Genomic DNA, 52,028 nt, shown 5'->3' with positions numbered 1-52,028 from the left:
CATGACGGCGACGACCGCCGGAAGTGACGCGCGGTAGCGAAAGGGCACGAAGACCGCCTGTTGGAGGCGCGAAGAGCCTCTCACGAAGGGGAAGACCGACTATGCTTACCGACCGGTCATGGTTTACAATGGTGTCGCGGCCGGAGGAAGACGGTCCGAATGAGCCGTCCCCTTCCGGCCGACGAACCGGGAGGATCCACCATGCGTCTGCGCCTGTCCAGTCTCCTTCACTCTCCCCCCCTCCACGCACTTCTCCTGTCGCTGGCGTTTTCGCCCGCGGCGTTCGCCGCCGTCACGCCGATCTCCATTGGAAAGTCCGGCCAGCTTCATGCGCTGGCGTACAGCGCGTCCGATCCGGATGTGCTCTACACGGGCGGTGACATGTGCGGTGTTTTCCGCACCACCGATCACGGGTCGAGCTGGCACCTGTGGGCGGAGGGGATCGCGAGTTCGAACGAGACCAAGTCGTTCTATGTCGAGGAGATTCTGGATGTGGCGGGGACCGGCCGCGACGGCGTGTATGCCGCCACCTACGCGGGCCTGTACCTGCGTCCCGTGGGGGCTCCGGCGTGGGTGCTGACGACGCCGCCGGTATCGTTTTCGTTCGAAGGGGGAGCGGGCGGATCGCGCGGGGCGATGATCCCCTTCTCGTCACTGGCGCGGGCTCCGGGAGACACCGTGCTGTTTGCAGGCGCGGGCTACGGCCGCTGGGACACGAGCATCGGCCACACTTACTACCCGGTGGCTCCGGACTTTGTACAGCACGAGTCCGGTCCGGCGGCGCAGTACTCAATCTGCACATTCAACCTGTCCTCCGGCCTCGGCTGGGAGTGGGACGAGTCGACCGAAGGGTTCGGGATCACCCGGCAGCTCTCCGCAGCGATGGTCAACGGCGTCCGGTATGCGGCGGCGGCGACCCAGACCGGGATCTACCTGAAGTCGGAATCGGACTCCGCGTGGGCTCGCGTCAGCGAGACTCTGCCCGCGCCGCCCACGCACCCGCTTCATCCGGACGCGTGGGGCGTGGCGATCACTTCCCGCGGGTTCCTCTACGCGCTCTTCGGGCAGACCGACACCACCGGCGCGGGATGCGGGCTGTTCCGCGCGGATGTGAAACTGCCCTCGCCCGAGTGGGAGTGGATCGGCAGTGAGACCGATCCCGTCGCGCCGCATTCCGCGGACAGCACATGGACCTGGCTCACCGCGGCCACCGGCAGCGGTGGTCCCGGGTGCCACTTCACCACACTCACCGTCAAAGAGGGGACCGGCGCGTGGGATTTCGACGAGATCCTGGTGGGGGAGCGGCGGATGACCATGATGGGCGGTCTCTACCGCACCCGGGTGTATCCCGTGGTCCCCGGAGGGGAGGTGCAGTGGGAGCACTGCATCCATCTGCGGGGAACCTGGTCGAGCTTCACATACCACTACCTGGATCTGTCCGGCTTCGCGCAGACGCTTCCCATCGGATGGAACAACTCCTCGGCCATCGTGATGCTGTGTCAGGCGGCGGTCTCTCCCGTGGACTCCGACCGCAGGATGATCACCTCCGGCAAGATCCACGCCACCACCGACGGCGGGGACTCCTGGGATCAGGTGTACTGCGACTCCGTTCCCGACGGCGGCTGGGTGTCCCGGGGGGCAAACCTCATGACCGCGCACTCCGTCGCGTTTCTGTCCGACGGGCGCATGGTGCAGACCAATGCGGACGAGGGATGTGTGATCGCCACCGATGCCACCGAGTCCGCGTGGAATGTTCAGAATCCCCCGGTGTCTTCCCACGCCACGCCCGAGGACAACAACAGCTGGACGCGCGAGGCGGGCAGGGTCCGTGTCGTGCCCGACTTTCACGGGCCGGGGCAGGGAGGTCTCTTCACGACCTTCGGTGAGATCGGTTCGAGTCCGTACAACGGGTCGAAGATCATGGTTCTCGATCCCGCGGATTCTCTCTGGAAGAACGCGACGAACAACCCGTCCTGGGACATCACGAACTCCATGATCCGCGACTTCGTGGTCACGCCGGACAGCACGATCTTCGCCGCCTACTGGAGATTCGAGGACCATCCGTACAATCCGGGTCGGCTCGTCTGGAGTGACATGGGGGTCATGCGCGGCGACTGGGACGAAGTCATCTCCTCCTGGTACTGGACGGAGGTGAATGACGGGCTGGCGACGGATTCAACCTCGGCATGGGCTCCCGCGCTTCGCCGCCACGGCAAGCAGCTCTTCCTCCTTCCGGGAACCACGAAGGTCCTGCTCGGCGCGATCCACTGGAGCGCCGACCACTCGAACTCGGCGCTGCCGAGTGGCGTGTCGGCCGCGGTCCGCGGTGGACTGTTCTGTCTCGACTCGACCGAGGACACCAGCTGGGCGGGTTGGCTCGTCGGTTCGGAGAGCAGCGCGGGGTGGCTGGAAGATTCCGCCCGCGATGTACGGAGCATCGCGGCAACTCCGGACGGGTCCGCTCTGTATGTCGGAACGCGCGGGCATTCCACCGGCATCGGCACATTGCTCCGCGCGGGCGGCGGTCCGTTTGTCGGCCCCGGGGCGGCACCGGTCCCGGCGGACTGGACCATGCACGCCAATGAAGACGGGACGAGCGGGTCCTTCGGGTTCGATGAGGTCTACTATCGAAACTGGACCGGGCTGGAGCTGGAACGACGCATGACGAACCTTGCCGAACTGGCGGTTCATCCCGACGATCCGGATGTCGTGTTCGCCGGAATGGCCGCGGCCCGTTACCACCCGAAGAACGGCGTCTGGATGCACCGGATCGGAACCGGCGTGTGGACGGCCATGGCCGGAAACGGAACGCCGCCGCTGGCGAACTGTCAGGCGATCGGATTCGACACGCACGACTCGTCGAAGCTTGTGTATGGAACGAACGGGGAAGAGTGGTGGCAGATCGACATTTCCGAAATGACCGGCGCACCGGAGACGGGCGCAGTTCCGGCTGGGCCGGTTCTTCAGCTTCTGTCGCAGGAGAACCCGGTCCGGGGAACGGTGGGCATTCGCTGGCATCTTGCGAGGCGTGCGGAGCGGGTCACCGTGGACATCCACGATGTCAGCGGAAGACGGGTGCGCAGGATCTCCCGTGAGCCCGTCGCGCCGGGCGAGGGGCAGGCCGTGTGGGATGCCCGGGATCAGGACGGGGTGGGCGTAGCGGCAGGAGTCTATTTCTTGCGCGTGGCAGTGGTCGCGGAGGGCCGCGAAATCGGGGCAGCAGTCGGAAAAGTGGTCCTGATGCGGTGAATCCAAGGAAATCCGGGCCTGGCGTCCCCCGTCAGGCCCGCCGTAGTTGAGCAGGATCCCCCACATACAGTAGAATCTATCCACACACAGCTATCATTCTCGGAGTTCCCCCCCGAGCCGGATGCCCCCTCAGGTCCCGCCTCCCCCGGTGAGACCCGTGCGCGGACCGGCGGAAAGGGTCGTCTTGTCGCGGATTCTCCTTCTGGCCGGAGCGGTCCTCTCTCTGGCCGGCACTTCCGTGTCGGCTCGAACATGGATGGTTCCGGCCGATGCGCCCGACATTGCCGCTGCGGTGGACTCGGCTTCCGCCGGGGACGCGGTGGAGCTGGCGTGCGGAGTCTATGCCGAGTGGGGAATCTCGCTGAAGGAAGGCGTGACCATCCGAAGCGCAGACGGCGACCCCGCCTGCGTCACGATCGATGCCGGAGGCGCGGGGCGCGTGTTTGACGCCCACCAGGTGCAGGGCGCGGCGCTCGTGGGGTTGACGATTGCGGGGGGGGTGGCCGCGGGAGGATACCCCGACGGGCTGGGCGGAGGACTCCGCTGCACGGACGCGGATGTTTCGGCAACGGACTGTGTGTTTCGCGACCACGACGCCAAGTACGGGGGGGCCATCGGGTGCGACGGTTCCTCGGTGGCGCTCACGGCGTGCGTCTTCACGGGCAACGCCGCGTACGCATCCGACTGGGCGGCGGGCGGCGCGGTCTTTGCGCGCGGCGGCGCGCCCGTGATCTCCGGCTGCTCCTTCTCCGGCAACACCGCCTTTGCCACGGAACTCCCGGGAGATGGCGGCGCCGTCTTTCTGGATTCCACACGGACCACTCTGACCGACTGTCAGTTCTCCACGAATGCGACCGGCGCAGGAGCGGGTGCGCTCTATCTTTACCGCAAGGACCGGAGCTTCGTAGAGGCGTGCGACTTCGTCGGCAACAGCGCGGGCAGCGGCGGGGCAGTCTATGTGGAGTACTCCTACCCGCGGTTTGAGAACTGCCGCGTCGACTCCAACACGGCGGCCAATGGGGGCGCGTTCTTCGTGGCGAAGCGATCGGTGGTGGAGGTCGCCCGCTGCGAGATCAGCGCGAACGAAGCGACCCCGTTCAGCGGCGGCGCGTTCGATTTCTGGAACGCGACGGGAACGATCACGGAATGCACCGTGGCCGGGAATACGGCTGGAGTCCGCGGCGGTGCGATCTCGGCGATCCACTCCTCGCCGGAGTTCCGCGATTGTCTTCTTCTGGCCAACTCGACCCCCGGCGACGGTGGCGCACTTCACTGCGGCGACGGCTCCGCCCCGGTCGTGGCCGGATGCACGCTGTACGCGAACGCGGCGGGAGGCCTCGGCGGAGGCGTGCGCGGAGAGGCCGGTTCCGCACCGGAGATCCACGCGACGATTGTCGCGGCGGGCTCCGCCGGAGAGGCGGTGTCGGTGGATCCCGCGTGCCAGCTTGCCGTGTCCTGCTCGGACTTCTTCGGAAATGCCGGTGGCGACTGGACCGGAGCGCTGGCGTCGCGACTGGACGCGGAGGGGAACTTCTCCGCCGACCCGGGCTTCTGCGACGGCCCGGGAGGGGTCTTCACGCTGACGCTGCCGGGATCCCCGTGCCTGCCGGAGAACAGTCCGTGCGGGACGCTCATCGGCGCACGCGTGGCGGGGTGCGGGTGCCCGGGGAACGCGACGCTTCTGGTGCCGGACGATCATCCCACGCTGGCCGCCGCATTGGCCGCCGCGCTTCCGGGAGATGTCGTGGGATTGTGCGCCGGGGACCATTCCGGACCGATCACCCTGACCGACGGCATTCACCTTCTCGGCGCGGGGACGAACCTCACGCGCGTTGCCGCGGGGAGTGCCGCTCCGGCGCTCCTTCATGCGACCGCTCTGGTGGAGCCGACCGTGGTTTCCCATGTGACGCTGGACGGCGCGAGCCTTGCGGAGGATGTCGTTCTTGTGGACGGCCTCTCCACCGGACTGGTTCTGTCGGAAACGCGGATCACCGGCGGGGTTTCCACCGGCATTCGCCTGCGCTCCGGGTCTCATGCGACTCTCGGCGGTGATCTCTCCCGCGCCAACGACATCTTCGGCAACGGGCCGGGGGGGCTTTCGAATCTCGTGAACGAGAGCATTGGCGCGGACTCGCTGGACGCCACGCTCAACTGGTGGGGGACGAACGACTACTCCATCATCCTCCAGACGATCACGGGTCCCGTGCGCTCCTGTCCCATCACCGACTCCACGCACACAAAGTCGCTCTGTGCCCCGCTGGACGCGCTGTCCGCGCCGGAATCGGCGGACGCGCCGGCGCTTTCGCTCGCCATTGCATCGAACCCGTCTCGTGGCGGTGCCACGCTTCTCGTGGGCATCGCGGAGGCTTCCCGGCTTGAGGTGTCGTTCCACGATGTACGCGGCCGCCGGATCTGTGAACGGACTCCGGGGACACTCCCCGCGGGGCGTCATCAGATCGTCTGGGACGGGCGGGACGCGTCCGGACAGCGCGTGGCCGCGGGCGTGTACTTTGCACGGGTCATGCTCGACGGCGGGCCATCCTCCGTGCGAAGAGTGACGGTTGTTCGATGAGGCGGGTCCTGTCCACGATGGCCTTCTTCGCGCTGTCCGCCGGTTCCGCGCCCGCCGTCTTTCCCGGTGCCGGGGAAGAGACCCATTCCATCGCGCTCCATGTTCACGGGAGCCTCAGCGAAGGCGACGGCAGCATGGAGTGGCACACGGCGATGGCGGAGTCGGTCGGCGTGGATGCGATCTGGTGGACCGATCATGACTGGCGGATCGAGCACAGGAAGCACACGCGCTCGTTCGACTTTGAGACCGCGGTCTACGACCCGGTGTATGGCCGCTATGCCGAAGTGGACGATGCCTACCCCGGCCAGTATCGCTACTTCGAAAGGGCCCCGTCCTCGCTGCCGCACTCGATTTCCCTCGTGGACACGATGGCGTACTCGGGTACGCGGTCTCTTCGAATCTCCGGAGAGGACCCGTGGGGCTCGGTGACCTTTCGCTCCGTTCCGGTGGTTCAGACGGGATCCCGAAAGCAGAATGCCTACTCGCTGGGCATGCGCCCGAAGATCTCCTTCGCGCTTTTCCCGGAGGACCTCGACCCGGCCTTTTCCCGAGTCGTGCTGCAGGTCAAGCTGAGCGTTCACCCTCTGGGGCAGCATGTGCTGCGCTATGTCATGGGGTCCATGTACGGCGAGGGTCCGGACACGATCCAGTTGCCGCTCTCGCCGGGCGTCTGGAACCCGGTGCAGGTCGATCCGGCGGCGGACGCCATGGCGCGGTTCTCCAGCGGTGGCGCGGACACGCTGGCCGCTCTGGACAACAGTCTGGTGGAGGTTCGTTTCGCACTGGAAGTGAAGGACGGGCAGAGTGCTACGGTCTTTCTGGATGGATACGCCATCGACCCGGACAGCACGCAAGGGGGTTGGCCGCTGATCGGGATGCAGCGGTCCGCGCTGGATCTCTACCGAATGTCGTATCCCGGCGTGTCGCACTTTCAGGGAACCGAGGTGTCGCTCTTCTCCGGGCAGCCGCATCTGAACGCGTTCACGCCCACGGCATTTCTTCCGGACTATACCGGGCATGTCTGGCAGGATTCGATTTCCTATGTCACGGATCAGGTCCACACCGCAGGCGGCGCGGTTTCCATGAACCACGCCTTCGGGGTGGGCATCTACGGGGACAACGGGGAAACGGCGTCGCAGAAGGCCGTCCGCATTGCGAATACCAAGCGGTGGCTCCTCCAGTCCCGCATCTACGGGGCGGACCTTCTGGAGGTGGGCTATCGCTGGCGCGGCGGGATCGACCTCGCCGGGCATGTCGAGGCGTGGGATGCGCTCAGCGCCAACGCGGTCTTCACCACCGGATGTGGCGTCACCGATACCCACGGGCCCTCCATCTTCTACGGATGGGGGCCGTGGGAGGCTCTTCCGTCACGGGAGAACAACTTCGCCACCTGGTTCCATGTGGACGCGCCGGATGAACCGGGCTTCATCCGGGCGATGAAGGCGGGACGGGCGTTCTTCGGCGATCCGTTTCTCTTCGGCGGAACGATCGACCTGTGGACGCCGGAGGGTTTTCCGATGGGGCGTGTCGTCGTGACCGATCGCGCCTCGCACGAGGTGGTCGTGGATGTGGCGGGGTTTGCGGACAGCGCGTCGGTTCGTCTTCTCCAGCTTGAGGTGCGCGGCGATCCTCCGTCGGAGTACCTCGACCCCGTGGTCCTGTGCGACACCCTTCTTGCGGCACCCACACTGGCCGGTTCGATTCTCGACACCGTGTCCGTGGACACGACGGTCCCGTCGTTCGTGCGCGTGGAAGTATCGCATTCTTCCACCGAGGCGATTGCGTTCTCGAACCCGCTGTTCCTCTTGCTGGATGTTCCGCCCGGTGGCATTCCGGCCGAACGCGCCGCGGCGGTGCTGGGGGACTTGTCGATTCTGCAGGCGCGCGACTTTCTGTGGACGGCGGTCGACGCGAGCGATCTTCCCGATCGCTTCGCGCTCACGGGAGACGCCGGGACCGACGGCTTTCTGAAGATCGCGTGCGGATCCCCCGGCACCCCCTCATCCGTGCGTGTCAACGGAGTGCCCGCATCGTGGAGTTTTGTGGATGGCAGCGTTCTGGTGGATGGACTCTCGGGGATAGACACTCTGGTGGAACTGCACTGGGGGGCCACATTCGCAGCCGATGCGCCCCGATGGACGACGGTCACGCTGGAGCCCGGACATCCCAACCCCTTCGGCTCGGGAACGATGATTCGTTTCGGGCTTCCCGATGCGCGCGAGGTCCGGATCGATGTGTTCGATGTGTCGGGCCGCCGCGTTCGACGGCTTCTTGCGGAGAGGCGGGGCGCGGGGCAGCACATGATTTCATGGGACGGGACCGACGAGTCGGGGCGAGAGGTTGCGAACGGAATCTACCTGCTTGTGCTGGAGTCGGAGGGGATTCGGCTCTCTTCGCGTGCCGTGAAGCTGCGCTGACACGGGCCGGGAATCTGCGGACTGGTGCGGGAGCGGGGCCGGGGCTACACTGCCGGGCATGACTGCTCTGCGCCGATACATCCACTGGCTGCACACCGGATGGCCGTCCGGCGATGTGAACCGCCTGCCCGAAGTGCGCCCGGATGGAACCACCCGCGTGGACGGCCTGCTTGTCGCCGGAGACCTCCGCGGCGTGCCGCTCCTCAAGTTCGCCGCCGAGTCCGGTGCCCGGATCGTTCGGACGATCGCGAGCGGAATGAGCGAGACGGGGACCGGGACCGGGTCACCCGATGAGCCGGTGGATGTCGCGATTGTCGGCGGGGGCGTGGCGGGAATGTCGGCCGCGCTGGAGGCGAAGCGTCTCGGTCTCTCCTTCGTCGTGCTGGAAGCGGCGCGTCCTTTTGCGACCGTCGCCCACTTCCCCGCAGGCAAACCGATCCTCGCGTATCCTCCGGAGATGATCCCGCAGTCGGGACTTTCGATCACGGCATCCGACCGTGAGAGCCTTCTTCGGGAACTGATGGGGGCGGCGCACTCGGCGGGCATCGAGACGGTGACGGCGCGTGCGGAGTGTGTGCTGCGCGACGGAGAACACCTGCGCGTCGTGGTGCCGAACGGAGACGATGTGACGGCGCGTCGCGTGGTCGTCGCGATCGGTCGAAGTGGCGACTATCGAAGGCTTGGCGTCCCGGGCGAGGACGGAGATTCCGTCACAAACCGCCTTCACGATCCGGCGGTTTATCGCGGGAAGGCGGTGGTGGTCGCCGGTGGGGGAGACACCGCGCTGGAGGCGGCGGCCGCACTGGCGCGCGCGGGAGCGCAGGTGGTGTTGAGCTACCGCGGTGCGGCATTCACCCGCCCCAAGCCGGAGAACGCGGGCGCCGTGGCGGCTCTCGCGGAAGGGCGGGAGGCGGCTCCGGGGAGCCTTCGCGTGATCATGGAGTCGCGCATCACGGAAATCGCGGCGACATCGGTGTCGCTGGTCACGGCGACCGGGCCGGAGACGGTTTCTGCGGAGGCCGTCTTCGTTCTGATCGGCAGCGAGCCGCCGCTCCACTTCTTCCGCCGATCCGGCGTGCCGATCTCTGGGGAGTGGACGCGCAGGCGAACGGTCTCGCTGGCGGCGGTCCTCTCCTTCTGCACGCTCCTCTATCACTGGAAGTCAGGGGGGGCGGTGACGGCGTGGTTCCGGGAGAGGGCGCTCTTCCCGTTCCACTTCACGCCGCCTGTCGACCCTTCGGGTCCCTGGGAGGCCGTCGCTGTTTCAGCCACCAGTCCCGGCTTCTGGTATTCGCTGGCATACACGATTCTCGTGGCGGCCTTCGGAGTGCTTCGTGTGCGCCGCCGCCCGACGCCGTATATCCGCGCACAGACATGGTCGCTGGCAGTCCTCCAGATCGTGCCGCTGTTTCTTCTCCCGTATCTGCTCCTTCCCTGGATGGGAACTGCGGGGTGGTTTGACGAGGGGGTCGGCGCGACAATCGCGGAGGGACTTTTTCCCATCACCGAGTGGGACCCCCACGGTCGCGAGTACTGGCGCGCGTCCGGCTTCATTCTGGCGTGGCCGCTCTTCCTGTGGAACGCCTTCACCGACCGCCCGATGGGGCTCTGGCTTCTGATCGGTTCGCTCCAGACTTTCGTGCTGATTCCGTGGCTGGTGCGTCGCTGGGGCAAGGGCGCGTACTGCGGCTGGATCTGCTCCTGCGGCGCGCTTGCGGAGACGCTCGGCGACGCGCACCGCCACCGTATGCCGCACGGCCCCCGGACCAATCAGATGAACGCCGTCGGGCAGGCGGTTCTGGCGCTGGCCGCGCTCCTCCTTCTGCTGCGTGTTGTCGCCTGGGCGTTCCCTGAAGCCTCCATCGCGAAGACGATCTACATGGCGCTTCACATGGGCCGCGACGCTTCGTGGAATGAACTTCCCTTCCCGGGGAACTATCTGAACTACGCCTGGTTTGTGGATCTTCTGCTGTCGGGGATCATCGGCGTCGGACTTTATTTCCACTTCAGCGGCCGTGCCTGGTGTCGCTTTGTGTGCCCGCTGGCCGCGCTCATGCACATCTACGCCCGCGCGTTCGGGCGATTCCGGATCTTCTCCGAGAAGAAGAAGTGCATTTCGTGCAATCTGTGCACATCGGTCTGCCATCAGGGCATCGATGTCATGGGCTTCGCGAATCGGGGGCTTCCCATGGAGGATCCGCAGTGCGTTCGGTGTTCGGCCTGTGTGGTGTCGTGCCCGACCGGCGTGCTGAGTTTCGGTCGCGTGAACGCGAACGGAGAGGTGGCGGCGGTCGACCGGGTGCGTGCCACGCTTCGCCTGGAGGAGGGGAAGTGACCGGGAAGCGCCGGTTCGTCGCCGTGTTCCTGTGCACCGGGAACTCCTGCCGGAGCCAGATGGCCGAAGGCTGGGCGCGCGCGCTTCTGGGCGACGAAGTGAGTGTCCATTCCGCCGGAACGGAGGCCCACGGGCTGAATCCGCGCGCCGTTCGCGTCATGGAGGAAGCGGGCGTGGACATCTCCGGACACGCTTCCAAGACGGTGGAGGACCTGGACTGCGATGCGCCTGATCTCGCGGTCACCGTGTGTGATTCGGCAGCCGAAGCGTGCCCCGTCCCCCGGGGCGCCGCACGCGTCGTCCACCATTCGTTCGATGATCCCGCGTCGGCTCGCGGCACGGAGGAAGAAGTCCTGCGCGTCTTCCGCCGCGTGCGTGACGAGATTCGCGACTTCGTCCGGACGCTCCCCGCGATGCTTGAAGAGAAAGGCAGTGCGTCATGAAGCCGCCTCCGTGGAAGCGCACCGGCAAGCCGGGCGTCATGGACGTGGGGATCTTCCGGATCTTCTCGCACCGGGCGCGGTCCCCGAGAACGGGAGAGGAGCGGAAGATCACGGTGGTGGATTCGAACGACTGGGTGAATGTCGTGGCGATCACGCCCGACGCGGAGGTCGTGCTTGTCCGGCAGTTCCGGCACGGCGTCGAGGCGGTGACGCTGGAGATCCCCGGCGGACTGGTGGATGCCGGAGAGGACCCGGCGGCCGCGGGAGTTCGCGAACTGCTGGAGGAGACGGGCTACGCGGGCGGGGAGCCGCAGCTGCTCGGGCGTGTTCGTCCGAATCCTTCGTTTCTCACGAACCTCTGCCACACCTTCCTCGTGGAGGACTGTATCGAGGTCGCGGAGCCGTCGCCCGATCCCGGCGAGGACATCCGCGTCGCGCGGGTTCCGCTGGCGGAACTCCCGGGACTGGTGGCATCCGGGGAGATCACCCACTCGCTGGTCGTGTGCGCGTTCTGGCTGCTCGCGCAGAAGCGCCCGGACCTTCTGACGCCGGGGCCGGGAGCGTGATCGTGCGCCACATCCCGGGGGTCGCGCTTCTGGCGGCCTGGGGGTTGGCTCTGTCGGGCTGCGCGGAGAGGGACGGTGCTCCGGAAACCGGCACAGCGGGCGAAGTGCTCACGCTCTTCGCCGCCGTCAGCCTCACGGACGCGCTGGATGAAACCTGTGATGCCTTTGAATCGGAACACGGGATTCGCGTGCTGCGGAACTACGCCTCGTCCTCCATCCTCGCGAAACAGATCGATGCGGGCGCGCCCGCCAATGTCTTTGTGTCGGCACACCCGGAGTGGATGGAGTGGCTTGCCACGCGAGGGAGGCTGGCCGCGGAGTCGGAGAGAGTCGTCGCGGGGAATGCGCTCGTCCTCGTGGCGCCGAAGGGGCGGGGCTTTGCGGCGAATCTGCGGGCGCCGCTTGCCGGAGCGTTTGCGGGGAGGTTCGCGCTGGGAGATCCTGACCATGTCCCGGCGGGGATGTATGCCCGGGCCGCGCTGGAGCATCTCGGCTGGTGGGCGGGCGTGGAGCCGCGTGTCGTGCGTGCGGCGGACGCGCGCGCCGCGGTCGCGCTGGTCGGGCGGGGAGAGTGCGGCGCGGGTGTCGTCTACGCGACGGACGCCGAAGCCTCGGAACGCGTGGAGGTGGTGATGGAACTGCCGGAGACGAGCCACCCGCCCGTTCGCTATCCGGGTGCCGTCGTCGTGTCTTCCCCGGCGTCGGCGCACCGACTTCTCGCGTGGATGACGGAGCCTCCCGCGCAGGCCGTCTTCCGCGCGCACGGGTTTGCCGCATCGGAAGGGGGCGGCCCGTGACATGGCTTCACCCGGGAGAGTGGGAGGCGGTCGGGCTTTCGCTTCGAGTCGCGGCGGCCGCGACCGCCTGCGCGCTCCCGCTGGGCATTCTCCTCGGGCGGGTGCTCGCGCGGCGGGAGTTTCGAGGCAAGGGACTTGTCGAGACACTGGTCGCGTTGCCGCTGGTCCTGCCGCCGGTCGTGACGGGCTACCTCCTGCTGGTCGTACTGGGCACGAATGGTCCGGCCGGGAAGATCCTCGCGGCGGCGGGGCTGTCGGTGGCGTTCACATGGAAAGGGGCGGCCGTCGCGTCCGGCGTGCTGGGGTTCCCGCTGATGGTGCGCGCCATCCGACTCTCCATGGAGAGTGTGGACCCGGCGCTGGAGCAGGCCGCCCGGACACTCGGTGCGGGGCCGCTGCGCGTCTTTTGCACGGTGGTGCTTCCGCTGGCCGTGCCGGGGATCCTCTCGGGCGCGCTCTTGGCCTTCGCGCGGAGCCTGGGTGAGTTCGGTGCCACGATCACCTTTGTCGGAAACATCCCCGGGGCGACCCGCACACTGCCGCTGGCTACCTACACGCTGCTCCAGACTCCCGGCGGAGAGGCGGCGGCCGCGCGTCTGGCGGGGCTGTCGGTCCTGGTGGCAGTCGCCGCGCTGGGCGTGGGCGAATGGCTCGCGCGGCGGGACCGGCGGAACCGGGGGGTGGCCTGATGCTGGAAGTGCGCGCGCTGTGGAGCCGCGGCACGGCTTCGCTGGATGTGGAACTGTCCATCCTGGATCCGGTCACCGCGCTCTTCGGACCCAGCGGTGCGGGGAAGTCCACGCTTCTGCGAGTGATCGCGGGGCTGGAACGGCCGGATGCGGGGCGCATCACGATGGACGGCGAAGTTCTCTTCGACTCGGACGAAGGCGTGGATCTTCCGCCGGAGAAGCGGGGCGTGGGGCTCGTGTTTCAGGAGGGGCGGCTCTTCCCGCATCTCTCGGTGGCGGGGAACCTCCGCTACGGATACCGGCTTCTGCCGCCGGAGCATCGGCGGTTCGAGGAAGCCCGCATTGTGGAACTCCTGAAGCTGGGATCGCTTCTGGACCGGCGCCCGCAGAACCTCTCCGGCGGGGAAGCGCGGCGAGTCGCCATCGGCCGCGCGCTTCTTGCATCACCGAGGATGCTGCTGCTCGACGAACCGCTGGCGGGACTGGACGAAGGCCACCGCGCCCGCGTGCTGGCGCTTCTGAGGGAGGTGCGTGCGGCGTTGGACATTCCGATGGTGTATGTCAGCCACTCCGTCCCGGAACTGCTGGAACTGACGACCCGCGTCGCGGTCCTGGACGGGGGGCGTGTCCTCGGGCAGGGTGAATTCTTCGATGTGCTTGGAACCGATGCGGTGTTCCGGCTGGCGGAATCGCTGGGACTGGAGAACCTGCTGGAGGTCACGATCACCGGTGGCGGTTCCGCGGAGGGCGTGACCCGCGCGGACCTCGGCGGGCGCGAGCTGATCCTGCCGCCGGTGGACCGGCCGCCCGGGACGCGTGCGCTGGTCGGGCTTCGTCCGGAGGATGTGATCCTGACTCGCGAACCCGTCACGACCACTTCGGCGCGGAACTGCATTCCCGGGCGGGTCGTGTCCGTGACGCCCGTGCTGGGGCGGCTTCTGGTTGCCGTGGAGGCCGGAGGCATCCTTCGCACGGAGATCACGCCGCAGTCGGCGCGCGAGCTGGGCGTGGAAGAGGGGGCGGAGCTCTACTGTCTGATGAAGGCGTACTCGTTCCGCTGGCGGCACCACCTCTGAGCGGGCCGGGTCACGCCCTCCGCCCGGCGAGTTCGCGTTTCAGGTGGACGAGCCCTCCGAGCAGCCCCTGCCCGACCGCGATCCCGTACGAGAGCAGCGACAGCGCGAGCGCCTTCTCCGGAGCCATGCCTCCGAATGCAAGCAGCGTGACGAACGCCTTTTCCCGCACGCCGATCCCGTTGATGCCGACGGGAAGCATCATTACGCAGAACACGAGCGGTACGGTGGCGAGGTAGGTCATGAACGGCAGGTCCTCTCCCAGCGCGAACTGGATCAGCCAGAAGTGGACGATCAGCAGCAGCTGGAAGCCGAGCGAGATTGCGAAGTTGGCGAGGAGCGCCCGGCGTGCGCGGGAGAAGAGTTCGAAGGCGGCCAGCATCTTGCTGACGGTCTCGCGAACGAATGCGACGGGGAGCTTTGGGGCGATACGCTCAGCAAGGCGGCGAAAGCGGTTGTCGAGTGCGAAATGAAGTCCGCCCCCGGCGATCACCATGGCGAGGGCGAGTGCGGCCGTGATGCGCGGGTCGAGACGCGCGGTCGCGCCCGCCACGACGGCGATCCCCCCGAGCGAGAGCGTGGCGATCAGCCCGATCAGGCGTTCCACGAGGATGACCGTGAGCGACTCGGTGAGTGTCCCGCCTCCTTCGCGCCGGGCATCGGCGGCCCGCACGACATCGCCGCCGATCGAAGACGGCAGGAAGTTGTTGAAGAACAGGCCCACCATGTAGGAGCCGAAGAGTGTGGGGATGGGGATGTTCCGGCCCTGGCTTCGGAGCAGGATCTGCCAGCGCCACGCACCCAGCAGATTCCCCGCCGTGTTGACGGCGAACGCCGCGAGAAGCCACTCCACGCGCACATTGCCGAGCGCGTCGCGAAGCCCGTTGAGGTCCGCCTGCGTGAGCACCCATGCGAGGAGCCCGGCGCTCACGAGAATCCGCGCCGTGCGGATCAGGTGGGTGCGTGCCGTGAAGCCCCCCGGCGGGGGAGCGCTGTCGTTTGCGGCGGGCATCGGTCAGCGAACCCGCCCGGTGCGGGAATCAGGAGGCGTCGACACCGTCTTCCCCCTCCGATCGGGCGATGATGGCCGCGCCGCACGAGTCGCTGAAGACATTGACCGCCGTGCGGTACATATCCAGCGGGCGGTCGATCGCGAGCATCGTTCCGACAATCAGATCCACCTGTGGCCCGCGCAGGTTCACGGCTTCCAGCACGAGGAAGATAATGACGAGCCCCGCCGACGGCACCGCAGCAGCGCCGATAGACGCCAGAAGCGCCGTGATGACCACGAGCAGCTGCTGCATGAAGCCGAGGTCCGCGCCGAGAACCTGCGCGATGAAGAGCACACCGGCGCACTCGTAGAGGGCCGTGCCGTCCATGTTGACGGTCGCGCCCATCGGCAGTACGAAGCTCGACACGCGGTTCGATACGCCGACGCGGTTCTCCACGGCGCGGATCGTGACGGGGAGCGTGGCGCCCGACGAAGAGGTGGAGAAGGCCATCGCCAGCGGTTCGAGCATGTTGCGGAAGTGGACAGCGGGGCGGATTCGCCCGAGCAGCAGGAGCAACAGCGGAAGCACCACGAACAGATGCAGCGTGAGTCCCGCCGCGATCGTCGCCATGTAGAGCGCCAGCGCCTTGAAGGTGGCGATCCCCGAAGTCCCCGCCACACGGGCAATGAGTCCGAAGACGCCGATCGGTGCGAGCCGGATGACGCCCCCGGTGAGGCGCATCATCGCGCGGAAGGCGGCGTCGAAGAACGCGGTGAGCGTGGTGCGTGGCCGCTCGGGAAGCCCGGCGACGGCGACGCCGAAGAGAATGCAAAAGACGATCAGCGGGAGCATGTCGGGTTTCGCGGCGGATTGGAGGAGGTTGTCGGGGACCATGCTGAGCAGGATGTCCATGACCGATCCCGGCGGCGAGAGCTGGGGGAGTTCGCGTGCGGCCGCGCCCCCGATATCCGCGCCGTCACCCGGACGGATGAGGTTCGTCAGCGAAAGCCCGATGAGAATGGCGAGCGCGCTGGAGAGAAGGTAGTAGCCCATCGTCTTCGTGAAGAGTCGGCGAAGCCCCGCGCCGCCCACCGATGCCACGCCGGAGACAATCGAGGTCACGACCAGCGGCACGATGACCATGCGCAGGAGCCGCACGAAGAGCTGGCCGAGCCATTCCACACGATTCGCAAAAGGCTCCCCGCCGATCACGCCCGCCGCGATCCCGGCGGCCATCGCGAGGAAGATCTGCCAATGAAGCCGGAGGTACCAGCGCGGTGCGGGACGGAGTTCCATGGCGGCGACCCTACCCCGGCGCGCGCGCAATGCGCCACGGGGAAATGGCGGCGTGGGGGGGTGCTTCCGTCATTCCCCGCTGATGGTCACAAGGATGTGACGCGGGCGCGGGTGGCGCCGGTGCTCGAAGAGGTAGAGTCCCTGCCAGGTGCCCAGCCCGGCACGCCCCTCCGTTACGGGAATCGTCTCCGAGGTGGAAGTGAGCGCCGCGCGCAGGTGCGACGGCATGTCGTCCGGCCCTTCGGAAGTGTGCGTGTAGTGCGGGGCGTTCTCCGGCGCCCACCGCCGGAAGCTCTCCTCCAGGTCCTTCCGGGCGGACGGGTCCGCGTTCTCCTGAATCAGAAGGCTGGCGGATGTATGCCGGACGAACACATGGCAGCTCCCGGTGCGGATGCCGCTCCCGGCGATGACGGCGGTGACGCGGTCGCTGATGTCGAAAAGCCCCGGGCCTCCCGCGTCCACCCGGATCTCCCTCTGATAAACCACGAGTCTCCTCCTCGCACGGCGTGGAAAGCCTCCGGAACGAACCCAATCTCGGGTAGAATGCCGGTTCTGGAAAGGGGGATCGTCATGAGACGAGCCGTCGTCCTCCTGAGTGGAGGGCTGGATTCCGCCACGGTGCTCGCGCACGCGCTGGACGCGGGCTTCGAGGCGTATGCGCTCTCCTTTGACTACGGGCAGCGCCACCGGCTGGAGCTGGAGCGCGCGGAGGAGATTGCGCGTGCCTCGGGGGTGGTGCATCGCGTCGTGTGCGTGGATCTGGCCGGTTTCGGGGGGTCGGCGCTGACGGCGGACATCCCGGTCCCGAAGGGCGGCCCCGGGAGCGACGGGGAGATCCCCGTGACCTATGTCCCCGCGCGGAACACGGTCTTCCTTTCGCTGGCGCTGGCATGGGCGGAGACGCTGAATGCGCGGAACCTCTTCATCGGCGTGAACGCGCTGGACTATTCCGGGTATCCGGACTGCCGGGCGGACTTTCTCGAAGCGTTCGAGCGCACCGCGAACCTCGCGACGCGGTTTGGCGTGTCGGCGGGCCCGGACGACCGCATTCGCGTCCACGCGCCGCTCCTTCGCATGACGAAGGCGCAGATCGTGCGGCGGGCCGTGGAACTGGGCGTGGACCTCGCACGAACCACGAGCTGCTACGACCCCTCCCGCTCGGGTACGCCGTGCGGGGAATGCGATGCGTGTGTCCTTCGCGTCCGTGGGTTCGCGGAGGCGGGTGTGCCGGATCCGGCCCTGCCCTCCCGGAAGGAGCGGACACCGTGAGCACGCTCCTCGTTCACGAGATCTACCGGTCGATCCAGGGAGAGTCCACCCGCGCCGGGCGGCCGTGTGTCTTCGTTCGCCTGACCGGCTGCGACCTTCGCTGCGCATGGTGCGATACGGAGCACGCCTTTCACGGGGGGACGCGACGCGCGGTGGAGGACATCGTCGCGGAGGCGCTCGGGCTTGGCGAGGGGCTTGTGCTCGTGACGGGCGGAGAGCCGCTCCTGCAGGAGGCTGTCCACGACCTCCTTCGGCAGCTGCTGGACGCAGGCCGGGAAGTGATGATCGAAACGGGCGGGCACCGTGACATTCGCGGAGTGGACGAACGAGTCCTGCGTGTTGTGGATGTGAAGACACCATCGTCCGGGGAATCGGGGAAGGTCTTCCGCGCGAACTTCGACCCGCCCCGGAAGACGGACGAAGTCAAGTTCGTCATCGCGGACCGGGCGGACTTCGACTGGTCGCTGGGCCGAATCCGGGACTTTCGTCTGGAGGGTCGCTGCACTATTCTCTTCTCGGCCGTGTCGGGTCGTCTGGCTCCGTCGCTTCTGGCGGAGTGGCTTCTGGCGTCCGGCATTGAGGCCACGCTGCAGCTTCAACTGCACCGCATTCTCTGGCCGGGAGTTCTCCGGGAGGTCTGATGTTCGCGATCGAGAAGTCCTTTCGGTTTGAGGCGGCGCACTTGTTGCCGAATGTGCCCGAGGGGCACAAGTGCCGCAGGTTGCACGGGCATTCGTTTCGGGTGGATGTGCGCGTCGCGGGGCCGCTGGGCGCTCAGACCGGCTGGGTCGCCGACTACTCGGACCTGAGCAAGGCCTTCCGCCCGGTTCACGATGCGCTGGACCATCGATATCTGAACGATGTGGAAGGTCTGGAGAACCCGACTTCAGAGGCGATCGCCGGATGGATCTGGAAGGAACTCGCGCCGCGTCTTCCGGGACTTGCGCGGGTCGTTGTCCATGAGACCTGTACTTCGCGGTGCGTGTACGACGGCCCGGACGGAGGGGAACGATGAGCGAACGCGTGGAGACCTTTCCCAACCCGAGCCCGGAGCGGGACTACCGGATCGACATCCGTGCGCCGGAGTGGACCGCGCTCTGCCCGATTACCGGGCAGCCCGACTTCGCGGTGATCGAGATCAGTTACATTCCCGACCGGCTGTGCCTGGAGCTGAAGTCGCTGAAGCTCTACATGCACTCGTTCAGGGACCGCGGCGTTTTCCACGAAGCGGTCACCAACGAGATTCTCGATCATCTCCTGGAGAGCTGCTCGCCCCGCCGGATGCGCGTCCGGGGGGAGTTCAGCGTTCGCGGGGGCATCACGACGGTCGTGACGGCGGAGTATCCATCGCTCGGCAGTGGGGGTGGGGCGCCCCCCGCCTCTGACGACTGACTACCGTCGCACAATCCGCACCGTCTCGACGGTTCGGGCGCCGTCCGATTCGGCAAGAACCCGCGCGAAGTACACGCCCGGCGCAACCGAACTCCCTGACGCGCTGTTTCCGTCCCAGCCGACGCGGCCGTGTTCCCCGTCGACCGACGCGATCTCGCGGCCCGTCACATCAAACACGGAAACGGACACTGCTCCGGATCCCATCTGGAAGGTCATGTTCGCGAATGACGGGTTCGGGAAGACGACGCACGGGGCCTCCGGCTCTCCGGCCGCGGGTCCGGCGAACTGCGAGGCCTGGTTTCCGCTCTGCGCTCCGGGGTGGTCTCCGTTCCACGCCATTTCTTCGGGCGGGTTCGATGCGGCGGGAGCCGGGGGCGGGGCGAACGGACGCTCTCCGTCCCACACCGCCTCTTCCGGGCCGAGGTACGCGCCGCGGCTGTCGCGGTCTCCGTCCCAGGGCTCCTCTTCCCGGTGGAGTTGGGCGTCGAAGTCATCCGCCGGACGGTCGCCGTCCCACGGGATTTCCCGGTTCTCAAGGACCGCATCGGGCGCGCCCGGCGTTTCAGGAAGGACCGGGGGAAAGTCGTCGTCCCAGGGAAGGTCGGTGCGACGGTCGCCGTCCATCGAAAGATCCGTGTATTCAAGTCCGGCTGCGTGGGTGTCGGAGAGACCGGCAATCAGCAGGATCGCTCCCGCGAAAGCCGGGAGAAAGCCGAGAGAGCGGAATCGAAGTGCCACCTTGTCAACCTCCTGCGGTTCATCATTCGAACCGCCTGTTCAGTTTGTGATCAATCGGTCGGCCGCGACTGTCGAAATCGGCCACCCGATGCTGCAAAACCCCGCCGGATTCGCCGGCTGCGTTCTGGAGGAGCCTCTTCCGCAAGGAACGGGCCGAAAGCGCAGAGGTGGAGATTCCATGCATCCGCTGCTACGATGAGACGCCTTCCGATGACCGGGGGCTGCCGGAGCGCGCCTTGAAGAGCGGACCCAGACGCAAACGCACACGAAGAGGAACTCCGCGCTCCCGCGGCGGAAGTCGGGGTCGTATTCGCAGAGGGGACCCCAGACTGGACCATGGGCCATCCCGGGAGAAGATCCTCCGCGGCCGCGACAATGAAGGGGCCGTTCCGGAGGAGGCATCCCGAACCGAGCAGGAGGGCGATGTCCGCTTTGGGCGCGTCGTGTCGCTTCGTCGCCGGGAGGTGAGCGTCGTGCCGGAGGGGGAGGAGCGCGCCATCTCGTGTGCGCTTCGCCGCTCCACTCGTGTGCCGCATCCCGATGCGTCCCCGGTGGCCGTGGGGGACCGCGTGCGGTTTCTCGCCGACGGCGCACCGCCCCATGTCCTGACGGAAGTGCTTCCGCGCGAGACACAGCTCTCCCGCATTCGGCGAGGCCGCGAAGAGCAGGTCTTTTGCGCCAATGTGGATCTGGCGGTGGTGGTCGCCTCCGCGGACCAGCCGCCGTTCAAGCCCCGACTCGTGGACCGCTATCTGGTCGCGGCGGGCCGGGGGGGGCTTTCGCCGGTGCTTGTGCTCAACAAGATGGATCTGTCCTCTCCCCCGGAAGTGGATCGGTTTCTCGCCGTCTACCGGGGGCTCGGGATTCCCTGCGCGGCAGTTTCCGCCGAAACAGGGGAGGGCCTTCCGGAACTTGCGGAGATCCTGGCGGGGAAGACCTCGGTCTTCTCCGGGCAGTCGGGTGTCGGGAAGTCGTCGCTTCTCAATCGCCTGCTCCCGGAAGAGAACATTCCCGTCGGAGATGTTCACGCGCAGACCGGAAAGGGACGGCACACCACCACCAGTTCGATGCTGTACGATTTCCCGTTCGGCGGATCCGTCATCGACACGCCGGGAGTCCGCAGCTTTCTTCTGGCGGTGGGGGGGGAGGAGGATGTCGCTCGGTTCTTCCCCGAGATCGCGGAAGCCGGAGAGTCGTGCGCGTTTTCCAACTGCCGCCATGACGGCGACAAGGGATGCGAGGTGGAAGGTGAGGTCCGGGCAGGGCGCGTGTCACGGGAGCGCCTGGAGAGCTTCCGGACGCTCATGGAAGAGGTTCGCTCCGGGAGTCGTCCCGGAGGGTGACCGATCCTCCTTGTCCTGACGGGGGGGGTCTGGTACACGGAAACGGGTGCGAAGGAGAGAGGCCGTGGAAGTTCTCGAAAGCCATGTCGATCCTTCCTCTCCCGCGTTTGCGGAGAACGAGGAACATCATCGTGGGGTTTCCGCTGAACTCGCCGACCGCATGGATGCGGTGCGCGAAGGAGGGGGTGCGGAACTTCGCGCCCGTCACGAGAAGCGCGGCAAGATCTTCGTGCGGGAGCGCGTGCGGCTTCTTTTGGATGACGGGAGCCCGTTTCTGGAGCTGTCGCCGCTCGCGGCGGACGGCCTCTACGGGGGGGCGGCGCCTGCGGCCGGGATCGTCACGGGGATCGGGCGCGTCGCGGGTCGCGAAGTCATGGTCGTCGCCAACGACGCCACGGTGAAGGGCGGCACCTACCTTCCCATGACGGTGAAGAAGCACCTTCGCGCGCAGGAGATCGCCCGGCAGAACCACCTCCCGTGCATCTATCTCGTGGATTCCGGTGGAGCGTTTCTTCCCCTGCAGGCGGATGTGTTCCCCGACCGGGAGCACTTCGGCCGCATATTCTACAATCAGGCCAGAATGTCGGCGGAAGGGATCCCGCAGGTCGCGGTCGTCATGGGGTCGTGCACGGCAGGCGGCGCCTATGTTCCGGCGATGAGTGACGAAGCCGTCATCGTCAAGGAGCAGGGGACGATCTTCCTCGGCGGGCCGCCGCTCGTGAAGGCGGCCACGGGAGAAGAGGTCACCGCGGAGGAACTCGGTGGCGGAGATGTCCACACGCGCATCTCCGGCGTGGCGGATCACCTGGCAGCGGACGACGGCGAGGCGCTGGAGATCGCGCGGACCATCGTCGGGCATCTGAACCATCGCAAGCCGGACACGGTGGTTCGCGCCGCGCCCGAAGATCCGCTCTACAGTCCCGAGGAGATTCCCGGCATCCTCCCGAAGGATGTGCGGACGCCGTATGACTTCCGAGAAGTCCTTGCGCGCATCCTGGACGGGTCGCGGCTTCACGAGTTCAAACCGCGCTATGGCCGCACGCTCATCGCCGGGTTCGGACACATCCACGGGTTTCCGGTGGCCGTGCTTGCGAACAACGGCGTGCTCTTCTCGGAGAGTTCCCAGAAGGCGGCGCATCTCGTTCAACTCGCCACGCTTCGCCGGACCCCGCTGCTCTTCTTCCAGAACATCACCGGCTACATGGTCGGGAAGGACGCCGAACACGGCGGCATCGCGAAGGATGGCGCGAAGATGGTCCACGCCGTCGCGAACGCTCGCGTGCCACGCATCACGGTGATGGTCGGCGGCAGCTTCGGTGCGGGGAACTACGGCATGTGCGGACGCGCGTACTCACCGCGTTTCCTCTTCATGTGGCCGAATGCGCGCATCAGCGTGATGGGCGGCGAGCAAGCCGCGGAAGTGCTGCGCGCGGTCAAGGTGGCGCAGCTTGCGGCGAAGGGCGTGGAGATGTCGCCCGAAGAGCAGAAGGAGTTCATGCGCCCGATTCTCGAAAAGTACGAAGCGGAAGGCAGCCCGTACTATTCGACTGCGCGTTTGTGGGACGACGGAATCATCGATCCGCGCAACACGCGCGATGTACTGGCGCTGGCGTTGTCCGCGTCGCTCAATGCCCCCGTGCCCGACACGCCCTACGGCGTGTTCCGTATGTGATGGGACTCGTCCGCAGTGGTCGGGAGGGAGGCGTTCTTCGGCTCTCTTTGAATCGGCCCGACGCGCGAAACGCGCTCTCGGCAGCGCTCATTCGGGAACTGACATCCGTGTTGACGGAGGCCGCCGCGGATGAATCCGTGCGCGCGGTCGTGCTTCGCGGCGAAGGTCAGGACCTGTGTGCGGGTGCGGATATCGCGGAGATGAAGGCAACGGGGGCCGCCTCCCGCGAGGAGAATCTGGCCGATGCGCAGACGCTCCAGAGTCTCTTCGAGTCGATCCATGCGTTCCCGCGCCCCGTCATCACGCGTGTTCACGGAAATGTCTTCGGCGGCGGCGTCGGTCTCGTGGCGGCGGCGGACATGGCGATTGCGGAACGCGGCGCGCGCTTCGCCTTTTCCGAGGTCCGGCTGGGAATCCTCCCCGGCGTGATCAGCCCCTATGTCGTGCGCAGAATCGGCGAAGCCAACGCGCGTCGGCTCTTCCTGACGGGAGAGCGGTTCGGAGCAGAGGCGGCGGCGGACATCGGACTGGTGGGTGAGGTCGTGGCGAGCGACGAACTGGACACCGCGGTGGAACGGCTGCTGGCCCTTCTTCTCGCGGGAAGCCCGGACGCGCAGCGGCGCATCAAGGAACTGCTGCGTGCGCTCTCCGGCGCGACGCCGACGGAGGCCGCGGCCAGGACCCCGGCCATGATCGCCCGGGCGCGGGCCTCGGCAGACGGGCAGGAGGGGCTGGCGGCATTCTCGGAGCGCCGCCGCCCGTCGTGGGCTCCGGAGCGGGAGGAGGACGCCTCATGAAGCGCGTACTGGTGGCCAATCGAGGCGAGATCGCGTGCCGGGTGATGGCCGCGCTTCGCGAGGAAGGAATGGACTCGGTCGCTGTCTACAGCGAAGCCGACCGGGAGGCGGCTCATGTTCGCGCGGCGGATCGGGCCGTCGAGATCGGGCCGGAATCGCCTGCGGAGTCGTATCTCAACGCGGAGCGAATCCTCCAGGCCGCACGCGAGGTGGAAGCCGACGCCGTGCATCCGGGTTACGGGTTCCTTGCGGAAAACGCGGACTTTGCCGCGGCGGTGGAGGACGCGGGGCTTGTGTTCATCGGCCCGGCGCCGGAGACGATCGCGCTTCTGGGCGACAAGCGTCGTGCTCGTGCCGCGGCAGTCTCGGCGGGGGTCCCGGTCGTGCCCGGCTGGGAGGGAGATGCGTCCGACATCGCCGGTGCGACCGCAGCGGCGGAGGACATGGGCTGGCCCGTGCTTGTGAAGGCGGCGCTCGGCGGCGGCGGCAAGGGAATGGCGCGCGTCGAGTCCGCGGGCGAACTGGCGAGCGCCATGGAAGGCGCGGCCCGGGTGGCGTCGTCCGCGTTCGGCGATGCGTCGCTCTATCTGGAGAAGTGGATCGCCCGGCCACGCCATGTAGAGGTGCAGGTTCTCGGAGACGGGCGCGGCGGGGTCGTCCACCTGTTCGAGCGCGAGTGCACGCTCCAGCGGCGTCATCAGAAGATCGTGGAGGAGTCCCCGTCGCCCGCGCTTGGGGATCGGCTCCGCACCGCGCTCACCGATGCCGCAGTGGCCGTCGCGCGGGAGGCCGCATACCGATCGGCCGGAACCTGCGAGTTCCTGCTCGATCCGAATGGCGGATTCTACTTTCTGGAAGTGAACGCGCGCATTCAGGTGGAGCATCCGGTTACCGAACTCGTGACGGGACGGGATCTCGTGCGGGAGCAGCTTCGGATGGCCGTTACCGGAGAACTCGGCTTCGCGCAGGAGGAGGTCACGCGGCACGGCGCCGCCGTGGAAGCGCGTCTCTACGCGGAAGATCCCGACGATGCCTTCCTGCCGCGTGCCGGCGAACTCCTGCGCGTGGAGTTCCCCCGGCGGCCGTGGTTGCGTGTGGACTCCGGCGTGGCCACGGGAGACTGCGTGTCGTCTTCGTACGATCCGATGCTCGCGAAGGTGATCACCTGGGGCGCGGATCGTGCGGAAGCGTGGTGGCGGCTGCGCCTTGCGCTCGACGAAACCGTGATCCACGGGCCGGGCACGAACCTGCCGTTCCTGCGTGACCTTCTCGCGGACGACGCGGTGGCGTCCGGGGAGTACCACACCACCATGGTGGAAGAGGAGTTCCTGCCGCGTCGCGCTGAAGAGAAGGAAGGTACGGCGGATCTTCTTCTGGTGGCCGCCGCTCTTGCGGATTCGATGAACCTGGCCGCGGGGGGGGCGGGCACCGATCGCGCGAAGGGGGCACCCGCCCATCCCGATCCGTGGGACACGATGGTCGGTTGGCGTCTTCGCGGACGCGCGGGAGGTGGCTCGTGAAGCTCGTCTTTCGCTCGGGAGGGGAAGACCGGGAAGTGCGCGTGGAGACCACGCCCGACGGCGCGGCGTTCGTGGAGTCGGGGGAGCTTTCCGGGGAGTTCCGCGCCACGCCGCTTGGCCCGGGCGCGTTCCGGATGACGGGTGCCGGGGGGTCGTGGCGCGTGCGCGTGGACGCCGCGGATTCCGCGCGCCATGTGACCATCCTCGGCGAAGGGCACGCCGTCCTGGAGAAGGGGGGCGGGCGTCCGCGTCGCCATGAAGTTCCCGAGGGCGGACTCGTTTCGCCCATGCCGGGCACCGTGACGGAAGTGCATGTCTCGGTCGGGGAAGAGGTGGCGAACGGGCAGGCTCTCCTCGCGGTCGAGGCGATGAAGATGGAGATCGCAGTGACGGCGCCCTTCGCGGGAACCGTCACTGCGCTGCATGTGGCCGCCGGAGACCCCTGCGACGCGGATCAGGTTCTGGCGGAAGTGGAGCCTGTCGGGAGCGAGGAATGAGCGCGCCGCTTCCCGAGCGGGTGCGTGTGGTGGAGGTCGGGCCGCGGGACGGACTGCAGAACGAACCCCGTGCGCTTGGGACCCGCGTGAAGCTGGACTTCGTCGAAGCACTGGCGGAATCCGGACTGACCGACATCGAGGTGAGCAGTTTCGTTCGGCCCGATCGCGTGCCGCAACTCGCGGACGCGGACGAGGTCTTCGCCGCACTGGACGAGAAGCCGGGCGTGCGCTACTGGGCGCTTGTCCCCAACGAGACCGGACTCCGTCGGGCACTGGAAGTCGGGGTGCGCCACATCGCCGTGCTGGCGTCGGCGACGGAGGGCTTCTCCCGTGCGAATGTGAACGCAGGTGCGGGTGAAGCACTGACGAGTCTGGAGCCGGTCGTTGCGTTGGCTCGGCACGCGGGGGCGGAGGTCCGCGGCTATGTCTCCACGGTGTTCGGGTGCCCCTACGATGGAGAGGTCCCCCCCCGGCAGGCCGCCCGCGCGACGAAGGCGCTCTTCGACATGGGGTGCTCAGAAGTGTCGCTGGGCGATACCATCGGCGTGGCGGTGCCGACGGACATTCCCCGCGTGCTGGAGGCGCACGACGCGGCCGGTGTGGAGCGAAGCCGCCTCGCGCTGCATCTGCATGACACGCGCGGAACGGCGCTCGCGAATGTCTGGGCGGGGCTGACGGAAGGGATCACGGTGTTCGATGCCTCTGCCGGGGGGCTGGGGGGGTGCCCCTTCGCTCCGGGCGCGGCGGGCAACCTGGCGACGGAGGATCTCCTCCACCTCCTCCACGGGACGGGAATCGGGACGGAGGCGTCCCTTTCGGGTGTCGCGCGCGCATCCGGCCTCATCGGGCGGGAACTGGCTCACCCGCTCCCCTCCCGTGCCCTCGCCGCCTTCCGGGGCAGCAGGGGGCGGGCATCCGACTCCTGAGTGTGGTAGAATACCTGCGGTGCGCTGCCACCCCGGCGGCACCGCACTCACGGGTATGAACCCGTGCCTCCCCGCCGGTCAGGAACCGCCCATGTTTCGCACGCATTCTCGCATTGCGGTCCTCGCAGTTCTCCTGTCGGTGGCGCTGTCCGGTTCGGCGGATGCGCTCCGGCTCATGACCTTCAACATCCTGAACTACTCCTCGGGCAGGGAAGCGGATTTCCGAACCGTCATCGCGGATGCCCAGCCGGATGTGCTGGTGGTGCAGGAGATTCTCTCGCAGAGCGGGGTGGATCGTTATCTCTCGCAGGTGCTGAATACGCTGGAGCCGGGTGAATGGGCGGCCGGCCCGTTTGTGAACGGCTACGACACCGACAACGGGATCTTCTACCGAACTTCCAGCGCGCAGTTCATTTCCCACTATGTGGTCGGGACCGCACTTCGCGACATCGACGAATGGACGATCCGCCCGGCAGGCGTGACCAGCCCGTCGGCGAATGTCCGCCTCTATGTCGTGCATCTGAAGGCGAGCCAGGGTTCGTCGAATCAGGCGAAGCGTCTTGCGGAAGTGACCGCCATGCGAACGCGCATGGAGACCTTCCCGGCGGGGGAGACGTATTGCGTGATCGGAGACTTCAACATCTACTACAGCTCGGAATCCGCCTATCAGTACATGCTCTCCACGGGCGGGGGGACGGCGGGTGTGGTGCAGGATCCCATTTCGTCACCGGGGAACTGGCATAACAACGCCGGGATGTCGTGGATCCACACGCAGTCGCCCCGAACCACGCAGTTCGGCGGCGGGGCGAATGGCGGCATGGATGATCGCTTCGACATCATTCTCGTGTCGCCCGCTTTCCAGGACGGGCAGGGCTGGGATGTGCTCCCGGCTACCTACACCTCGCACGGGAATGACGGGCTGCACTACAATGTCGCGCTGACGGACCCCCCGACGAACGGGGTCGTCCCGCAGGCGGTCGCGCAGGCCATTCACGATTGTTCCGATCACCTGCCGGTCTATGTGGACCTGGAGATCCCGGCGGTCCTCTCCGTCCCGTCGTCTTTGAATCTGGGACGCGCAGTCACGGGAGGGTCCGCATCGGCGGATCTGGCCGTGGCGAACGCCGCCCTCCCCCCGGCGGACGATCTGGACTACTCGCTCTCTTCCGGCGGCTCGTTCTCCGCGCCGGGCGGGTCGTTTGTCGCGGCGGCGGGCGTTCCGGGGAATGCGCACGCAGTCGCGTTGACCGAAACGACTCCGGGGGATTACGCCGGCTCCGTCACCGTCACCTCGGACGACCCGGATCACCCGGCGGAGGCGGTCGCGCTTTCCGGCACCGTGGTGGCGCACGCCCGTCCGAGTACGAGCGCCGGGTCGGAGACGGCTTCGGAGAGCGTGGACTTCGGCGTTCAGCTTCCGGGCGCGTTTCTCGAAGCGGCTGCTCTCGTGCACAACTTCGGCTACGGATCTCTTCAAGCGCTTCTGGAAGTGGATGGCGCGTCGCTTACCGGAGACCCGCGCTTTTCGCTGGTGGCGGGGTCGGTTCCGCAGACCGTGGGCGGAAGTCCGGCGCTGTGGAGCGTGGAGTTCGATGGCTCCGGCGCTCCCGGGGGGCTTTATGAAGCCTCGCTCACGCTGTCCACGCGGGACGAACCGGGGCTTTCCGGCGCCACGGGCCTTACGGATGTGGTCTGGAACTTCACCGTGACCATCTCCGGCGACGGAACCGGCGTGGAGCTGGAGACCGGTCCGACGAGAGCGGGTTTCGTGTGGGTGGCTCCCAACCCCTTCCGTGCGGACACCGGCATTCAGTACGGGCTGGAGCAGCCGGGTGCGGTCTCGCTCCAGATTCACGACATTGCCGGGCGGCTCGTGCGGACGCTGGTGAAGCAGTCCGAGGGTCGCGGCGACCACACGGTTCGCTGGGACGGACGCGATGCCCGCCACCGGATGATGGCGCCCGGGATCTACTTCGCCCGCCTCACCACTCCGGACGGGTCGGATGTGCGACGGATTGTCCGCATCCGCTGACCATTCGCCGGAACGACGTCGTCGGTCGGCACTGGATGTCGACCGACGGCGCTTCACGCACCGCACTCTCCGCACTCTCCGCCACGGATGTCCCCCGGCGATCTGATTGCGCCGTCTGCTCAGCCTCTGCCCTCTCCCCGAACTTCGCTGGCACGCAGTTTGCGTTCAACATTGCGCAGGCAATGCCTACGCGCTCGCGTGGCCCGGAAAGGGCCTTACAGCGGGATCTCGCCGCGGTGAGTGTTTCGCGACAATGCGCGGTCCCGACTCTCCGGAATCGCGACCGGAGATCAGGCCATCTTCATTCGGCGAGATGACTTCGCGAAAGTCGGGGGGTATCCCGCGATCCCGGTCATGGAGGATGTTGCCGTGAGTCGCGCCCTCAAGCGGCTGAGTCCACCCTTGTGCATTCGGGAACCGGTTGTGACTTCCAGTCGCCGCTGGGAGGAGAACGGCGTCTTCCGAACCATCCTCCTCATGTGGCGTCTTCGTCTGGCCTACGCGCTCGGGGTCGGCCCGGCTCAACTTGCCAGGCTCTACCGGGACTGAACTCCGTCAGCGCTTCACCGTCATGCTGGAGAGCAGTTTCTCGTTCGTGGGATAGCGGGAGAGCAGTTCCAGCAGGAAACTCATGGCTTCATGGGGTTTCATGGCCGTCATGTGTCGGCGAAGCAGGTGGATGCGGCCGAGAGCCTCGGCGTTCTCCAGCTTTTCTTCCTTCCGGGTTCCGGACTTCTCAATGTCCACGCACGGGAAGATGCGCTTTGTGAAGAGTTCACGGGAGAGGAACAGTTCCATGTTCCCGGTGCCCTTGAACTCTTGAAAGATGACTTCGTCCATTCGGGAACCCGTGTCAATCAGTGCCGTGGCGACAATCGTCAGGCTGCCCCCGTCTTCGATTTTGCGGGCCGAGCCGAAGATCTGACGCGGGACGAGCATGGTCTGAGAGTCCAGCCCGCCGGAAAGTGTCCGCCCGCCGGAATCCACCATGGTGTTGTATGCGCGGGCCAGTCTTGTGATGGAGTCCAGAAGCAGAACGACATCCTCGCCCTTGAGGACATGCTCAAGCGCTTCATTGACGCACGCTTCGGAGACCTGGATGTGGTCGCCCGTGGACATGTCACTGGAGGCCGCGCGCACTTCGGCGGTGGTGTTCCTGCGGAAGTGTGTGACCTCTTCCGGGCGCTCGTCCACAAGGAGCACATACCGTCTGATGTCCGGGTGATTCTCGCCGATCGCGTTCGCCATGTTGATGAGAAGCGTGGTCTTTCCCGCCATGGGTGGCGCGACAATCAGGCAGCGTTGTCCGCGCCCGATGGGAGTGACCAGGTCCAGCACCCGGGTGGTGACCTCCTCCGGCGTGGTCTCCATCCGGAGGCGCTCGAACGGGTCGATGCTGATGCCCTGCTGAAGGAGCTTGAGCGCCGGGATCTCGCCGATCGGGACGCGCGGTTTCCGGGCACCTCCCGAGCGGCGGCGTCCTCCGGAGGAACCGTTCCCCCGGCGGGTATTCCCCTGTCCGCGTGTCGTGCCGTCTGCCGCGCGCGAATCGTAGATGCCCCCTCGCGAACGGGAGGGGTTGCGCGAGTTCCCGGAGTTGCCGGAGTTCCCGGAGCGTCGGTTCCCGGAGTTGCCGCCGCGCCGGTTGCCGTCGGCTCCTCCGGCGTTTCCGCTCTGGGGCGAACCCTCGCCGGAGCGTTTTGGGGAGTTTCCCCTCTGAGACGAGCGCGACCTGCGCGAACGCGATCTGCGGGAACGCTGGTTGGAGTTGGGTTGGGTCAAGAGTTCTCCACGGCATCGGCGGGGACCGAGCCGGACTGGTAGGGGTGATCCGTTGCGGGAGTGTATCCCGCGCTGAAGTGCTTTGCCATCAATCCTGTCGTTCTCATCAGGCCGTCACGCGGAGCGCACCAAGACGCGCAGGCGAGGAACTCGGCCGGGAACAAGGAACTTGCTCAGGGCGTACCGGGGACACTCTCCGGACAGCCCCTCGCCGTCCGACGCTCCCCGGTCGGGAGCGGGAATCGACCCGATTGTCGGGTCCGTCTACGGGCGACGGGATTCACCCATCTTCCCGGACTGGATTCCCATACAGGATACACGATTTCCCGTGCGATTCCAGCCCCGAATCTTGCCGGAGCCGCTCCTCAGTCCATCCGAATACACCATTCATCCGCCCCCGGCAAGCACCATCGGCAGCGGTTTGAAGGCGAGTCCACTCTCTTCTTATCGGCACCGGACGGAGTGAGCTGGAGTTCGCATCGCTCACCTCGCAGCAGAGGCGGTCAGGAGCTTCGTCACGAGGGCGGCATCCCACGATGCACTCCCGACAAACCATCGACCTGCCGCCGTGCGAGCCGAAAACCAGACGGCCAGCCGTCCGCCCTCCACCAGTCCCGTCGATCGGTAGATGGCGTTGGTGTCCAGAAACTCCGGCCCGTTTTCGAGCAACGGTTCCGGGCGAAATGCCCAGCGATTGAGATCGACGCTGGCCCCCAGCCACAGGTGCAGGTCGAACGGGTCCTCCGCATCCGTCCTTCTTGCGCACAGCAGCGCGCACCATCCGCCTTCAATCGGGAAGAGATCGATGTGCCAAGGGCGAATGCCGGGAAGACCGGTCGTGAGTTCTCCGGCGGGTTCGCCGAAGTGAGTCAGGTCCGCCGACGGCAGCCAGATGATCCTTTGCCGACCCGGCTGAACCGCGTACAGCCGCCACTTCTCCCCGACGCGAACGATTGCCGGAGAGAGGGAGAGCGGGTCCGTGTCCAGATCCCAGCGCAGAACGGTCTCCGGGTCCGACCAGGCGATGCCGTCCGGGCTTCGGACAACGCGGAGGTCCTGGAAGTGAAGGCTGTCGGGACGGTACTCCCGCCTTTGAGTCTCCAGAAAAAAGAGAAGGAGCTCGTCTCCGGATACGACCAGATCGGGATCGCAGTTGTGATCGTACGGGGGGCGCCCCACGATGGGGTTTACTCCCGGCGCGGGTTCCTTCCAGACGATCCCGTCCCCGCTGCGGTAGACGGAGGGGTTCTCGTACTTCTCCCCGGCCCAGGGGTAGGGGGTGACGGCCATCCAGAGCGGGCCGTTGCCGGGGAACCGGGCAACATCCGGATGGACCACCTGTCCGGCACCGTCATAGGTGTCGAAGAAGAGCATCTGCGGCTCACCGGGCGGGTCGAATGCGGTGGGGCCGGGAGGGGAGCAGGCGGCCAGAAGAGCGGGCAAAACCGTCAAGAGAGAAGAAACGCGCCGAACCAGCCCTCCGCAGGGTGGAGAGACGAGGCCGGAGTGCCGATTCACCCGGACAGGGTGGTCCGGATTCCGGTACCATCCGCGCCGGGTTTTCGCCGGATCGAGCATGATCCCTCGGTCCTCTCTCCTGTTCTCCGGAAAGGTTGCCATGCGTCCGCATCGTACATTCCCCGTGGTCCCCCGTCTGCCCGAATCCCTGACACGCCTGGGGGAGCTTGCCGGCAATCTCCGATTCAGCTGGGACCACGCGACGGTGGACCTCTTCCGGATGATTGACCGGGATCTGTGGGAGCAGTGCGGACGGAATCCGGTGCTCTTTCTCGGGAGCGTTCCGCAGTGCCGCCTGGAGGAGTGCGGCACCGACGATGCCATCCTCGCCAATCTCGAAAAGGTCTGGCGCGATCATTCGCGCTATCTTGCGAGCGACCGGACCTGGTTCACCAAGTCGGAGCGCCCCGACTCCCCCGCACGGATCGGCTACTTCTCCGCGGAGTTCGGGCTGGCATCCTGCGTGCCGATCTACTCCGGTGGGCTCGGTATTCTCGCCGGGGACCATCTCAAGTCCGCGAGCGATCTGGGGCTGCCGCTCACCGGCGTCGGGCTTTTCTACCAGCGCGGGTACTTCCGACAGTACCTGAACTCCGAAGGGTGGCAGCAGGAGAACTATCCGGCGAATGACTTTCACAACCTCCCGGTTCGCCCGGCTCAGAGCGCAACCGGAGGCGAACTGCGCATCGAACTGGACCTTCACGGACGAACCCTGAATGTGGCCGTCTGGGAGATGAAGATCGGGCGGGTGCCGCTGATTCTTCTCGACACCAACCTGAGTACCAACGACCCGGACTTCCGTGCCATTACCAGCGATCTCTACGGAGGGGGGGCAGACCTCCGCCTTCTTCAGGAGTTCGTGCTTGGCGTTGGTGGGTTGCGCGCGCTGGCGGCGCTTGGCAGGACACCGGATGTCTGCCACATGAACGAAGGGCACTCGGCGTTTCTCGCCCTGGAGCGAATCCGTGTCCTGATGGAGGAGGGGCTCTCCTTCGCCGAGGCCCGCGTCGCGGCGTCCGCCTCGATGGTGTTCACGACGCATACGCCGGTTCCGGATGCCATCGACCTCTTCTCCACCGAACAGATGGAGAGCGTCTTCGGAGAGTGGCGGGGAGCATTGGGTCTCTCCTCCGAGGAACTCATGGATCTCGGTCGCGAGCACCCGGGAGCCTCCGGCGCACCTTTCAACATGGCGGTGTTTGCGTTGCGCATGGCCAGTCACGCCAACGGGGTGAGCGCGCTTCACGGCAAGGTCTCCCGCGGGATGTGGAACTTCCTGTGGCCCGGGCTCCCGGAGGAAGATGTGCCGATCGGTTCCGTGACCAACGGCATTCACTCCCAGACCTGGGTGTCCCGCGAAATGCGGGAGCTGTTCGACCGCCACCTCGGGCCCCGGTGGTGCCGGGACCCGGAGGACCGAACGATCTGGGACGGCGTGGATCGCATTCCTGACGAGATCCTCTGGCGCACTCGCGAAGTGCAGCGGCAGCGTCTGGTCTCCGTGGTTCGCTCTCGACTTCGGGAGAGACTGGTCGCGGCGAATGCCACTCCGGTGGAGGTCGCGGCAGCGGAGGGCGTGCTCGATCCGTCCGCGCTCACGATCGGGTTTGCGCGCCGGTTCGCTCCCTACAAGCGGGCGGATCTCCTGCTGGCGGACCCCGATCGGCTGCGCGCGATCCTGACGAATCCCGACCGGCCTGTGCAGTTCGTGTTCGCGGGGAAGGCGCACCCGCGCAACGACGCGGGGAAAAAGCTCATCCAGGAAATCGTCCGCTTCTCGCGGCTGCCGGAGGTTCGCGGGAGGGTCGTCTTTGTAGAGGACTACGACATGGATGTGGCCGCGCGTCTCGTTCAGGGAGTCGATGTCTGGATGAATACTCCGCGCCGCCCGCTCGAGGCCAGCGGAACCAGCGGCATGAAGGCATCCATCAACGGCGTGCTCAACATGAGCGTGCTCGACGGCTGGTGGGACGAAGCCGCCGGAGAGCGGCTGGGGTGGTCGATCGGGAATGGCGAGGTCTACGACGACTCCACCACACAGGATTCGATCGAGTCCGGCGCCATCTACGATCTGCTGGAGAATGAGATCGCGCCTCTCTTCTACGAGCGGTCCCGGGATGGCATCCCCGAACAGTGGATAGGCATGATGAAGGAGACGATTCGGGGGATCTGCCCGGAGTTCAACACCAACCGCATGGTGCGGGAGTATGCGGAGCAGTACTACTTCCCCGTGGCGGACCGGTCCGCGCGACTGGCCAGCAACGGGAACGGAGCCACGCGGGAGCTGGCTGCGTGGATGGAGCGTGTCGCATCGGTCTGGGACGCCGTCGAGATCCGCGAGATTCGCACCGGTGATCCGGCGGGGCTGACCGTCGGCTCCACGGTGGGCGTTCGCGCTCGCGTGGCGCTGGGCGGCCTGTCGGAATCGGATCTTCTCGTCCAGATCTACCACGGCGCGGTGGACGCGCAGGGGGAACTGGCAGGTGCCGAAGGTGTCCGGATGATCATGGACGGTACTCTGGAGGCAGGCGAAGCGTGGTTCTCGGGCGAAGTGCCCTGTCCGGTCACCGGCCAGCGGGGCTTTGCCGTTCGCGTCCTGCCGAGGCACGCCGATCTGCCCCATCCGTTCCTCCCGGGGCTCATCCGCTGGGACTCGGACCCCCCGCGAGGATCCCGCGAGGCGGCCGGGGCGATCACCCGCTGACAAGAACGGACTCACGCTGCTCCGCGGATTGCGCTACCCTCCGCAGGGCCTCCTGAATACCTTTGCTGCAGCACCGGGAACCGGGCTTGCCGCGCCGGACTGATCGGGCGTGGGGCCTTCCCCCCGGCGGATACAGAGAGGATCGAAGAATCATGGCCACTCAAACTGCTCCGCTGGAGCTGCCCACCAGCGGAAAGATCCACCAGAACCTGTCGACACCGGCTCTCGTGGAGCTGGCGCTTGCACGCGCCGAGGGCTATCTCTCGGCCAACGGGGCTCTCGTCGTCGAGACGGGCGAACGAACCGGCCGCTCCCCGAACGACCGCTTCATCGTGGATGAACCTTCCGTTCACGACGAGATCTGGTGGGGGGACATCAATGTCGCCGTGGACGAAGCCGTCTTTGAACGGCTCTACGCCAAGGTCAAACCGCACATGGCGGACCGAGACCACTTCGTCTTCGACGGTTTTGCGGGTGCGGACCCGGAATACCGAATGCCCGTGCGTATCATCTGCGAGAAGGCCTGGCACGCGCTCTTCGGGCGCACGCTGTTCGTTCGCCCGACGCCGGAGGAACTGGAATCCCACACGCCGGAGTTCACCGTCATCAATGCGTGTGAAGTCAGCGCGGATCCCAGGACGGACGGCACGAACTCCCATGTCTTCGTCGTGGTCTCCCTGGAACGGCGGACCGTTCTGATTGGCGGGACGCACTACGGCGGAGAGATCAAGAAGTCCATCTTCTCCGTGATGAACTACCTGCTCCCGGGGCGGAATGTCCTCCCGATGCACTGCTCGTCGAACATTGGAGAGGACGGCGACACCGCGCTCTTCTTCGGGCTGTCCGGCACGGGCAAGACCACCCTCTCCGCAGATCCCGCCCGTCGGCTCATCGGAGACGATGAACACGGCTGGAGTGATCGCGGCGTCTTCAACTTCGAGGGCGGCTGCTACGCGAAGGTCATTCGCCTGTCCCGGGAAGCCGAGCCGCAGATCTACGATGCCATCCGGTTCGGTTCCATCGTGGAGAATGTGATCACTTCGGATGGGCCTCGCGTCATCGACTACGATGACGACACCAAGACGGAGAACACGCGCGCCACTTACCCGGTGGAGTACATCGACAACTGCGTGATCCCCGGGGTCGGCGGGCATCCGCGGAACATCATGTTCCTCACGGCGGATGCGTTTGGCGTGCTGCCTCCCATTGCCCGGCTCACACCCGGGGAGGCCATGTTCCACTTCATCTCCGGGTACACGGCGAAGGTGGCGGGTACGGAGGCGGGCATTACGGAGCCGACGGCCACATTCAGCGCGTGCTTCGGAGCCCCTTTCCTTCCGCTGCATCCCACCCGCTACGCCCGGATGCTGGGCGAGCGGATGGAGGAGTACGGCGCTCATGTGTACCTCGTGAACACGGGGTGGTCGGGCGGCCCGTACGGCGTAGGGGCACGGATGTCCATTGCTCACACACGGGCGCTCATCACCGCCGCCTTGAGCGGAGATCTGGACGGCGTGGAGTACACGAAAGACCCGGTGTTCCACTTCGAAGTCCCGGCATCCTGTCCCGGGGTTCCTTCCGAAGTGCTGACTCCGCGGAATACCTGGGCGGACAAGGACGCCTTTGATGCCAAGGCCGCGCACCTCGCGCAGCTCTTCGTGAAGAACTTCGAGAAGTACCGTTCGGAGGCGACACCCGAGGTGATCGCCGCCATACCCCGGACCTGATCCGGACAAGGAGGAAATCCGTGCATCTGAAAACCCTGGCTTTGCTGTTTCTGATTCCGCTGCTCGTGGGTTGCGGGGGCGGGGGAGAGGCCCCTTCGCCGAAGTCCGCGGTTCCTGAAGGGGCCGTGGTGATCGGCCAGGAACTCACGCGAACTGAGCCCGTGACGCTGGCGACGGTCCAGAGCGCGCCGGAAACCTACTTCGAACAGACGATCCTCGTCGCTGCCACCGCGGAGTCCGTCTGCCAGTCCATGGGCTGCTGGATGACTGTTCGCGAGGGCGAAGGCGAGATCGTCTGGGTTCGCTGGGGCGAAGGCTGTGGCGGGGAGTTCGCTTTCCCGAAGGACATTGCGGGGAAGCGCGTGCTTCTGGAGGGATCGATCTATCCGAAGGAGATCTCTGAAGAGGATGCGGAGCACATCGCGGAGGAGAGCGGCGGCATGACGGCGGAGGAGATCGCGGGCAAGGCGTTCGAGATCAACGCGACGGCATGCGTCATTCTCCCGGGAGCGGAGGAATCCGCGAAGTCCTAGTCCGGGTGTCTTGATGAGAGCAGGCGGGGGGGGACCGGGCGTCCGCCCCCGCTTTGCTGTCTACTCCGGCTTGACGAAGTCCGGCGGAGTGTTCGCCCCGGCGCCGAAGAAGAAGGCCTCCATCTCTCTCAGGAGGATCTTCTGATGCGCGTCCGTGGCGAGATTCAGACGGTATTCATTGATGATCATCGTCTGGTGACGGGTCCACTCTTCCCAGGCGTCCTGGGAGATCTCTTCGAAGATGCGCGTTCCGAGTTCTCCGGGGACCGGAGGATGCTCGAGGCCCTCGGCCTCCCGGCCGAGCTTTGCGCACCGGATCATGCGGGTCATGGGCGGTTCTCCATCGGTGAAGGTCGGCGTTCGCCCGGAAGGATAACCCGACCCGGTGGGCTGTGTCGCGGGAAGTCCGCGCATTGAGGACAGGTCACTCCGGCTTGTCGCTTCCAGTCCGACGGAGATCCGCAAACGAGTGAATCCCGGTGGAATGTCCGTCGGTCCAGGACGGCTGGAGCGCGTAGCGACCCAGCGAGCGAAGGACGACCGGACGAACACTTCTCGGGACGCGGTCCAGACTCGGGAGTTTTTCACGGGTCCACTCTTCCACGCACTCGGCGCAAGGGCAGGCCATCCGCAAATCGTAGGCGCGGTGGAAGGTCTTCTCACCGTCGGCCCACTGGATTCCCAGAAGATCGTCCGCCGCCTGCCAGACGCGGGAAGGCGTGGCCGGGTCCGCCTGAGCGCCCGGCGCGTCCGGTGCGTCGGGCGGGTCGGGGACCTGCCTGTCGCCGAGATCGGTCCAGTCCACTCGGAACTCGCCGGGCGCATCGTCGCGGATGCGCGCCATCTCCGCCACGACCGTGCGCGTGATGGTGTCCATGGCCACGCTGACCGGACTCTCCGGGTCTGCCGCGGCCAGCGGGACGCCGTCGTCGCCGGATGCCGTGACCGCCGGGTCGACGGGAATGCGGCCGAGGAAGGGCAGCTCCAGTTCTCTCGCAGCGCGTTCTCCGCCGCCCGCTCCGAAGAGGTCCGCCGACTCCCCGCAGTCCGGGCACGCGAAAGCGGACATGTTCTCCACCAGCCCGAGGATCGGAACCCGGAGCACGCGAAACGCGCCGATCCCGCGGCGGGTGTCCGCGACGCTCATGTCCTGCGGGGTCGTCACGAGGACGGCGCCGGAGAGCGCGACCTCCTGCGAAATCGCGAGGATCGCGTCGCCGGTTCCCGGAGGCAGGTCGAGAACCAGAAGGTCCAGTTCGCCCCACTCCACTTCGGTCAGCAACTGGCGCAGCGCGGAGGAGACCATCGGGCCCCGCCAGATGACGGGCGCACCGGGAGGGGCGACATTCGCGACAGAGAGATAGCGAACGCCGTGCCGTGTGATCGGGACGGCGTGCAGCCCGTCGGAGGAGATCTCCGGGCGCTCGCCCGAGCCGAACATGGTGGCCGCAGAGGGGCCGTGGATGTCGGCGTCCAGAAGGCCGACCTTCAGGCCGAGGCGAGCTGCGCTCACCGCGAGGTTGACGGCGACCGTGGACTTGCCGACGCCTCCCTTGGCGCTGTGGACCGCCAGAACATCGTGGATGCCGGTGAGTACCGCGGGTGCGGGCGAAGACATGGCGGCCTCCTAGGCGCTGAGGACGCGGAACGGGTTGCGTTTCATGGCGAGGCCTCCGAGCGCGGTGGCGACCTGCACCGCCAGCGCATGAAATACCGCGGCTCCGGGCGTGCCGCCCTCCGGCGGGCCGGACGGACTCTGGTACGCGGCCGGGTCCAGCGGGATGCCGGTGAGCAGGGGAACATCCGCCTCTTGCGACAGTCGCTCTCCGCCGCCCTCTCCGAAGACGGTGTGCCGCTTCCCGCAGGAGCATTCCCAGTGGGCCATGTTCTCCACGAGTCCCACGACGGGGATCTTCGCGTCCTGGAACATGCGCAGGCCACGACGCGCGTCGATGAGCGCGATCTCCTGCGGTGTCGTCACGACGAGCGCTCCGGTCACCGGAAGAGACTGCGTCACCGTGAGCTGGACATCTCCGGTTCCCGGCGGAAGGTCCAGCACGAGGATGTCCAGGTCCTCCCAGGCGGCACTCGCGAACTGCAACACCATCTGATGCAGCATGGGGCCTCGCCAGACGACCGCCTGATCCTCCGGGATGAGGTGGCTCATGGAGAGAAAGTCCACGCCCTGGATTCGTGCGGGGGAGAGCTTCTGGCCCTCATGGATGCCGGGGGCTCCCGGATCACCCAGCGCGAGCGCCGCGGACGGGCCGTGAATGTCGGCGTCCAGAAGGCCGACGCGAAGCCCCATGCGTGAGAGCGCGACCGCAAGGTACGCGCTGACCGTGGATTTCCCGACGCCGCCCTTGCCGCTTGCGACCGCAAGCACCGTCTTCACGCCGGGGAGCGGAGGCGCGGTCCCCGGCTCCGGCGTGCGAACGCTCCAGCCGGATCGGATACGGACCTTTCCCGCACCGGGAACTTCCGCGATCGCACGCCGGATGGCGGCTTCGGCCTCCGCGAGGCGCGGGTGCTCGGGTGACGGCATGTTCAGTTCCAGCTCAACTCCGTCCGGCCCGCTCTCCACATTGCGAATGATCTCGTTGCGAACGGGGTTCCCCGGGATTCTCTCCAGGAGAAGCCCGCCCAGCGCGGTCAGGATGTCCTCGGCAGAGGCGTGGGTCATGAGGCGTCTCCCGTCCACTCCTGCTTCGCGACAATCCCCGAAGTGGTGAGGTCCTCGAGGAGCGGGGCGTAGATGGACTTCTCCACCGGCACGCGCACGCCCGTGGCGTGGATCGTCCCGTCCAGAATGCGAAGCACCGCGAAGCCCGCGGGCAGTGCGACGGTTCGGGCCATGGCCGAGTCTCCTCCGGGGATTCCCGTCTCGTGGAGGGTGGCGGTGCCGCGCCCTTCCCGCCCGTCCGCATCGACGAAGTCAATGGCGTGGTGCAGCACGAGCATGTCCGTTTCGTCTTCGGCGTAGTGCATGGTCTTCTCCATGCGGACGGTCAGGAGGTCCACGCCGGACTCGACCCATTCGGGAATGCGGTCTTCGGAGAACAGCCCCAGCCACTCGAAGCGCTGGAGGATCTCGTGATCCGGCGGGAGCGACAGGGCTTCGGCAGCGGCCTGTCCGGGGCCGACTCCGTCACGGGCTCCGGTCGCGCGCCGGAGAGCTTCCGCAAAGGAGAGCTTCGCCAGCGCCGTGTCGGGCGCGTTGTCCAGGAGGCCGATTCGTGACATCGCCCGCCAGGTTTCGCACCAGCCGGGCCACCGGAATGACCCGCGGTACATGTTGTTGAGATCGGACAGCCCGTAAGTGCCCAGGTACTTCATGGAGTCGCCGTTGGGATAGTGCTCCAGAACGCCCACATCCCCGACGGCGATGGTACGGGGGACATCGTAGGCGTGGTACGGCTCCACATGGATCATGTGGCCGTCTTCCATGTAGCGGGCGCGACGCATCCCCGCCATCACCACCCCCCGTGGACTCCACGAGAGTTTGTAGCCCATGGGGTTGGTGTTGGACTCCGGCGAGGGAATCCCCCCGCATACGGACCAGAATCCGGTGACGCGCCCTCCGGCTTCATGAATCCGGTCGATCATCTCCATGGCGACCATGTGATCGATTCCCGGGTCCGCTCCGCATTCGTTGAGCAGAAGAACGCCGTGCTGGCGGGCGGCGTCGTCGAGGCCGCCCATCTGCGGGCTGACATAGGAGGTGGTCACAAACGGCCGCCTCTCGGAGACGCATGCCTCCGCGATGCGTTCGTGCAGCGACACGGGCAGAAGGCTCACGGCGATGTCGGAGTCCCGGACGGCGGGGAGGACCTCATCCTCCTGCCGCGCATCGATCGCTAGCACGCGCCCGTTCGGGTGCCCGCCCACAAGGAGCGCGCCGGCTTCGGGCTGGTCAGTGGCGATGGTGACATCCTGCCCTCTTTCCAGAAGGAGGCGAACAGCCGGTCGGGCGACCCGTCCCGACCCGAAGATAACGACCCGACTCACGATTCCTCCGTCGCGCCCGCGGCGCCTGATCCGTGGAGTTCGAGAGCCTCTCGAAGGCGCTCGTCCCATGGTGGAACGAGCCTCCCCCGGGAGGCGATGAAAGCTCTTCGCAGTTCTCCGGGGAGACCGGGAGCATCCGGCCCCTGCTCTGCGTCGGCGCCCGCCAGTCCCGGAATGAGTGGTGCGAGCAGCGAACTGAAGTGTCGCGACGAATCCGCGGGGATCTCGGCAGGGAGAATGTCCACCGCCAGAACCACGGGTCCGTTCCCTTCCAGGCCGTCTGTGGTGGTGTGGGTGGCGGGATCGTATACATACACGGGATTCGCGGGGTCCGTCGCGCGGACCGTGCACTCGACGGAGCCGTCGATGTCGCAGCTGATGTCTCCCATCACACGGAGATTCGGTCGCGCTCCGTCTGCCCAGGCGCGACGCAGGAAGTCGAGCGTTACCAGCCGCGGGTAACGGGCATCCCAGTAGATGCAGTTGATGAGAGCCGTCAGGTGAACGGCGTGGTCTTCGAATCGGGATCGGTAGCGGTCCGGGTGACGATAGTATTCCTGAAGGTCGAAGGGTTCCCCGCCCGTCCTTCGAACCACGAGATCCTCTTCCCGGAAGACCACCTTCACGAGGGAGTTCGGATTCGTGTCCTTCACGGCGTCCGGGAGTTCTTCCGCCGTGGTCTCCGTCACGGGAAGCAGGTCGAGGATCTCCTGTGCGCCGCTCGACACCAGACCGTACCCGGCGACGCCGATCACCACAGGCGTGGCGGCGGCGGGAAACCCATCCGACCAGATTTCCTCACCGACCAAAGCGATGGCCTCACGCGCCGCCTCCAGCCCTCCGTACTCCGCGGGGCGACGGACTCTGGCCAAAGGGGTCTTGATGCCCTCCCACTCCAGTCGCTGACCGAGAGCCCACAGTGTCTCCACCGCTCCGGCCAGCCCCGCGTGCCGTCCGAAAGCGATCGTGCGCCGCCCGTCTTCGTCGGTCATCAGTTCGTAATCGAGAAGGTTGCAGCCTGTGTCGAGTACTCGACGCAGGAGCGGCATGTTGTAAGGCTGGCCCTTGATCGTGTGCGAGAAGAAGACATAGGTGCGCTTCGGGAGCAACCGTTCCGCCGGGACTTCCTTGACGCCCACGATGATGTCGCATGAGGAGAGATCTTCGGCGATCTCCGCGCCCGCGTGGGCATACTCCCCGTCCGGGTGGATTCGCGTGTCGGAACTCTCCACCACAAACCGCAGATTGTGGTCGCGAATGAGAGCGGCCACATCCTGTGGAATGAGGGGGACGCGGCGCTCTCCCGCCTTGCCCTTCTCGCTTCGGATGCCGATGACGGTCATGAGCCGGACGCTCCTTCCGGGACAGATCCAGGCCGGGGTCGACCGGCGGGCAGGGAGGATACCAGACGGGGTGGCGGAGTGTCTCTAGTTGTAGCGGACATCGGCGGGAAAATCAGCGAGACCGGCGTACTGGTTCCCGAGAGACCGGAGCGCCTCGGCCCACATCGCGGCGGGTTCCGTGTCGAACACCAGCGACGACGACGCCCGGGCCAGTATCCAGGAGCCCGTCTTCATTTCCGCATCCAACTGGCCCTCGCCCCAGCCCGCGTGTCCGACGAACGCGCGGAGCGCTTCGCCCGGCAGCAGGCTTTCGCCCAGGAGTTCCCGCAGCGCTTCCGGATCCACACCGAGGCGGATGTTCCGGCCGATGGTGAGGTCCGGCTCCATGGGACGACGGAGGCGGTGCAGCAGTTGGAAGCTCCCCACGCTGCACGGGCCACCCCAGTGAACGGGTCCGGCGGAGGCGCCGGGGAAGGGGATGTCGTCGATGAGTTCGCCGTAGGTCAAGCGAGTTCGTCGATTCAAGACCAGCCCCCAGGTTCCGGAGGCACCGTGGTCGCAGATGAGAACCACCGTGCGCGAGAAGTTCGGATCCTGAAGGCGGGGGCTTGCCAGCAGCAGAACTCCGCGTCCGGGCTTTTCGACAGGCTTCACAGGCGGAATCCCCTTCCGTTCCCGGGCGCGGGAAGAGTCTCCCCCCCGCACCCGGGCGATTCACGGAACCGGGTCAGGCGGACTGCCCGGCGAGGCAAGTGGCCCGGTCGAACCGGTCCGCGACATTCTTCCAGTTCACGACATTCCACCAGGCCTCGATATAGGCCGGGCGCTTGTTCTGGTACTTGAGGTAGTACGCGTGCTCCCAGACATCCAGCACAAGCAACGGGATGCTTCCGTGAATACCCTGGTTCTGGTGGTTCATGGCGGCGAGCACCTGCAGACGCTCCGTCGCGGGATTCCATGCGAGGATGCCCCAGCCGTTCCCCTCCACAGTGGCCGCGGCCTGACTGAAGTGTGCGCGGAAGGCGTCGTGGCTTCCGAAGTCCGCGCCGATCTTCGCCGCGAGGTCCCCGGTGGGTTCCCCTCCACCGTCCGGGCTCATGTTCTCCCAGAAGATGCAGTGATTGAAGTGGCCGGATCCGTGGAAGGCCAGCGCCCGCTCCACGGCCTGGATGGCGGCGAAGTCTCCGCCGTCTCGCATCGCGGCCAGCTTCTCTTCGGCTGCGTTCAGTCCATTCACATATCCCTGATGGTGGATGTCGTGATGGAGGCGCATGGTCTCTGCGTCGATGTGGGGTTCGAGTGCGTCGTAGTCGTAGGGAAGCGGCGGAAGAGTGTGGGCCATGAGTAGTCTCCGGCAGGGGCGTGATTGACAGAACCCGGCGAAGATAGACAGGTGCCGAACACGGGTCAAGGGCGGGCCGCGATCAGGGCGTTTCGTTCAGGAAACTCCGGAGGAAAGACTCCGCTTCGCTGGCGGGTGCAATCGTGGAGAGCGCTTCGAGTTGTGCTTGCGCTCCCTCACGATCTCCCAGCATGGCGAGCAGTGCACCCAACCGCGCGAGCGCGGGGGACGGGTCTTCCAGAGACTTGATCGCGGCTTCGTACTCGATGGCGGCGCCCTGGTAGTCCTCTTGCTTTTCCAGAATGGTCCCGACATTGAAGTGGCATCCACCGTGGAAGGGATCGTCGGCCAGCGCCAGAAGGAACGCCTCCAGTGCTGCGTCCTCTTCCTCCAGAAGCAGGAGCGCCAGAGCGAGCTGGTAGTGGGTTTCGAGGGCCGGGGAGCGCTCGACCGCCATTGCCAGAAAAACACGGGCCTGGCGCAGCGATCCGGTGGCGCGGAGGAGAGTGCCTCCGTCCAGAAGCCAGTCGGTAAAGAGGCTGCTGGTGTCCCGGGCGGCGGAGAGGGTGGAGTCGCGGAGCATCGCGACGAAGTCCTTCACGCGTGTCCCTTCCACGCGAAAGCCCTCCGGGCGGCGCAGCAGAAGGAGCGACGGCTCCCGCGGGTAGCGTGCCTCGAAGCGGGCGGCTGCTTCCCATTCATCGGTGAGGAAAGTTGCCCATGCGTTCTGGATGGGGTCGGGTCGCGCCGGTTCGGTGGACGGCGGAAGCGAGAGCAGTGCGTAGGGGAACATCTGGGACAGATGAGGATCCTTGACGATGCCCGACTCCAGAGCCCCCGAGGTGCGGGGAATCGTGTCGTGAATGGGAAGTCCGCCCCGGTCCTTCGGGAGGCTGCCCGACTCCGCAAGGATCGCGTCTCCCGGGGTGAGGTTTGCGCGGATCCAGCGGAGCGCTTCTTCCCCCGGCGTGGGTGCGTGATGCCCCGCGGCCCCGCGCACGGACCCGTGGAGCGACAGCGCCAGAAGGACCGCCACGACTCCCGCGGTCAGGGGGGGCGGGAGATGCCTGCGACCGGTGAGCGAGGCGGCGTGCGCCACTCCGTAGGCGGCCAGAAGCTGAATGGTCGGCACGATCGGGAAGACCCCCGCCGGGCCGTGAGTCTTGTCGAGGAGCATTCCCAGTGTCAGGAAGAGCGCGGCCCAGATCACCACGCCCGCGCTGCGGTCGCGGCGGCGGAATATGGCGGCTGCGCCCGGGAGCGCAAGGAGCAGCGTGGCAGCCCCGGCTGCCGGAAGAAGCGCGCGGGCCGCCGCGATCAGCGGAGACGGCCCACCGGGCATGGCCGCGGGGAATCCTGTGGCAAGAGAACCTGCGAAGTTCAGCGGGCCGGAGGAGTCGGCGGCGAAAAAGACGGCGACCGCCGCCGCGAAGGCCGCTGCGACAAAGCGGGCGCGGCTGCCCGGGGCGAAGGGGAGCGCCACGAGAAGCGCCAGGGCACCCGGGCGGAACGCGGCCGCGCCACCGACGAAGGCGCCGGTGGCGATCGCCAGCGGAAGCCCCGGCTTGCGAGCATAGGATGCCAGTGCCGCAAGGGCCGCGGAAACCAGCGCCACGACGCCGATGCCCGCCGAGTCCAGGAGCGCATCCTGAACGGCGTGCGGGGAGGCGGCCAGGAGCGCTCCCGCAAGCAGCCCGATGCGGTGGCCGGAGAGAACCCGGCCTGCCGCCCCCAGTGCCGCGCAGGAGATCCCCGCCACGAGAACGCGGGTGATCGACTCCGGCGTCGGCTCCGCGAGACCCAGCCCGCGGACAACCAGCGCGAAGGCGAACAGTGCGGCCATGTCCCAATCCGGCAGTCGTTTCATGAGTCTCTCCATGCGAGGCGCGACAAGAACGCGACATTGTAGGGCTTTCGGCCGTTTCGGACCATACCCGTCGTTCATGACGCTGACATGGTCCGTGGATGTCGTTCGGACGGCGTCCTTGCCTCTTCCGGGTTCAGGCACTACCGTGACCGGGGGTCGGGGGAGCGTTCATTTCCCCATTTTCGGAGGCAAGGCGACCGTGCCCGAGGTTCTTACCGCATTCCCGCGCGAACTGCTCGCCGTCTTCCGCGAGGCATCGCCCTTCATCCTTCTGGGATTCGCAGTCGCCGGGTGCATCCAGGTGCTCATGCCGGTGGGCGCGGTCCAGAGGCTTCTGGGTGGTGGCCGAGTGCGGTCCATCTTCCTGGCGTCGCTCCTGGGGATTCCGCTCCCGCTCTGCTCCTGCTCCGTCCTGCCCACGGCGCTGGCTCTCCGCAAGCGGGGCGCGGGGCGCGGCGCGACCATCTCCTTTCTGATTTCCACCCCGGAGACCGGTATCGACTCGATCGCGCTCACCTACGGCCTCATGGATCCGGTGATGACGCTGTTCCGGCCATTCTCGGCGCTGGTGACCGCGCTCAGCGCGGGGTTTGCGGTCGAAGCGTTCGGGGGGCGTTCGGAGCGCGAACCCGAGCCCGAATCGAAAGACGAAGCGCCCCCGGAGGAGATTTCCTGCGCGGACTGCGTGGCGGAGGAGCCCGAGGCGGATGCGCCGCCCGCCGGGAGCATCGGCGTCCGGCTTCGCCGGGGCTTCCCCGGGGCCTTCCGGGAACTGTTCGACGAGACCTCGCACTGGATGCTGGGCGGACTGGTGATCTCCGCGTTGATTTCCGTCTTTCTGCCCGCGGAGATCGTGACGCGGTATTTGTCGGAAGGGGCGGCGCCGATGGTCATCATGCTGCTCATCGGGATCCCCATGTACATCTGCGCTTCCGCTTCCACGCCGATCGCCGCGGCTCTCGTGCTGAAAGGACTCTCACCGGGCGCGGCGCTGGTGTTTCTGCTGGCGGGACCGGCCACGAACATTGGGTCACTGGCCATCCTTGCCCGGAGCTTCGGGCGTCGGGTCATGGTGATCTACATCTCGATGATCGCCGGGATGAGTCTTCTGCTCGGGACACTCCTGGATGGGGTCTATGGTGCGTCGGGCATGGATCTGGCCGAAGTGTCCGCCGCCGCCCGGGGTCTTCCGGGGTGGATCGTCTGGCCTGCGGTCGTGGTGTTCACGGGGCTTTTGGTGCGGTCGTTCCGTCGAGCGTCCGCCCCTGCGGAGTTTCGTGCCGTCGGGAACGGGATCGCGCGGGTGACCGGTCTTCGTCCGTCGGGTCGCGCCTTTCTCATTCTGGTGCTGGTCGCGCTTCTCCTCTTCGTCGCGTCCACCTGCGTGCTCGTGGTGCCGCCGGGGTATCAGGGGCTGGTGCAGCGTTTCGGGGCGCCGCGCGGCGGGCCGCTGGCCGAAGGGATCCACGCGAAGCTTCCCATCCCGCTGGAGACGGCGCGGCTCGTGTCCACGGGAAGCGTGCGGCGTGTGGAGATTGGCTTTCGCTCCCGGACTCCGGGTGGCGCCGAGTCGCTGTATCCGGGTGCCGTGGGCAATCGCCGCCTGGAGGAGGAGTCTCTCCACCTGACGGGCGACGGCAACATTCTCGACGCCAAGGCGGTCCTTCGGTATCGGGTGTCGGACGCGGGCGCGTTCGTCTGGGGCTTCGCTGATCCAGAGGAGGTGCTTCGGCAAGAGACGATGGGGGAGCTTCTCGACGAACTGGCGGCGCGGCCCATCGACGGAGTCTACACCGAAGAGCGGAGGAGCCTGGAGGAGAGCGTTCGAGAAGGCGTGCGGCGGCGCGTGCAGGAGATCGGGTTGGGAGTGGATGTGCTGGCGTTCGGCGTGCGGTCCGTCCACGCGCCGCCGGAGGTTCACGCGGCGTTCCGGGATGTCGCGAGCGCGCAGGAGGACAAGCAGACGGCTGTGAACATCGCCTGGCGGTACCAGGCGGAGACGGTGATTCTCGCGCGCGGCGAGGCTGCGGGGGATCGGGCCGCGGCCGAGGGCCAGGCGGACCGCACCATTCGGATGGCCGAAGGGGAGTCCAGGAGCCTCTTCCAGAGAGCGGAGGCCTTTCGCGCCCACGAGGAGGCATCGCGCCTCAGGATGTATCTGGAAGCCATCGAGGATGTGTTGAGCGGCAGCCGGAAGGTCATTCGTCCCGGAGGAGTTCAGGCAGGAGCGCTGGATCTGTGGATCCCGGGTTCGCCCGGGGTTGAGAGTGGCGGCGGCACGCGGGTTTTCGAGGGAGCGTCGCCTCCGTCCGCGGGAGGCGCGGAAAACTGATCGACACGAAAGACTTAGCACGCGAACGGAGGTGAGTGAGGTGACATCAGGAACGAGGAATGCCGTCCTCGGCGCGGTGGTCGCGGGCGTCGTGATCTATGCGTCGGTATTCACGGTGGATGTCACGGAGTCCGCCGTGGTGACACAGTTCGGAGATCCGGTTCAGGTGGTCACCGAACCGGGGCTTCGGTTTCGCATTCCGTTTGTACAGCAGGTGCGCCACTTTGACGCCCGGCTTCGCCTGTTTGAACCGGTACAGGCCGAGTACCTCACGAAGGACAAGAAGAACATCGTCGTGGCGTCCTTCGCGCTGTGGCGCGTGGGAGATCCACTGAGGTACTACCGGGCCATCCCTTCCGAAGCGGCCGCGCTGGGGCAGATGACGGATGTGATCTCCTCCGAACTGGGGGCGTCTCTCGGAGCGATTCCCTTCGACGAACTGATCAACACCGACGCGTCCGCGCGGCGGCTCCGCGAGATGGTGGATTCGATCGAAGAGGCGGTGCACAAGGTGGCGGGCGAGGAGTTCGGGATCGAGGTCGTGGATTTCGATGTGAAGCGACTGGCGTTTCCGGATCAGAACCGGCGGAGTGTTTTCGAACGAATGCGGGCGGAGCGCGAGATGATTGCGCGCCGATACCGGTCGGAGGGAGAAGAAGAAGCGCGGAAGATCCGTGCGCAGGCGGATCGCGAGGAGAGCCGGATTCTCTCGGAGGCATACCGGGACGCGGAGATCATTCGCGGACGGGGAGAGGCCGAGGCCACGCGCATCTACGGAGAGGCCATCGCCCGAGACCCCGGCTTCTACGAGTTCACCCGAACTCTGGAGGCGTATCGGACTTTCCTGGATGACAACACCACGCTCATCCTCCCGGCGGATGCGGAGATCATGCGGCTTCTGACCGAGGGCGTGGACGGCATGGCGGAGGCGAAGTGATGACGCGCGTCAAGTTGGCCCGGGGGGTGGGGGCGCTTCTCGTGCTGGTCTGGCTGGGGAGCGGTATCTATACCGTGGCTCCCGAGGAGCAGGCCGTCGTCAAACGGTTTGGACGGGTCGTCGCACGGGCGGTGCCTTCCGGCGTTCACTATCGGGTGCCGTGGCCGGTGGAGTCGCACGAGAAGTTCCGCACGACGACGGCCTACAAGATGGGTGTCGGGATGATCACGCGCGACTTCCTTCGCGGGATCCCGTCGCCGGAGGAGCTTTCGCTCTGGTTGACGGGCGACACGAATATCCTCTCGATGAAGATGATGATCCAGTACACGGTGGTGGACCTTCCGGGATACCTCTACCGTTCGGAAGAGGCGCAGTTCCTGATGGCGAGGATCGTGGAGGCGGAACTCACCGCTCTCCTCGGCGGGATGGGCGTGGACGATGCCCTGACCGTGAGTCGCCCGGAGATCACGCGGGTCGCTCGCGAAAAGACGCAGGCACGGCTCGATGACCTGGGGGTCGGGATCTCCATCGGCTCGATGAACCTGCTCTCCGTAGACCCGCCAAGTCAGGTGCTCGATGTCTTCCGCGATGTCTCCAACGCATCGGCGGACAGGGAGCGCATCATCAACGAGGCGACCGGCTATGCAAACTCCGTGTTGCCTCGTGCACGGGGCGAAGCCACCTGGACGCTGGAGAGAGCGCACGGGGTCGCGGACGCCCGGGTCGCGCAGGCGGAGGGGGAGATGGGTCGGCTGGACGCAGTGCGCGAAGAGTACCGCCACAACCCGGATGCCACGCGTCGACGCCTGTACCTGGAGACGCTGGAGGTGGTGCTGCCGCGCGTGAAGCGATATGTGCTGGACCGCGGCGCGGAGGGCCCGAACTTCGGCCTGCGTATCATCGACCTTCCGCAGGAAAGGTAGGCGCTTCATGGACGACCTGACTCGTCTCGGCGGGCTTCTGGCGATCACGGTGTTGTTCACACTGGCGGGCGGGCTGGCCCCGCTTGCGAGGGAATGGCCCCGCGCGACCCTCCGTCTCCTTCTGGCATTCGGGACGGGGGTCCTTCTGGGTGCCGCATTCACGCATATGATTCCGGAAGCCGTGGGACTTCTCGGGCCGGATGTGGGGCCGCCGGTACTCGCTGGCTTTCTCCTGATCTATGTGCTCGAGCGGTTCGTTATGGTCCATCCCTGCGAAGAGGAGGGGTGCGCGTTTCACCGGATGGGAGTGGCGGCGTTCATCGGCATCACGGTTCATTCGTTGATCGACGGCTTGGCGTTGGGAGCGGCCGTTGCCATCCCGGAGCTGTCCTGGGCGGTGGCGGCCGCGATCATTCTGCACAAGTTCCCGGCATCGCTGTCGCTGAGCGGAATCCTGCTTCACTGCGGGTACTCCCGGACGCGAATTGCGCTTCTGATTGTCGGGTTCTCGCTGGCGACACCGGTGGGCGCAGTCCTGGCGTTCTCAGTCCTGGAGGGACTTTCGCCGCTGCTCGTCCACACAGCGGTGGCGGTCTCCGCCGGAACCTTCCTGGCCATCGCGACGGCGCATCTTCTCCCGCAGGTTCATTCGGGAGAAGGGGGGCGTGCGGCGGGCCTCGCGGCGCTCTTCGCCGGGATCCTGGTGATGACGCTGGTGTAGGGGGGGGCTGCCCACTTGCCGCCCGGCCTCGCCGGAAGCCTGACTTGCGCGAGAAATGCGGGCGGTCGGCATGGTACCCTTGGGGGAGTTCCCGCACCCGGAGGATTCCATGAACGCCCGCATCGCCCCGTCCGTTGTGCTCGTCGCCTCGTTACTTCTCTCGCTGTCCTCAGGCGCTCTCGCAGCGCCGCGTCCGGCATGGTCCGGCGATCATCCGCGTGACCGCCTGCTGGCAGGCCTGCGCGTTCCCGACGCGCGGGACCCGTGGTCCGCCCTTCGAACGGGCACGGAGGGCGCGCGTGCGCATCGCGGCGTGCTGGAGGGCTGTCCTCACGACTACGATGTGCTGCACTACGAACTGAACTTCTCGCAGGTGGACATTTCGGGAACGAACCTGGAGGGGAACACGGTGGTTCGCTTTGTCTCGATGGCGAGCGGCCTTGCGAGCGTGGTGCTGGACCTGACCTCGGAACTGACCGTGTACTCCGTCACGGAAGTGGGCGGCAGCGCCCTGGCCTTCACGCATGCGTCGGACGCGCTGGACATCACGCTGGCCGCAGCGGCCGGAATGGGCGACACGGTTTCCGTCGACATTTCGTACGGCGGTACTCCGGAGAATGAAGGCGGTGGCGGGTTCGGCGGATTCTGGTTTACGCCCTATCCGGCAAACGCTTATTCGATGGGCGTGGGGCTTTACAGTGACCCGCCGTCCATGGGGAAGACCTGGTTCCCCTGCTACGACTGGCCGTGCGACAAGGCCACCGTGGACATCCATGTGACGGTCCCGCTGGATCTTGTCGCGGTGGCGAACGGTCTGAACACTTCGGTGGATTCCACAGCGACCGATCACACCTGGCGATGGTCACACGACTTCCCGACCTCCACCTATCTGATGGCAATGTCGGTGGCGCCGTACAAGGCGCTGCCGGATTCGGACGATGCACGGATCACCTACTACCATCACCCGGGGTACAAGAAGAAGTCGCTGGTCAGCTTCCGGTTCTGCGACCAGATGATGGCCGCCTTCGAAGCGCGCTACGGGCCCTATCCCTTCGACAAGTTCGCGTACATGACGACGGCCAAGGGCGACATGGAACACCAGACCTGCGTGAGCCACAAGCTGGCCCTCGTGGACAGCACGAACAACTACGACGACATTCTCTCGCACGAGATGGCCCATCAATGGTACGGCGACTGCGCGACCTACGGAGACTGGCGGGATATCTGGCTCTCAGAAGGGTTCGCGACCTACAGCGAGGCGGTCTTTCGCGAATACCGGGACGGTCTGGCAGCTTATCATTCGTATGTGACGAGCTTCCTCCTGAATCGCGTGATCAATTCGGGGGTTCCGGACGGCGTGTACGACCCGACGGACAAGTGGGGCGTGACGAACTACGAGAAGGGTGCGTGCGTGCTGCATATGCTGCGCGGAGTGCTGGACAATGACACGCTCTTCTGGCAGGTCATGACCGACTACCTGGCCGCGCACGCGTACGGGAACGCGGTGACGGCGGATTTCATCGCGGACGCCTCCGCGACGGTCGGTCAGGACATGAGCTGGTTCTTCGACCCGTGGTGCTACGGGTCCGGGCATCCGGTGTACGAGTACGGCTGGTCGTCGGAAGCGGTGGGCGGCGGACAGCACCGGGTGGATGCGGTCATCCGGCAGGTGCAGA

Annotated in this window: 40 protein-coding genes and 2 pseudogenes; 28 read left to right on the top strand and 14 right to left on the bottom strand. The window is 66.7% G+C overall.

Going from position 1 to position 52,028, the window contains the following annotated elements:
• Positions 1-159 precede the first annotated feature (159 nt).
• The 9 genes from QF819_07085 to modC all read left to right on the top strand — a co-directional run bounded on the left by QF819_07085 (position 160) and on the right by modC (position 14,144).
• Positions 160-3,249, top strand: a complete 3,090-nt coding sequence (locus QF819_07085) for a FlgD immunoglobulin-like domain containing protein (protein ID MDP6802923.1) — start codon at positions 160-162, stop codon at positions 3,247-3,249.
• 184 nt (positions 3,250-3,433) lie between these two features.
• The gene (locus tag QF819_07080) at positions 3,434-5,821 is read left to right on the top strand and encodes a right-handed parallel beta-helix repeat-containing protein (GenBank protein ID MDP6802922.1); all 2,388 of its coding nucleotides are present in this window, start codon (positions 3,434-3,436) and stop codon (positions 5,819-5,821) included.
• Positions 5,818-8,238 (top strand): FlgD immunoglobulin-like domain containing protein, encoded by a 2,421-nt coding sequence (locus tag QF819_07075; protein ID MDP6802921.1) that lies wholly within the window; start codon positions 5,818-5,820, stop codon positions 8,236-8,238. The genes QF819_07080 and QF819_07075 overlap by 4 nt, the downstream gene beginning before the upstream one ends.
• A 58-nt stretch (positions 8,239-8,296) precedes the next feature.
• Positions 8,297-10,573 (top strand): NAD(P)-binding domain-containing protein, encoded by a 2,277-nt coding sequence (locus tag QF819_07070; GenBank protein MDP6802920.1) that lies wholly within the window; start codon positions 8,297-8,299, stop codon positions 10,571-10,573.
• Positions 10,570-11,016 carry an arsenate reductase ArsC gene (locus QF819_07065; protein ID MDP6802919.1) on the top strand — a complete coding sequence of 149 codons (447 nt, stop codon included), beginning with the start codon at positions 10,570-10,572 and terminating at the stop codon, positions 11,014-11,016. Before QF819_07070 ends, QF819_07065 begins: the two co-directional genes overlap by 4 nt.
• Positions 11,013-11,582, top strand: a complete 570-nt coding sequence (locus tag QF819_07060; GenBank protein MDP6802918.1) for an NUDIX hydrolase — start codon at positions 11,013-11,015, stop codon at positions 11,580-11,582. Before QF819_07065 ends, QF819_07060 begins: the two co-directional genes overlap by 4 nt.
• Before the next feature lie 2 nt (positions 11,583-11,584).
• On the top strand, positions 11,585-12,379 hold the full coding sequence (modA, locus tag QF819_07055) for a molybdate ABC transporter substrate-binding protein (GenBank protein ID MDP6802917.1): 795 nt from the start codon (positions 11,585-11,587) through the stop codon (positions 12,377-12,379).
• On the top strand, positions 12,376-13,068 hold the full coding sequence (gene modB / locus QF819_07050; protein MDP6802916.1) for a molybdate ABC transporter permease subunit: 693 nt from the start codon (positions 12,376-12,378) through the stop codon (positions 13,066-13,068). The genes modA and modB overlap by 4 nt, the downstream gene beginning before the upstream one ends.
• On the top strand, positions 13,068-14,144 hold the full coding sequence (modC, locus tag QF819_07045; protein MDP6802915.1) for a molybdenum ABC transporter ATP-binding protein: 1,077 nt from the start codon (positions 13,068-13,070) through the stop codon (positions 14,142-14,144). The genes modB and modC overlap by 1 nt, the downstream gene beginning before the upstream one ends.
• 10 nt (positions 14,145-14,154) lie before the next feature.
• Here the strand turns inward: modC and QF819_07040 are convergent, their stop codons facing one another.
• The 3 genes from QF819_07040 to QF819_07030 form a co-directional block, all read right to left on the bottom strand.
• Positions 14,155-15,153: a lysylphosphatidylglycerol synthase transmembrane domain-containing protein gene (locus tag QF819_07040; GenBank protein ID MDP6802914.1), complete on the bottom strand. Its 999-nt coding sequence runs from the start codon at positions 15,151-15,153 to the stop codon at positions 14,155-14,157.
• 28 nt (positions 15,154-15,181) lie between these two features.
• A complete protein-coding gene (locus tag QF819_07035; GenBank protein ID MDP6802913.1) occupies positions 15,182-16,429 on the bottom strand; it encodes a dicarboxylate/amino acid:cation symporter in 1,248 nt (415 codons plus the stop codon).
• Positions 16,430-16,498: 69 nt separating this feature from the next.
• Entirely contained in the window at positions 16,499-16,915 is a 417-nt protein-coding gene (locus QF819_07030) for a secondary thiamine-phosphate synthase enzyme YjbQ (GenBank protein MDP6802912.1), read from the bottom strand.
• Positions 16,916-16,999: 84 nt separating this feature from the next.
• Here QF819_07030 and queC point away from each other — a divergent pair, with 84 nt between their 5' ends.
• Genes queC through queF form a run of 4 tightly spaced genes read left to right on the top strand, consistent with a single transcriptional unit; the run spans position 17,000 to position 19,090 of the window.
• Positions 17,000-17,698 carry a 7-cyano-7-deazaguanine synthase QueC gene (gene queC, locus QF819_07025; GenBank protein ID MDP6802911.1) on the top strand — a complete coding sequence of 233 codons (699 nt, stop codon included), beginning with the start codon at positions 17,000-17,002 and terminating at the stop codon, positions 17,696-17,698.
• Positions 17,695-18,339: a radical SAM protein gene (locus QF819_07020; protein ID MDP6802910.1), complete on the top strand. Its 645-nt coding sequence runs from the start codon at positions 17,695-17,697 to the stop codon at positions 18,337-18,339. Before queC ends, QF819_07020 begins: the two co-directional genes overlap by 4 nt.
• On the top strand, positions 18,339-18,713 hold the full coding sequence (queD, locus tag QF819_07015) for a 6-carboxytetrahydropterin synthase QueD (protein MDP6802909.1): 375 nt from the start codon (positions 18,339-18,341) through the stop codon (positions 18,711-18,713). The genes QF819_07020 and queD overlap by 1 nt, the downstream gene beginning before the upstream one ends.
• Positions 18,710-19,090: a preQ(1) synthase gene (gene queF, locus QF819_07010; protein ID MDP6802908.1), complete on the top strand. Its 381-nt coding sequence runs from the start codon at positions 18,710-18,712 to the stop codon at positions 19,088-19,090. The genes queD and queF overlap by 4 nt, the downstream gene beginning before the upstream one ends.
• On the opposite strand, the gene QF819_07005 is transcribed toward queF, so the two are convergent.
• Positions 19,091-19,828, bottom strand: a complete 738-nt coding sequence (locus QF819_07005) for a T9SS type A sorting domain-containing protein (protein ID MDP6802907.1) — start codon at positions 19,826-19,828, stop codon at positions 19,091-19,093.
• Positions 19,829-20,271: 443 nt separating this feature from the next.
• Between QF819_07005 and rsgA the strand changes: the two genes are divergently transcribed.
• The 7 genes and pseudogenes from rsgA to QF819_06970 all read left to right on the top strand — a co-directional run bounded on the left by rsgA (position 20,272) and on the right by QF819_06970 (position 29,164).
• Positions 20,272-21,171, top strand: coding sequence for a ribosome small subunit-dependent GTPase A (gene rsgA / locus QF819_07000; protein MDP6802906.1), 900 nt, complete (start codon positions 20,272-20,274; stop codon positions 21,169-21,171).
• Positions 21,172-21,235: 64 nt separating this feature from the next.
• Positions 21,236-22,843 (top strand): carboxyl transferase domain-containing protein, encoded by a 1,608-nt coding sequence (locus QF819_06995; GenBank protein MDP6802905.1) that lies wholly within the window; start codon positions 21,236-21,238, stop codon positions 22,841-22,843.
• On the top strand, positions 22,843-23,640 hold the full coding sequence (locus QF819_06990; protein MDP6802904.1) for an enoyl-CoA hydratase-related protein: 798 nt from the start codon (positions 22,843-22,845) through the stop codon (positions 23,638-23,640). Before QF819_06995 ends, QF819_06990 begins: the two co-directional genes overlap by 1 nt.
• A pseudogene (locus QF819_06985) lies at positions 23,637-25,657 on the top strand (biotin carboxylase N-terminal domain-containing protein). The gene QF819_06990 and the pseudogene QF819_06985 overlap by 4 nt, the downstream one beginning before the upstream one ends.
• Complete coding sequence (locus QF819_06980) at positions 25,654-26,583, top strand: hydroxymethylglutaryl-CoA lyase (protein MDP6802903.1); 930 nt, start codon at positions 25,654-25,656, stop codon at positions 26,581-26,583. The pseudogene QF819_06985 and the gene QF819_06980 overlap by 4 nt, the downstream one beginning before the upstream one ends.
• A gap of 91 nt (positions 26,584-26,674) precedes the next feature.
• Complete coding sequence (locus tag QF819_06975) at positions 26,675-28,615, top strand: T9SS type A sorting domain-containing protein (GenBank protein ID MDP6802902.1); 1,941 nt, start codon at positions 26,675-26,677, stop codon at positions 28,613-28,615.
• A gap of 252 nt (positions 28,616-28,867) precedes the next feature.
• A pseudogene (locus QF819_06970) lies at positions 28,868-29,164 on the top strand (glycosyl transferase).
• A gap of 6 nt (positions 29,165-29,170) precedes the next feature.
• Here the strand turns inward: QF819_06970 and rho are convergent.
• Together rho and QF819_06960 are read right to left on the bottom strand one after the other, a co-directional pair.
• On the bottom strand, positions 29,171-30,397 hold the full coding sequence (gene rho, locus QF819_06965) for a transcription termination factor Rho (protein MDP6802901.1): 1,227 nt from the start codon (positions 30,395-30,397) through the stop codon (positions 29,171-29,173).
• Positions 30,398-30,880: 483 nt separating this feature from the next.
• On the bottom strand, positions 30,881-31,849 hold the full coding sequence (locus QF819_06960) for a hypothetical protein (GenBank protein MDP6802900.1): 969 nt from the start codon (positions 31,847-31,849) through the stop codon (positions 30,881-30,883).
• 166 nt (positions 31,850-32,015) lie between these two features.
• Here QF819_06960 and glgP point away from each other — a divergent pair, with 166 nt between their 5' ends.
• From glgP to QF819_06945, 3 genes are all read left to right on the top strand, one after another.
• Entirely contained in the window at positions 32,016-34,619 is a 2,604-nt protein-coding gene (gene glgP, locus QF819_06955) for an alpha-glucan family phosphorylase (GenBank protein ID MDP6802899.1), read from the top strand.
• Positions 34,620-34,771: 152 nt separating this feature from the next.
• Positions 34,772-36,346 carry a phosphoenolpyruvate carboxykinase (ATP) gene (gene pckA, locus QF819_06950; protein ID MDP6802898.1) on the top strand — a complete coding sequence of 525 codons (1,575 nt, stop codon included), beginning with the start codon at positions 34,772-34,774 and terminating at the stop codon, positions 36,344-36,346.
• Positions 36,347-36,366: 20 nt separating this feature from the next.
• Complete coding sequence (locus tag QF819_06945; GenBank protein MDP6802897.1) at positions 36,367-36,879, top strand: DUF4920 domain-containing protein; 513 nt, start codon at positions 36,367-36,369, stop codon at positions 36,877-36,879.
• A 60-nt stretch (positions 36,880-36,939) separates the two neighbouring features.
• Here the strand turns inward: QF819_06945 and QF819_06940 are convergent, their stop codons facing one another.
• The 8 genes from QF819_06940 to QF819_06905 form a co-directional block, all read right to left on the bottom strand.
• Positions 36,940-37,209 (bottom strand): oxidative damage protection protein, encoded by a 270-nt coding sequence (locus QF819_06940; protein MDP6802896.1) that lies wholly within the window; start codon positions 37,207-37,209, stop codon positions 36,940-36,942.
• Positions 37,210-37,303: 94 nt separating this feature from the next.
• Entirely contained in the window at positions 37,304-38,497 is a 1,194-nt protein-coding gene (locus QF819_06935; protein MDP6802895.1) for a P-loop NTPase, read from the bottom strand.
• Positions 38,498-38,506: 9 nt separating this feature from the next.
• A complete protein-coding gene (locus tag QF819_06930; GenBank protein MDP6802894.1) occupies positions 38,507-39,562 on the bottom strand; it encodes an Mrp/NBP35 family ATP-binding protein in 1,056 nt (351 codons plus the stop codon).
• Positions 39,559-40,887, bottom strand: coding sequence for a saccharopine dehydrogenase C-terminal domain-containing protein (locus QF819_06925; GenBank protein MDP6802893.1), 1,329 nt, complete (start codon positions 40,885-40,887; stop codon positions 39,559-39,561). The genes QF819_06930 and QF819_06925 overlap by 4 nt, the downstream gene beginning before the upstream one ends.
• Complete coding sequence (locus QF819_06920; protein ID MDP6802892.1) at positions 40,884-42,230, bottom strand: bifunctional lysine ketoglutarate reductase /saccharopine dehydrogenase family protein; 1,347 nt, start codon at positions 42,228-42,230, stop codon at positions 40,884-40,886. Before QF819_06920 ends, QF819_06925 begins: the two co-directional genes overlap by 4 nt.
• Before the next feature lie 84 nt (positions 42,231-42,314).
• On the bottom strand, positions 42,315-42,884 hold the full coding sequence (locus QF819_06915) for a YqgE/AlgH family protein (protein MDP6802891.1): 570 nt from the start codon (positions 42,882-42,884) through the stop codon (positions 42,315-42,317).
• A 73-nt stretch (positions 42,885-42,957) separates the two neighbouring features.
• Positions 42,958-43,572 (bottom strand): superoxide dismutase, encoded by a 615-nt coding sequence (locus QF819_06910; GenBank protein MDP6802890.1) that lies wholly within the window; start codon positions 43,570-43,572, stop codon positions 42,958-42,960.
• An 82-nt stretch (positions 43,573-43,654) separates the two neighbouring features.
• Entirely contained in the window at positions 43,655-45,439 is a 1,785-nt protein-coding gene (locus tag QF819_06905; GenBank protein ID MDP6802889.1) for a hypothetical protein, read from the bottom strand.
• Positions 45,440-45,515: 76 nt separating this feature from the next.
• Here QF819_06905 and QF819_06900 point away from each other — a divergent pair, with 76 nt between their 5' ends.
• The 5 genes from QF819_06900 to QF819_06880 all read left to right on the top strand — a co-directional run.
• Complete coding sequence (locus QF819_06900; protein MDP6802888.1) at positions 45,516-47,771, top strand: SO_0444 family Cu/Zn efflux transporter; 2,256 nt, start codon at positions 45,516-45,518, stop codon at positions 47,769-47,771.
• Between the two features lie 40 nt (positions 47,772-47,811).
• Positions 47,812-48,708 carry a protease modulator HflC gene (hflC, locus tag QF819_06895; GenBank protein MDP6802887.1) on the top strand — a complete coding sequence of 299 codons (897 nt, stop codon included), beginning with the start codon at positions 47,812-47,814 and terminating at the stop codon, positions 48,706-48,708.
• Complete coding sequence (hflK, locus tag QF819_06890; protein ID MDP6802886.1) at positions 48,708-49,631, top strand: FtsH protease activity modulator HflK; 924 nt, start codon at positions 48,708-48,710, stop codon at positions 49,629-49,631. The genes hflC and hflK overlap by 1 nt, the downstream gene beginning before the upstream one ends.
• Before the next feature lie 7 nt (positions 49,632-49,638).
• A complete protein-coding gene (locus QF819_06885; GenBank protein ID MDP6802885.1) occupies positions 49,639-50,352 on the top strand; it encodes a ZIP family metal transporter in 714 nt (237 codons plus the stop codon).
• A 109-nt stretch (positions 50,353-50,461) separates the two neighbouring features.
• Positions 50,462-52,028, top strand: a 1,567-nt coding sequence (locus QF819_06880) for a M1 family metallopeptidase (protein MDP6802884.1), incomplete at its 3' end; no start/stop codon positions are given.

Source organism: Gemmatimonadota bacterium, assembly GCA_030747075.1.
Taxonomy (GTDB): Bacteria; ARS69; ARS69; order ARS69; family ARS69; genus ARS69.
The sequence above is the reverse complement of the archived record's forward strand: the minus strand, read 5'-3'. Positions and strand labels throughout refer to the sequence as shown.

Bases quoted from the DNA above. Each gene is read 5' to 3' on its own strand.
- QF819_06930 (MDP6802894.1), bottom strand. From the start codon at position 39,562: ATGACCCACGCCTCTGCCGAGGACATCCTGACCGCGCTGGGCGGGCTT.
- QF819_06900 (MDP6802888.1), top strand. From the start codon at position 45,516: ATGACGCTGACATGGTCCGTGGATGTCGTTCGGACGGCGTCCTTGCCT.
- queD (MDP6802909.1), top strand. From the start codon at position 18,339: ATGTTCGCGATCGAGAAGTCCTTTCGGTTTGAGGCGGCGCACTTGTTG.
- glgP (MDP6802899.1), top strand. From the start codon at position 32,016: ATGCGTCCGCATCGTACATTCCCCGTGGTCCCCCGTCTGCCCGAATCC.
- QF819_07070 (MDP6802920.1), top strand. From the start codon at position 8,297: ATGACTGCTCTGCGCCGATACATCCACTGGCTGCACACCGGATGGCCG.
- QF819_06920 (MDP6802892.1), bottom strand. From the start codon at position 42,230: ATGACCGTCATCGGCATCCGAAGCGAGAAGGGCAAGGCGGGAGAGCGC.
- QF819_06980 (MDP6802903.1), top strand. From the start codon at position 25,654: ATGAGCGCGCCGCTTCCCGAGCGGGTGCGTGTGGTGGAGGTCGGGCCG.
- QF819_07035 (MDP6802913.1), bottom strand. From the start codon at position 16,429: ATGGAACTCCGTCCCGCACCGCGCTGGTACCTCCGGCTTCATTGGCAG.
- modC (MDP6802915.1), top strand. From the start codon at position 13,068: ATGCTGGAAGTGCGCGCGCTGTGGAGCCGCGGCACGGCTTCGCTGGAT.
- queF (MDP6802908.1), top strand. From the start codon at position 18,710: ATGAGCGAACGCGTGGAGACCTTTCCCAACCCGAGCCCGGAGCGGGAC.
- QF819_07060 (MDP6802918.1), top strand. From the start codon at position 11,013: ATGAAGCCGCCTCCGTGGAAGCGCACCGGCAAGCCGGGCGTCATGGAC.
- queC (MDP6802911.1), top strand. From the start codon at position 17,000: ATGAGACGAGCCGTCGTCCTCCTGAGTGGAGGGCTGGATTCCGCCACG.
- QF819_06935 (MDP6802895.1), bottom strand. From the start codon at position 38,497: ATGTCTTCGCCCGCACCCGCGGTACTCACCGGCATCCACGATGTTCTG.
- QF819_06885 (MDP6802885.1), top strand. From the start codon at position 49,639: ATGGACGACCTGACTCGTCTCGGCGGGCTTCTGGCGATCACGGTGTTG.
- pckA (MDP6802898.1), top strand. From the start codon at position 34,772: ATGGCCACTCAAACTGCTCCGCTGGAGCTGCCCACCAGCGGAAAGATC.
- QF819_06905 (MDP6802889.1), bottom strand. From the start codon at position 45,439: ATGAAACGACTGCCGGATTGGGACATGGCCGCACTGTTCGCCTTCGCG.
- QF819_07085 (MDP6802923.1), top strand. From the start codon at position 160: ATGAGCCGTCCCCTTCCGGCCGACGAACCGGGAGGATCCACCATGCGT.
- QF819_06990 (MDP6802904.1), top strand. From the start codon at position 22,843: ATGGGACTCGTCCGCAGTGGTCGGGAGGGAGGCGTTCTTCGGCTCTCT.
- QF819_06910 (MDP6802890.1), bottom strand. From the start codon at position 43,572: ATGGCCCACACTCTTCCGCCGCTTCCCTACGACTACGACGCACTCGAA.
- QF819_07075 (MDP6802921.1), top strand. From the start codon at position 5,818: ATGAGGCGGGTCCTGTCCACGATGGCCTTCTTCGCGCTGTCCGCCGGT.
- QF819_07040 (MDP6802914.1), bottom strand. From the start codon at position 15,153: ATGCCCGCCGCAAACGACAGCGCTCCCCCGCCGGGGGGCTTCACGGCA.
- hflK (MDP6802886.1), top strand. From the start codon at position 48,708: ATGACGCGCGTCAAGTTGGCCCGGGGGGTGGGGGCGCTTCTCGTGCTG.
- QF819_06940 (MDP6802896.1), bottom strand. From the start codon at position 37,209: ATGACCCGCATGATCCGGTGCGCAAAGCTCGGCCGGGAGGCCGAGGGC.
- QF819_06975 (MDP6802902.1), top strand. From the start codon at position 26,675: ATGTTTCGCACGCATTCTCGCATTGCGGTCCTCGCAGTTCTCCTGTCG.